The organism is Variovorax sp. KBS0712, assembly GCF_006323185.2.
GTDB lineage: Bacteria > Pseudomonadota > Gammaproteobacteria > Burkholderiales > Burkholderiaceae_C > Variovorax > Variovorax boronicumulans.
On record NZ_VCCD02000004.1, the window covers coordinates 1 to 54,822 of the forward strand.

The 54,822-nt window shown below is 69.5% G+C and carries 51 protein-coding genes and 2 pseudogenes (1 of these 53 only partly in view); 25 read left to right on the forward strand and 28 right to left on the reverse strand.

What is annotated here, in order from left to right; genetic code table 11:
- The first annotated feature begins 90 nt into the window (after positions 1 to 90).
- Positions 91 to 723, forward strand: coding sequence for a TetR/AcrR family transcriptional regulator (locus tag FFI97_RS28215; RefSeq protein ID WP_095747326.1), 633 nt, complete (start codon positions 91 to 93; stop codon positions 721 to 723).
- A 9-nt stretch (positions 724 to 732) separates the two neighbouring features.
- Here the strand turns inward: FFI97_RS28215 and FFI97_RS28220 are convergent, their stop codons facing one another.
- Positions 733 to 912: a hypothetical protein gene (locus FFI97_RS28220; RefSeq protein ID WP_062480395.1), complete on the reverse strand. Its 180-nt coding sequence runs from the start codon at positions 910 to 912 to the stop codon at positions 733 to 735.
- Between the two features lie 95 nt (positions 913 to 1,007).
- Positions 1,008 to 1,361: pseudogene (locus FFI97_RS28225) on the reverse strand (N-formylglutamate amidohydrolase); the annotation flags it as partial.
- Here FFI97_RS28225 and FFI97_RS28230 point away from each other — a divergent pair.
- From FFI97_RS28230 to FFI97_RS28240, 3 genes are read left to right on the forward strand one after another with little or no spacing between them, the layout of a single operon-like run.
- Complete coding sequence (locus FFI97_RS28230; RefSeq protein WP_221937724.1) at positions 1,339 to 2,115, forward strand: thioesterase family protein; 777 nt, start codon at positions 1,339 to 1,341, stop codon at positions 2,113 to 2,115. The pseudogene FFI97_RS28225 and the gene FFI97_RS28230 sit on opposite strands and share 23 nt — an antisense overlap.
- Positions 2,116 to 2,152: 37 nt before the next feature.
- Positions 2,153 to 3,802 carry an acyl-CoA dehydrogenase family protein gene (locus FFI97_RS28235; protein ID WP_185993743.1) on the forward strand — a complete coding sequence of 550 codons (1,650 nt, stop codon included), beginning with the start codon at positions 2,153 to 2,155 and terminating at the stop codon, positions 3,800 to 3,802.
- Between the two features lie 17 nt (positions 3,803 to 3,819).
- The gene (locus FFI97_RS28240) at positions 3,820 to 5,343 is read left to right on the forward strand and encodes a class I adenylate-forming enzyme family protein (protein ID WP_139706848.1); all 1,524 of its coding nucleotides are present in this window, start codon (positions 3,820 to 3,822) and stop codon (positions 5,341 to 5,343) included.
- A gap of 165 nt (positions 5,344 to 5,508) precedes the next feature.
- On the opposite strand, the gene FFI97_RS28245 is transcribed toward FFI97_RS28240, so the two are convergent.
- Entirely contained in the window at positions 5,509 to 6,396 is an 888-nt protein-coding gene (locus FFI97_RS28245; protein ID WP_095948354.1) for a gamma-glutamyl-gamma-aminobutyrate hydrolase family protein, read from the reverse strand.
- 105 nt (positions 6,397 to 6,501) lie between these two features.
- On the opposite strand from FFI97_RS28245, the gene FFI97_RS28250 reads away from it, so the two are divergent.
- Entirely contained in the window at positions 6,502 to 7,554 is a 1,053-nt protein-coding gene (locus tag FFI97_RS28250; RefSeq protein ID WP_139706850.1) for a sugar phosphate isomerase/epimerase family protein, read from the forward strand.
- 177 nt (positions 7,555 to 7,731) lie between these two features.
- On the opposite strand, the gene FFI97_RS28255 is transcribed toward FFI97_RS28250, so the two are convergent.
- Entirely contained in the window at positions 7,732 to 9,030 is a 1,299-nt protein-coding gene (locus FFI97_RS28255) for an aspartate aminotransferase family protein (RefSeq protein ID WP_139706852.1), read from the reverse strand.
- 120 nt (positions 9,031 to 9,150) lie between these two features.
- Here FFI97_RS28255 and FFI97_RS28260 point away from each other — a divergent pair, with 120 nt between their 5' ends.
- Complete coding sequence (locus tag FFI97_RS28260; protein ID WP_185993744.1) at positions 9,151 to 9,627, forward strand: Lrp/AsnC family transcriptional regulator; 477 nt, start codon at positions 9,151 to 9,153, stop codon at positions 9,625 to 9,627.
- A gap of 11 nt (positions 9,628 to 9,638) precedes the next feature.
- Here FFI97_RS28260 and FFI97_RS28265 read toward each other — a convergent pair whose 3' ends face one another.
- Both FFI97_RS28265 and FFI97_RS34475 read right to left on the reverse strand, forming a co-directional pair.
- Positions 9,639 to 10,634, reverse strand: a complete 996-nt coding sequence (locus FFI97_RS28265; RefSeq protein WP_409574654.1) for a PLP-dependent aminotransferase family protein — start codon at positions 10,632 to 10,634, stop codon at positions 9,639 to 9,641.
- A 301-nt stretch (positions 10,635 to 10,935) separates the two neighbouring features.
- Positions 10,936 to 11,100 (reverse strand): annotated as a pseudogene (locus FFI97_RS34475) (GntR family transcriptional regulator); the annotation flags it as partial.
- A gap of 87 nt (positions 11,101 to 11,187) precedes the next feature.
- On the opposite strand from FFI97_RS34475, the gene FFI97_RS28270 reads away from it, so the two are divergent.
- The 5 genes from FFI97_RS28270 to FFI97_RS28285 all read left to right on the forward strand — a co-directional run bounded on the left by FFI97_RS28270 (position 11,188) and on the right by FFI97_RS28285 (position 15,508).
- Positions 11,188 to 12,438 (forward strand): MFS transporter, encoded by a 1,251-nt coding sequence (locus tag FFI97_RS28270; RefSeq protein WP_144004538.1) that lies wholly within the window; start codon positions 11,188 to 11,190, stop codon positions 12,436 to 12,438.
- 553 nt (positions 12,439 to 12,991) lie between these two features.
- Positions 12,992 to 13,261, forward strand: coding sequence for a translation initiation factor IF-1 (gene infA, locus FFI97_RS28275; protein ID WP_062482563.1), 270 nt, complete (start codon positions 12,992 to 12,994; stop codon positions 13,259 to 13,261).
- 124 nt (positions 13,262 to 13,385) lie between these two features.
- Positions 13,386 to 14,828 carry an ATP-dependent RNA helicase DbpA gene (gene dbpA / locus FFI97_RS28280; protein WP_139706904.1) on the forward strand — a complete coding sequence of 481 codons (1,443 nt, stop codon included), beginning with the start codon at positions 13,386 to 13,388 and terminating at the stop codon, positions 14,826 to 14,828.
- 94 nt (positions 14,829 to 14,922) lie between these two features.
- Complete coding sequence (locus FFI97_RS33710) at positions 14,923 to 15,093, forward strand: hypothetical protein (RefSeq protein WP_167395080.1); 171 nt, start codon at positions 14,923 to 14,925, stop codon at positions 15,091 to 15,093.
- A gap of 91 nt (positions 15,094 to 15,184) precedes the next feature.
- The gene (locus FFI97_RS28285; RefSeq protein WP_139706906.1) at positions 15,185 to 15,508 is read left to right on the forward strand and encodes a hypothetical protein; all 324 of its coding nucleotides are present in this window, start codon (positions 15,185 to 15,187) and stop codon (positions 15,506 to 15,508) included.
- A 12-nt stretch (positions 15,509 to 15,520) separates the two neighbouring features.
- On the opposite strand, the gene FFI97_RS28290 is transcribed toward FFI97_RS28285, so the two are convergent.
- Positions 15,521 to 16,408 carry a LysR family transcriptional regulator gene (locus FFI97_RS28290; RefSeq protein ID WP_070063313.1) on the reverse strand — a complete coding sequence of 296 codons (888 nt, stop codon included), beginning with the start codon at positions 16,406 to 16,408 and terminating at the stop codon, positions 15,521 to 15,523.
- Between the two features lie 89 nt (positions 16,409 to 16,497).
- Here FFI97_RS28290 and FFI97_RS28295 point away from each other — a divergent pair, with 89 nt between their 5' ends.
- A complete protein-coding gene (locus tag FFI97_RS28295) occupies positions 16,498 to 17,397 on the forward strand; it encodes an EamA family transporter (RefSeq protein WP_139706908.1) in 900 nt (299 codons plus the stop codon).
- A gap of 4 nt (positions 17,398 to 17,401) precedes the next feature.
- Here the strand turns inward: FFI97_RS28295 and FFI97_RS28300 are convergent, their stop codons facing one another.
- The 11 genes from FFI97_RS28300 to FFI97_RS28350 all read right to left on the reverse strand — a co-directional run bounded on the left by FFI97_RS28300 (position 17,402) and on the right by FFI97_RS28350 (position 28,047).
- A complete protein-coding gene (locus FFI97_RS28300; protein WP_139706910.1) occupies positions 17,402 to 18,328 on the reverse strand; it encodes a fatty acid desaturase family protein in 927 nt (308 codons plus the stop codon).
- 79 nt (positions 18,329 to 18,407) lie between these two features.
- Entirely contained in the window at positions 18,408 to 19,124 is a 717-nt protein-coding gene (locus FFI97_RS28305) for a GntR family transcriptional regulator (protein WP_409574655.1), read from the reverse strand.
- Positions 19,121 to 20,395 carry an FAD/NAD(P)-binding oxidoreductase gene (locus FFI97_RS28310; protein WP_144004539.1) on the reverse strand — a complete coding sequence of 425 codons (1,275 nt, stop codon included), beginning with the start codon at positions 20,393 to 20,395 and terminating at the stop codon, positions 19,121 to 19,123. The genes FFI97_RS28305 and FFI97_RS28310 overlap by 4 nt, the downstream gene beginning before the upstream one ends.
- Positions 20,392 to 20,640 carry a (2Fe-2S)-binding protein gene (locus FFI97_RS28315; RefSeq protein ID WP_139702916.1) on the reverse strand — a complete coding sequence of 83 codons (249 nt, stop codon included), beginning with the start codon at positions 20,638 to 20,640 and terminating at the stop codon, positions 20,392 to 20,394. Before FFI97_RS28315 ends, FFI97_RS28310 begins: the two co-directional genes overlap by 4 nt.
- Entirely contained in the window at positions 20,637 to 21,740 is a 1,104-nt protein-coding gene (locus FFI97_RS28320; protein WP_139702917.1) for an NAD(P)/FAD-dependent oxidoreductase, read from the reverse strand. The genes FFI97_RS28315 and FFI97_RS28320 overlap by 4 nt, the downstream gene beginning before the upstream one ends.
- Positions 21,741 to 21,751: 11 nt before the next feature.
- Positions 21,752 to 22,687: a 4-hydroxyproline epimerase gene (locus FFI97_RS28325; RefSeq protein ID WP_139702975.1), complete on the reverse strand. Its 936-nt coding sequence runs from the start codon at positions 22,685 to 22,687 to the stop codon at positions 21,752 to 21,754.
- 15 nt (positions 22,688 to 22,702) lie between these two features.
- Complete coding sequence (locus FFI97_RS28330) at positions 22,703 to 23,845, reverse strand: branched-chain amino acid ABC transporter substrate-binding protein (protein ID WP_139702918.1); 1,143 nt, start codon at positions 23,843 to 23,845, stop codon at positions 22,703 to 22,705.
- A 449-nt stretch (positions 23,846 to 24,294) separates the two neighbouring features.
- A complete protein-coding gene (locus FFI97_RS28335) occupies positions 24,295 to 25,269 on the reverse strand; it encodes a tripartite tricarboxylate transporter substrate-binding protein (protein WP_185993745.1) in 975 nt (324 codons plus the stop codon).
- A 39-nt stretch (positions 25,270 to 25,308) separates the two neighbouring features.
- Entirely contained in the window at positions 25,309 to 26,514 is a 1,206-nt protein-coding gene (locus FFI97_RS28340; RefSeq protein ID WP_139702920.1) for a M20 aminoacylase family protein, read from the reverse strand.
- 94 nt (positions 26,515 to 26,608) lie between these two features.
- Entirely contained in the window at positions 26,609 to 27,463 is an 855-nt protein-coding gene (locus FFI97_RS28345; protein ID WP_139702921.1) for a pirin family protein, read from the reverse strand.
- Positions 27,460 to 28,047, reverse strand: coding sequence for an NADPH-dependent FMN reductase (locus tag FFI97_RS28350; RefSeq protein ID WP_139702922.1), 588 nt, complete (start codon positions 28,045 to 28,047; stop codon positions 27,460 to 27,462). Before FFI97_RS28350 ends, FFI97_RS28345 begins: the two co-directional genes overlap by 4 nt.
- A gap of 139 nt (positions 28,048 to 28,186) precedes the next feature.
- On the opposite strand from FFI97_RS28350, the gene FFI97_RS28355 reads away from it, so the two are divergent.
- The 3 genes from FFI97_RS28355 to FFI97_RS28365 are packed head-to-tail and all read left to right on the forward strand — an operon-like array spanning position 28,187 to position 30,486.
- Complete coding sequence (locus FFI97_RS28355) at positions 28,187 to 29,116, forward strand: LysR family transcriptional regulator (RefSeq protein WP_139702923.1); 930 nt, start codon at positions 28,187 to 28,189, stop codon at positions 29,114 to 29,116.
- 38 nt (positions 29,117 to 29,154) lie between these two features.
- Positions 29,155 to 29,631, forward strand: coding sequence for a peptidylprolyl isomerase (locus FFI97_RS28360; RefSeq protein ID WP_062473516.1), 477 nt, complete (start codon positions 29,155 to 29,157; stop codon positions 29,629 to 29,631).
- Positions 29,632 to 29,649: 18 nt separating this feature from the next.
- Positions 29,650 to 30,486: a DUF6216 family protein gene (locus tag FFI97_RS28365; protein WP_139702924.1), complete on the forward strand. Its 837-nt coding sequence runs from the start codon at positions 29,650 to 29,652 to the stop codon at positions 30,484 to 30,486.
- 31 nt (positions 30,487 to 30,517) lie between these two features.
- On the opposite strand, the gene FFI97_RS28370 is transcribed toward FFI97_RS28365, so the two are convergent.
- Positions 30,518 to 32,089 carry a CYTH and CHAD domain-containing protein gene (locus tag FFI97_RS28370; protein ID WP_144004540.1) on the reverse strand — a complete coding sequence of 524 codons (1,572 nt, stop codon included), beginning with the start codon at positions 32,087 to 32,089 and terminating at the stop codon, positions 30,518 to 30,520.
- Between the two features lie 165 nt (positions 32,090 to 32,254).
- Here FFI97_RS28370 and FFI97_RS28375 point away from each other — a divergent pair, with 165 nt between their 5' ends.
- Positions 32,255 to 32,671, forward strand: coding sequence for a VOC family protein (locus FFI97_RS28375; protein WP_095747343.1), 417 nt, complete (start codon positions 32,255 to 32,257; stop codon positions 32,669 to 32,671).
- Between the two features lie 148 nt (positions 32,672 to 32,819).
- Positions 32,820 to 33,893, forward strand: a complete 1,074-nt coding sequence (locus FFI97_RS28380; RefSeq protein ID WP_260685214.1) for a pirin family protein — start codon at positions 32,820 to 32,822, stop codon at positions 33,891 to 33,893.
- A gap of 24 nt (positions 33,894 to 33,917) precedes the next feature.
- Here FFI97_RS28380 and FFI97_RS28385 read toward each other — a convergent pair whose 3' ends face one another.
- Positions 33,918 to 34,208, reverse strand: coding sequence for a YciI family protein (locus FFI97_RS28385; RefSeq protein WP_062473524.1), 291 nt, complete (start codon positions 34,206 to 34,208; stop codon positions 33,918 to 33,920).
- A gap of 208 nt (positions 34,209 to 34,416) precedes the next feature.
- On the opposite strand from FFI97_RS28385, the gene FFI97_RS28390 reads away from it, so the two are divergent.
- The 3 genes from FFI97_RS28390 to FFI97_RS28400 all read left to right on the forward strand — a co-directional run bounded on the left by FFI97_RS28390 (position 34,417) and on the right by FFI97_RS28400 (position 36,016).
- On the forward strand, positions 34,417 to 34,725 hold the full coding sequence (locus FFI97_RS28390; RefSeq protein WP_062473527.1) for a putative quinol monooxygenase: 309 nt from the start codon (positions 34,417 to 34,419) through the stop codon (positions 34,723 to 34,725).
- Between the two features lie 88 nt (positions 34,726 to 34,813).
- A complete protein-coding gene (locus FFI97_RS28395) occupies positions 34,814 to 35,404 on the forward strand; it encodes a hypothetical protein (RefSeq protein ID WP_139702926.1) in 591 nt (196 codons plus the stop codon).
- Between the two features lie 15 nt (positions 35,405 to 35,419).
- Complete coding sequence (locus tag FFI97_RS28400; protein WP_139702927.1) at positions 35,420 to 36,016, forward strand: hypothetical protein; 597 nt, start codon at positions 35,420 to 35,422, stop codon at positions 36,014 to 36,016.
- 71 nt (positions 36,017 to 36,087) lie between these two features.
- Here the strand turns inward: FFI97_RS28400 and gap are convergent, their stop codons facing one another.
- Together gap and FFI97_RS28410 are read right to left on the reverse strand one after the other, a co-directional pair.
- Positions 36,088 to 37,089 carry a type I glyceraldehyde-3-phosphate dehydrogenase gene (gene gap / locus FFI97_RS28405; RefSeq protein ID WP_056575024.1) on the reverse strand — a complete coding sequence of 334 codons (1,002 nt, stop codon included), beginning with the start codon at positions 37,087 to 37,089 and terminating at the stop codon, positions 36,088 to 36,090.
- Positions 37,090 to 37,152: 63 nt separating this feature from the next.
- Complete coding sequence (locus tag FFI97_RS28410; RefSeq protein WP_062473533.1) at positions 37,153 to 39,258, reverse strand: transketolase family protein; 2,106 nt, start codon at positions 39,256 to 39,258, stop codon at positions 37,153 to 37,155.
- Positions 39,259 to 39,407: 149 nt separating this feature from the next.
- On the opposite strand from FFI97_RS28410, the gene FFI97_RS28415 reads away from it, so the two are divergent.
- Genes FFI97_RS28415 through FFI97_RS28435 form a run of 5 tightly spaced genes read left to right on the forward strand, consistent with a single transcriptional unit; the run spans position 39,408 to position 43,703 of the window.
- Entirely contained in the window at positions 39,408 to 39,797 is a 390-nt protein-coding gene (locus FFI97_RS28415) for an S-adenosylmethionine decarboxylase family protein (RefSeq protein ID WP_062473535.1), read from the forward strand.
- 14 nt (positions 39,798 to 39,811) lie between these two features.
- Entirely contained in the window at positions 39,812 to 40,540 is a 729-nt protein-coding gene (locus tag FFI97_RS28420) for an NDP-sugar synthase (protein ID WP_139702928.1), read from the forward strand.
- Complete coding sequence (locus FFI97_RS28425; protein WP_139702929.1) at positions 40,537 to 41,169, forward strand: hypothetical protein; 633 nt, start codon at positions 40,537 to 40,539, stop codon at positions 41,167 to 41,169. The genes FFI97_RS28420 and FFI97_RS28425 overlap by 4 nt, the downstream gene beginning before the upstream one ends.
- A 6-nt stretch (positions 41,170 to 41,175) precedes the next feature.
- Positions 41,176 to 42,567, forward strand: a complete 1,392-nt coding sequence (locus FFI97_RS28430) for an aminopeptidase P N-terminal domain-containing protein (RefSeq protein WP_139702930.1) — start codon at positions 41,176 to 41,178, stop codon at positions 42,565 to 42,567.
- A complete protein-coding gene (locus FFI97_RS28435) occupies positions 42,564 to 43,703 on the forward strand; it encodes a hypothetical protein (protein WP_139702931.1) in 1,140 nt (379 codons plus the stop codon). The genes FFI97_RS28430 and FFI97_RS28435 overlap by 4 nt, the downstream gene beginning before the upstream one ends.
- A 36-nt stretch (positions 43,704 to 43,739) precedes the next feature.
- On the opposite strand, the gene FFI97_RS28440 is transcribed toward FFI97_RS28435, so the two are convergent.
- The 6 genes from FFI97_RS28440 to FFI97_RS28465 form a co-directional block, all read right to left on the reverse strand.
- The gene (locus tag FFI97_RS28440) at positions 43,740 to 44,078 is read right to left on the reverse strand and encodes a DUF3325 domain-containing protein (RefSeq protein WP_260685221.1); all 339 of its coding nucleotides are present in this window, start codon (positions 44,076 to 44,078) and stop codon (positions 43,740 to 43,742) included.
- Entirely contained in the window at positions 44,078 to 45,727 is a 1,650-nt protein-coding gene (locus FFI97_RS28445; RefSeq protein ID WP_139702933.1) for a PepSY-associated TM helix domain-containing protein, read from the reverse strand. Before FFI97_RS28445 ends, FFI97_RS28440 begins: the two co-directional genes overlap by 1 nt.
- Positions 45,724 to 46,032 carry a DUF3649 domain-containing protein gene (locus tag FFI97_RS28450; protein WP_409574656.1) on the reverse strand — a complete coding sequence of 103 codons (309 nt, stop codon included), beginning with the start codon at positions 46,030 to 46,032 and terminating at the stop codon, positions 45,724 to 45,726. The genes FFI97_RS28445 and FFI97_RS28450 overlap by 4 nt, the downstream gene beginning before the upstream one ends.
- A gap of 156 nt (positions 46,033 to 46,188) precedes the next feature.
- Positions 46,189 to 47,541, reverse strand: coding sequence for an esterase-like activity of phytase family protein (locus FFI97_RS28455; protein WP_139702934.1), 1,353 nt, complete (start codon positions 47,539 to 47,541; stop codon positions 46,189 to 46,191).
- Positions 47,542 to 47,616: 75 nt separating this feature from the next.
- Positions 47,617 to 49,938 carry a penicillin-binding protein 1C gene (gene pbpC, locus FFI97_RS28460; protein ID WP_139702935.1) on the reverse strand — a complete coding sequence of 774 codons (2,322 nt, stop codon included), beginning with the start codon at positions 49,936 to 49,938 and terminating at the stop codon, positions 47,617 to 47,619.
- Positions 49,939 to 49,959: 21 nt separating this feature from the next.
- Positions 49,960 to 54,822, reverse strand: partial view of an alpha-2-macroglobulin gene (locus tag FFI97_RS28465; protein ID WP_139702936.1) — the 3' portion only. Its footprint extends 1,146 nt past the window's final position; only the last 4,863 of its 6,009 coding nucleotides appear in the window; its start codon lies off the right edge, out of view; the stop codon is at positions 49,960 to 49,962.

Here is a 54,822-nt window from a genome sequence, read left to right on the forward strand (position 1 = left end):
GCGGTCGGGCGAGGTCATTGCAGAATGCCTTTCGATGGGATCAAAAATTCTAGGAACAACCCGCCCGCGAGGTGTTCGGGTTCGGCGGCCATGACCGGCGCCCGCGCACCCGCCGCCGCCCCGAGGAGGAAGCCGCGCCAGTCCCGCGCGCGCCACACCTCGCAGGCCTTGCAGGAAGCCTTTGTTCGGCTTTTGGTCGAGAAGGGCTACGCCGCCATCACGATCCGCGAGATCGTGGCCGTGGCGGGCACGGGCCTGGGCAGCTTCTACGAATACTTCGAGAACAAGGAGGACCTGGCGCGCGTGTGCCTGCACCTGCGCTCCAAGGCGCTGCTGCTGGACATGCGCGCGGTCGTGGCCACGAACGAAGGCCGGCCGTGGCGCGAGATCGTCGACGCGGTGATCGATGCGCAGCTCGACGCGCACCGCACGCAGCCCGTGGCCTGGGGTGCGCACTACCTGCTGGAGCGCCACCTCTCCAGCCCCGAGGCCTACCGCAAGATGTACGACCGCTTCGTGGCCGAATGGGTGGGCGTGCTCGACGCGGCAGGGGACGTGGGGGCTGACGGCCCGCAGAAGAAGGAAGCGGCGCGCGTGTGCCAGACCATCATCTACGGCCTGGTCGCGCACACCCACATCGGCACGGGCGGGCGGCCCGACCTGCAGACGCTGTCACGCCAGTTGCGCGATGCGCTGCGGGGCTACCTGGCGACGGTCGCCTGAGGCTCTCGCTCAGCGCGACGACTTGTTCGTCGTGCCGCTGACGCCGGCGTCGATGGTGCCGAACACCGTCACGCCGCTGCCCGATGAAGACGTGGAGGAGGAAGAAGACGGCGACGGCGCGGTGCCGGCGCAGCCCGAGACCAGCAGACCGGTCGCAAGGACGGCGAGGGCGGCAAGGATCGACTTCACGGCAGGACTCCAGAAAACTGAGGACGTCCCACTATAGGCCGGGGGCTCCGGCCGCCCTGTAACAAAGACACCAGCCGCCGCAGGGGCGGCGGGGTTCAGCCTGCCACGCGCGGGTCGGTCGCCAGCAGCATCTCGACCATCGAACGCAGGTCGGCCTGCAGCCGCGCCGCGCCGGCCTCGTCCAGCGCCAGCGTGGCCTCGTCCATGTAGAGCTTGCGGTTGATCTCGACCTGGATGCTGTGCCGGTTCGCCGCCGGGTCGCCGTGCCGGCGCACCAGCTCCACGCCCTTGTACGGGTGGTTGTAGTCCACGCTGTAGCCGCGTGCGCGCAAGTGCGCGCACAGCCGCTGCGACAGCGCCGGGTCGGCCGTGCTGCCGTCGCGGTCGCCGATCACGAAGTCCGCGTGCGCCAGGCCCGGGAAGTCGGTGGCGTGGCTGCCCGACGCGCTCTCGCGCGGCCCGTGGGACCCGCGCGCGCAGCACGGTGGCGCGCCTGCCGCGCTGCTCGCGCACATCGCCGAACGCGCCGCGCCCGGCCCCGGCTGGCAGCTGGCGCGGCTCACGCTGGAGCTGGTGAAGCCGGTGCCGGTGGCGCCGCTGGCCACGCGCACGCAGTCGCAGGCCTCGCGCGCCACGGTGCGCGTGGGCATCGACCTGCTCGCGGGCGACACGGTGGTGGCCCGCGCGCACGCGCTGCTGCTGAAGACATCGCCGCTGACCTTGCCGGCGACCCTGCCCGCGGGCGACGCGCCGCGCGAACTGCGCCCGCTGCCCGAGGACTGCACCGAGCGCCTGCGCATTCCCGGCCTGCCCGACGGCCTCTCGTTCCACCAGACCGCCGTCGAATCGCGCCTCGCGCAAGGCGACATCGCGCAGCCCGGCGCGGGCGCCGCGTGGTTCCGGCTCGCGGTGCCGCTGGTGCGCGGCGTGGCCACCTCGCCCGCGATGCGCGCGGCGGCGGCGGCCGACTTCGGCAACGGCCTGAGCTGGGTGCTGTCGCCCGCCGACTTCCTGTTCTCGAACGCCGACCTCAGCCTGAACCTGTTCCGCGTGCCCGAAGGCGAGTGGATCGGCCTGCGCGCCAGCACCGAGATGCACGCCGGCGGCGCGGGCCTCACCGTGTCCCACCTGTACGACACGCGCGGCCTCATCGGCCTCGCGACCCAGACGCTGGTGGTGCGCGAACGCGCCGCCACGACCTGAACACGCCCCCCTTTCACCGATTCACGGAGACAACGCCATGACCATTCCCGGCATCCACCCCGACAACCAGGTCCCCGAGCTCAAGGACTACAACGTCTACACCAGCGACCCCGCGCTGCGCGGCGCGGTGGGGCGCGGCGGCGCCGCCTGGCGCGACGACGAACTGGTGCGCCAGGGCGCCGAGTACGGCGCCGAGGCCACGCTGCGCGCCGCCGAGGACGCCAACCGCCACGAACCCGAGCTGCACACGCACTCGCGCACCGGCACGCGCATCGACAGCGTGCAGTTCCATCCCGCGTGGCACACCATGATGTCGATCGCGCGGCGCAACGGCATCGCCAACCTGCCGTTCTTCGACGAGCGGCCTTCGGCCTGGGTGGGCTACGGCGCCTCGCTGTACATGCACAGCCAGATCGAGTCGGGCTCCACCTGCCCGACCACCATGACCAAGGCCTGCATCCCCGTGATGCGCCGCAACGCCGCGCTGTACGCCGACCTGCGCGACAAGCTCGCCGCCCACGTGCACGACCCACGCGACATCCCGCTCGAAGGCAAGATCTCGATGACCGTCGGCATGGGCATGACCGAGAAGCAGGGCGGCAGCGACGTGCGCACCAACACCACGCGCGCGGTGCCCGCGGGGAGCATGGCAAGTGGACCGTGGGGCGAAGAGTTCCTCATCACCGGCCACAAGTGGTTCTTCTCGGCGCCGATGTGCGACGGCCACCTGGTGCTGGCCAAGACCGACGAGCACGGCTCCTCGTGCTTCTTCGTGCCGCGCTGGCGGCCCGACGGAACCAAGAACGCGATCCACATCCAGCGCCTGAAGGACAAGGTCGGCAACCGCTCCAACTCCAGCAGCGAGGTCGAGTTCAAGGAAGCCTGGGGCGTGCTCGTGGGCGACGAGGGCCGCGGCATCCCGACCATCATCGAGATGGCCACCGTGACGCGGCTGGACTGCGCGCTCGCCAGCGCCGGCTTCATGCGCCAGGGCTTCGCGCAGGCGCTGCACTACACGCGCAACCGCTTTGCCTTCGGCAAGGCGCTGGTCGACCAGCCCGTGATGACCGAGCTGCTGGCCGACATGGCGCTCGAAACCGAAAGCGCCACGCTGCTGGCGATGGAACTCGCGTCGCGCTTCGGCTCGCCCGCGCCGCTGGACACGGCCTGGCGCCGCCTGCTCACGCCGGCCGCCAAGTTCTGGAACTGCAAGCGCGCGGTGGCGCTCACGGGCGAGGCGATGGAGGTGTTCGGCGGCAACGGCTACGTGGAAGACGGTCCGATGGGCCGCCTGTTCCGCGAGGCGCCCGTCAACTCGATCTGGGAAGGCTCGGGCAACGTGATGTGCCTCGATGTGCTGCGCGCCGTGTCGCGCAACCCCGACGACGCGCACCTCGTGCTCGACCACCTGCAGGAAGTGACCGCCGGCGAAGCGCGCCTGCAGACCGAGGTGCAGGCCCTGCGCCAGATGGTGCAGCTGGCGCCGCAGGACCTGGAGCGCCAGGCGCGCCGCTTCACGCAGCGGCTGGTGCGCGCGGCGCAGGCCGGCCTGATGCTGCAGCACGCGAGCCCGCTCGCGGCGGCCGCGTTCGTGTCCAGCCGCTTCGATCCCGACTGGGGCCCCGTGACCGGCATCAGCGCCGGCACCAGCGACCCCGCGGCGCTGGTGCGCGCCGCCTGGCACTGAGCACGGAGCCGACACGGATGGATTTCGTTTCCCTGCTCGACCAGCACGCCCGCACCCAGCCTGACCACGAATGCCTGCGCGCCGCAGGCCGCGCCTGGACCTATGCCGAGTTCGCCGAGCTCTCGCGCCGTGCCGCCACCGTGCTGCGCGACCAGGGCGTGGGCGCCGGCGACAAGGTCGCGCTGCTGTGCTTCAACACGGTCGGCTTCGTCGCCGCGATGTTCAGCGCCTGGCGCCTCGGCGCGGCCGTGGTGCCGGTCAACCACAAGCTGCAGGCGCCGGAGATCGACTACGTGCTGGCCCACGCGGGCGTGCGCCTGTGCGTGGCCGACGGCACGCTCGCCACGCAGGTCGCCGCGCGCATCGCGCACCGCTGCGACTGGCTCGCGACCGACAGTGCCGCCGACGGCCTGCCGATGCTCGACGAGCTGATGGCGCAGGCCGCACCGCTGGGCGGTGACGACACAAGCGCCCCGGCGCCCGGCACCGACACGCTGGCCCAGGTGCTCTACACCTCGGGCACCACGGGCAAGCCCAAGGGCTGCCTGCACAGCCACCGCAACGTGTTCATGGCGGCGGTGTGCACGGCGGCGGGCATGTCGCTGTCGCGCAACGAGCGCACGCTGGTCGCGATGCCGGTGTGGCATTCGTCGCCGCTCAACAACTGGCTGCTGGGCACGCTGCTGATGGGCGGCACCGTGGTGCTGCTGCGCGAGTACGCGCCCAAGGCCTTTCTCGACACGCTGGCCGAAGAACGCATCACCTTCACCTTCGGCGCGCCCATCGCCTTCCTGGCGCCGCTGTCGGTGGTGCCCGACGTGCAACGCTACGACTTCAGCGCGATGCGCCTGTGGGCCTACGGCGGCGGCCCGCTCGGCGCCGACATGGCGCGCAAGCTGGCCGACAGCTACCGCAGCGACCGCTTCGTGCAGGTCTACGGCATGACCGAATCGGGCCCGCTGGGCACGGTGCTCTACCCGGAAGACGCGATCGCCAAGGCCGGCTCGATCGGCCGCGCGGGCGTGCCCGGCGTGGCGATCGAGGTGCGCCACCCCGACGGCCGGCGCTGCGGCGCGGGCGAGGTCGGCGAGATCCACCTGCGTTCGCCGGCCGTGATGCAGGGCTACCTCGACAACCCGCAGGCGAGCGCCGAGGCCTTCGATGCGCAAGGCTGGTACCGCACGGGCGACCTCGCGCGGGTGGACGAGGACGGCTTCCTGTTCATCGTCGACCGGCTGCGCGACATGATCATCACGGGCGGCGAGAACGTCTATTCGAAGGAAGTGGAAGACGCGCTGGGCGCCCACCCCGACGTGCAGGACGTGGCCGTCATCGGCCGCCCGCACCCCGAGTGGGGCGAGACCGTGACGGCCGTGCTGGTGGCGCACGGCGGACGCGCGCTCGAAGCGCGCGAGCTGGTGCGTTTTCTCGAGGACCGGCTGGCGCGCTACAAGATCCCGCGCATCTTCGAAGTGCGCGAGAGCCTGCCGCGCACGGCGACGGGCAAGCTGCTCAAGCACCTGCTGCGCGACGCGGCGTGAGCGTTGGGCAGTGCAGTCGTTGATCGACCGGCACAACGACAGCGCTCAGCGGGCGCAGGACACTGGGTGCTTCCCGCAGCGAAATCAAGGAGGAGGCCGAAGGCCGGGGGACATTCGCGGAGGGAAGTACCCGGTGGCCTGTGCACGCGCCCCGAACAGCAACACTCAGCGCCGCAACAACGCCTGCCGCAGCAACCGCGCCGCGCGGTTGCGAATGCGCCCCTGCATCTCGCGCATGCTGGTGCGCGGCGCCACGCGGGCGGTGGCGCAGGCCCACAGGAAGTCGTGCAGGATCGGCGTGTCGTCCACGGTCTCGGTGCTGCCGTACTTGTGGAACTCGGGGTGCCACTGGGTCGCCGCGATGTAGCCGCGCCCCTTCTCGGGCCGGCGGCGGATGGCCTCGGGCACGCGGTCCGGCAGGCTCCAGGCCTCGATCTCGAAGCCGGGCGCGAGCCCCTTGATGCCCTGGTGGTGGATGCTGTTGACGCGCGCCGTGCGCACCTCGGGGTACAGCTTCGCCAGGCGCGTGCCTTCGACGATCTCGATCTGGTGGAAGTTCTGGTCGTAGGTCACCGGGTCGCGGTGGCGCAGCGTCTCGGGGTGGCCGTGCTGCTCCTCGATGTCCTGGTAGAGCGTGCCGCCGAAGGCCACGTTGATCAGCTGCAGGCCCCGGCACACGCCGAAGATCGGCTTGCCGGCCTGCTCGAAGGCCTCGACCAGCGCGAGGTCGTACAGGTCGCGGATCTGGTCGCCGATCCAGGCGTCTTTCAGGGGCTCCTCGCCGTAGCTGCCGGGCCAGACGTCAGCGCCGCCGTGCATCACCACGCCGTCGAGCCACTCGGCGTAGTGCGACAGCTTGGTGTCGCCGCGCGCCGTCTCGCCGGTGGGGCAGGGCACCATCACCACCATCGCGCCGGCCGACATGAGCCAGTGGGCGATCGATTGTTCGACGTACTGCAGCGTCTTGTTCGTGAAAAGCGAGCGGGCCGGGTCGGCGTGCGAGAAGCAGGCGGACAAGCCGATCTTGAGCCGGGCGGCGACAGGCTGAGACATGTCGATGGGTTCCCTGTGGACAAAGTTCATTGTGCGCCCATCGAACTTCGGTCGTGTGTCAGCCGAACCCCCGAAGTATGCTGTGCGGCGCATCAGGAGACACGCATGAAGACGATCAAGGGGCCGGGCATTTTCCTGGCCCAGTTCGCGGGCGACACGGCCCCGTTCCACTCGCTCGACGCCATCGCCGGATGGGCCGCGGGCCTCGGCTACAAGGGCGTGCAGATCCCCAGCTGGGACACGCGCCTCATCGACCTCAAGCGCGCCGCCGAAAGCAAGACCTACTGCGACGAGATCAAGGGCACGCTTGCGGGCCACGGTCTGGAGATCACCGAGCTCTCGACCCACCTGCAGGGCCAGCTGGTCGCGGTGCACCCGGCCTACGACGCGGGCTTCGACGGTTTTGCGGCGCCCGAGGTGCGCGGCAACCCCGTCGCACGCCAGCAGTGGGCGGTGCAGCAGCTGCACCACGCGGCCAAGGCCTCGGCGAACCTCGGGCTCACGGCGCACGCGACCTTCTCGGGCGCGCTGGCCTGGCCGTACCTGTATTCGTGGCCGCCGCGCCCGGCCGGCCTCGTCGAGGAAGCCTTCGACGAACTGGCGCGCCGCTGGCGCCCGATCCTCGATGCCTTCGATGCCGTGGGCGTCGACGTGGGCTACGAAATTCATCCCGGCGAAGACCTGCACGACGGCGTGAGCTACGAGATGTTCCTGGAGCGCGTGGGCAACCACCCGCGCGCCTGCCTGCTGTACGACCCGAGCCACTTCGTGCTGCAGCAGCTCGATTACCTGGCCTACATCGACCACTACCACGAGCGCATCAAGCTCTTCCACGTGAAGGACGCCGAGTTCAACCCGACCGGCAAGCAGGGCGTGTACGGCGGCTTCCAGAGCTGGATCAACCGCGCCGGGCGCTTCCGCTCGCTGGGCGACGGGCAGGTCGACTTCAAGGCCATCTTCTCGAAGATGGCGCAGTACGACTTCCCGGGCTGGGCAGTGCTCGAATGGGAGTGCTGCATCAAGCACCCGGAAGACGGCGCGCGCGAAGGCGCCACCTTCATCCGCGACCACATCATCCGCGTGGCCGACCGCGCCTTCGACGACTTCGCAGCGGGCGGGGCGGACGTGGCGGCGAACCGGCGGATGCTCGGGATCTAGGGCCTGTTCACCCTATTTCCGGGGTCGCGAAGGTCTGCCAGCGCGGGCCAATCAAGGCGCGTGACGCCGCGCGTGCATGCGCACGCGCAAGGAGCGCAACGCCGAGTGGCCCGCGCTGGCGGACCTTCCCGAAGGGTTGGCTTGCCAACGCGACCCCGGAAATAGGGTGAACAGGCCCTACCTCGTCGAACGGATCGCGTCGTCGAGGATCTCGAGGCCGCGATCGATTTCTTCCGGCTTCACGTTCAGCGGCGGCGCGATGCGCCACACGGCCGCCATGCCACCGACGGCCACGATGTTCATGCTCAGGCCGCGCGCCATGCAGGCGTCGGTGATGGCGCGGCCGCGCTCGGCGTCGGGTTCGCGGGTCTCGCGGTCCTTCACCAGCTCCACGCCCTGCAGCAGGCCGTGGCCGCGCACGTCGCCGATCACCTCGTGCCGCGCCTTCAGCGTGGCCAGGCCCCGGCTCAGCCGCTCGCCCATGGCGACGGCGCGCTGGTTGAGCCCTTCTTCCTCGAGCACGTCGAGCACCGCCAGGCCGACCTCGGCCGGCAGCGGGTCGGACACGTGCGAGGTGACGTGGACGAAGCCCTTCTCGTGGCAGTCCTGCTCGATCGCCTCGCTGGTGACCGTGGCGCCGATCGCCAGGCCGCCGCCCAGCGTCTTCGAGACGGTGAGGAAGTCGGGCACCACGCCCGCCTGCTCGAACGCGAAGTTGCTGCCCAGGCGGCCGAAGGCGGTCTGCGCTTCGTCGAGGATCAGCAGCATCCCGCGCTCGCGGCACTTGGCCTGCAGCTTCGGGAAGTAGCCGGCCGGCGGCACGATCACGCCGCCCGAGCTCAGCACCGGCTCGGCGATGAAGGCCGCGAGCGAGCCGCTGGACTGCGCATCGACCATGTCGAAGCCGACATCGAGGCACGTGGTGTCGCAGGCGTCGCGGCAATGGCGGATGGGGCAGCGGTAGCAGTTCGGCGCGGGGATCGACATGGTGCCGGGCTTGCGCGGCCCGTAGTCGACGTGGTGCCGGCCCGCGAAGGTGAGTGCGGCCATGCCGCCGTTCACGCCGTGCCAGCCGCCGTTCAGGCCCACGATCTCGTAGCGGCCGGTGGTCACGCGGGCCATGCGCGCGGCGGCCTCGTTGGCCTCGCCGCCGGTGGACAAAAACAGCGATTTCGACAGCGACGGCGGCAGCATGGCCGCCAGCCGCCCGGCCAGCGCCGGCACGGCCGGCCCGACAAAGCCGCTGTACAGGTGCAGCGCGCCCTCGCAGGCCTTCTCGATCGCCGCGACGATGCGCGGGTGGTTGTGGCCGATGGTGGCGCACATCTGGCCCGAGGTGAAGTCGAGGATCTCGCGCCCGCTCGCGTCCCACAGCGTGGCGCCGCGCGCCTTGACGATGACATGCGGGCTCAGCCCCATGCCGTAGCGCACGAGGTGCTTGCTGACCACGGGGTCGTAGGTTGCGCCTTCGGCCATCGGATGCTCCTTGTTCGTCGGGGGAGCCCCAGCGTAGCCATCGGCCGCGAAATCCGGTGTCGTTGTGCGGGCCCGAAAACGAAGCCGATTGCGCGCACCTTGCGCCACACTGGCGGCACCATGAAAACCGGCACCCTCGATCGCATCGACCAGTGCATCCTGGCCGAACTGCAGGCCGACGCGGGCCTGCAGAACCAGACGCTGGCCGAGCGCGTGAACCTCTCGCCCTCGGCCTGCCTCAAGCGCGTGCAGCGGCTGCGGCGCGCGGGCGTGATCCGCGAAGAAGTGGCGATCCTCGACGCCGCGCGCGTGGGGTTCCCGGTGCTGGTGATCTCGCGCGTGTCGCTGCGCAGCACCACGCGCGAGGCGATCGGGGCCTTCGAGCGCAAGGTGCATGCGCTGCCGCAGGTGCTGCAATGCCACTGCGTGGCCGGCGAGACCGACTTCGTGCTCGTGATCTGCGCGCGCTCGCTGCCCGACTACCAGGCCTTCGCGCAGGAGCAGCTGGGCGACGCGCTGGAGCTGGAAAACTACTCGAGCGACATCGTGCTGTCGACCACCAAGTTCACGACGCGGCTGCCGCTGGACAGCACCTGAGGGCGCCGCCGCTACAGCAGTCGCACCAACCGCCGGATCGCGCCGTCAATCTGCGACTCGGCGATCAACCCGAAGCCGAAGGCCAGCCCGTTGGGCGCGTCGGGCGCCTGCGGTTCGGGCGCGAAGCGCGACAGCGGCGGCAAGGTGATGCCGGCCGCCGCGGCGCGTTCGACCACCACATGGTCGCGCGCGCCGCCATGCAGCCAGGCTGACAGGTGCAGGCCGGCATCGGACGGGATCGCCTCGAGCCGACCCGCGCCGTGGCGCGCCAGCGCGTCGAGCAGGGCGCTGCGCCGTGCGCCGTACAGCTTGCGCATGCGGCGGATGTGGCGCGCCAGGTGCCCTTCGGCGATGAAGGCCGCCAGCGCCTCCTGCCCGAGCACCGGGCCGTGCCAGTCGGCCAGCTCGCGCGCCCGCACCAGCGCCGCGCGGGCCCAGGGCGGCGCCACCACGAAGCCCAGGCGAAGCGCGGGGAACAGGCTCTTGGAGAAGGTGCCGACGTAGAACACCGAGCCGGCGCGGTCGAGCGTCTGCAGCGCGTCGAGCGGGCGGCCGGCAAAGCGGAACTCGCTGTCGTAGTCGTCCTCGATGAGCACGGCGTTGCGCGCCCGCGCAAAGGCCAGCAGGGCGGCCCGGCGCGGCGGCGACATGGCCACGCCGGTGGGAAACTGGTGCGAGGGCGTCACGCAGACCACGCGCGCCTCGGGCGGGATGCGGTCCACGCACAGGCCTTCGTTGTCGGTCGGCACCGTGACCACCTTCGCGCCGGCGGCCAGCATGGCCTCGCGCAGCGAGGGATAGAACAGCTGCTCGACCGCCACCACCGTGCGCCCCGGCACCACCAGGATGCGCGCGAGCAGCCCGAAGGCCTGCTGCGCGCCGGCCGTGACCACGATGTCGTCGGCCGTGCAGCCGACCGCGCGCGTGAACGACACGTGCACCGCGATCGCCTCGCGCAGGGCGCCCTGGCCCTGGGGGTCGGCGTAGTCGGCGGTCTGGCGCGCCACGCGGCGCAGCGCGCGGTCGGACAGGCGGCGCCAGATGTCGAACGGAAGGCGCCGACATCGGGCAGGCCGACGCGGAAGTCGTCGCGCGCGGCCCGCGGCTGCAGCGTGGGGCGAGGTCGGCGCCGGGCACGTTCAGCGGCACCAGCCGCGGATCGCGCCGGGGCGCGGCGCCCGCCTCTTGGCGCGGCGCGGCCGCGGCGCAACGCGGGCAGCGTGTCGGCCACGTAGGTGCCGGAGCCCGGCGCGCCAGCAGGTAGCCCTCGCTCAGCAGCAGGTCGTAGGCCGCCAGCATGGTGTTGCGCGACACGCCCAGCCGCTGCGCCAGCGCGCGCGTGGCGGGCAGGCGCGCGCCGGGCTGCAGCCGGCCGTCGAGGATGGCGTCGCGCAGCTGGCGGTGCAGCGCGCGCAGCAGGTCGCGCGAACCGGCGACCGGCAGGCGCAGGGCAAGCTCGAAAAGTGGCTCCATGATCTTTGCCGATTGTGGTTCTTTTGAAGAGCCGCCTGCAATCCTATTCTGGAGGCCTTGGAACACCCACCCATGGAGTCCTTCACCATGCACACCGCTCCTGAAACCCCGCAGCAACCGCCCGCCGAACGCCTGCCCCTGGGCCTGGCCTGGCTCGCGCTGGGCGCCTTCGCCATCGGCACCGAAAGCTTCATGGTCGCCGGCCTGCTGCCGGTGCTGGCGGCCGACCTGCAGGTCAGCGCCGCGCAGGCCGGCCAGCTGGTGCTGCTGTTCGCGCTGAGCTATGCGATCGGCTCGCCGCTGATGGCCGCGCTGCTCGCGCGCTTCGGGCGCCGCCCGCTGCTCATCGCCAGCCTGGCGACCTTCGCGGGCCTCACGGCGGCGGCCTCGATGGCGCACGGCATCGCGCAGCTGGCCCTGGCGCGCGTCGCGCTCGGGCTGGTGGCGGGCGTGTTCCTGCCGACGGCCAGCGCGGTGGCGGCGGCGATGGTGTCGCCCGCGCTGCGCGGCCGGGCGCTGGCCATCGTGACCGGCGGCGGCACCGTGGCGGTGGCGCTCGGCGTGCCGCTGGGCGCCTGGATCGCGGGCTGGGGCGGCTGGCGCACGGCCTACCTGCTGATCGCCGCGGTGGCGGCGCTGGCCACCTGGGGCCTGTTCGTGGGGCTGCCGCGCACGCTGGCGCAGGCCCCCACTGACGCGGCCCCGCGTGCCGCGGCCTTCGCCGTGGCGCGCGAGCCCGGCGTGGCGCCGGCGCTGCTGGCCACGGTGCTGTGGGCCACGGGCGGCTTCAGCTTCTACACCTACATCGCGCTGTTCCTCGGCCACACGCTGGGCTTCGGGGCCGAGGGCGTGGGCGCGGTGTTCTTCGCGATCGGCGTGGCCGCCGCGCTGGGCACCGCGACCGGCGGCTGGGCCACCGACCGTTTCGGCGCCGACCGCATGGCGCGCGGCTTCGCGCTGGCGCTGGTGGTGATCATGGGCGGACTCTCGTTCGCCGCACAGGTGCTGCCGCGCGGGCTGGCGCTGCCGCTGATCGTGGGCCTGTCGGCGCTGTGGGGCTTCGCCGGCTGGGGCTTCGGGCCGGCGCAGGCGGTGCGGCTGATCCGGCTGGCGCCCGATCGCGCGCCGATGACGCTGTCGCTCAACGCCTCGGCGGTCTACCTGGGCATCGCGGCGGGCTCGGGGCTGGGCGGCGCGACCATCGCGTGGTTCGGCGTGAGCGCGGTGGGCTGGGTGGGCGCCGCCGCCCAGCTGGCGGGGCTGGTGCTGCTGTGGCGCGCGGCGCGGCGGGCCCGGTCGGCCGCGCCTGCGGCGTCGACGGCGCCGGCCTGCGCCTGACTCTGCGGCGGGTTGCTATATTTTCAATAGCTACCTTTGCAGGATGGATGGCCCTTCGGGGCCTTTTTCATGCGGGCGTTGTTTTTAAGACAAGCAACTGTCATGCCCTGCAAGCTATAATGTCGGGTTCGTTTCGATACCACGACGAAGAATTTCGTCACCCCCGCCGGCCGATCTGCGTTGCCATCTGAATCCGGGATCCAGGATTCATCAGGCTTCTCGTTTCCAGCCCTCGGGCCACGCCGGCTTTCACAGTGTGTTGGAGCGCCAGACCGGGCGCCCATGAATGCCACCACTGCCTTCGTTCCTGTTGAAGCGAATCGCGCGTGCGGCGCGTCCGTTCTCACTAATTTTTCGGCATTGCGCGCCCCGCACCGGCACGCAGCGCCCCAGGCTTCATGGACACTTTCGCAACAGCATCGCGGTGGGCAGGTTTCTGCTTCCCGCACCGCAACGACAGATTCCTGGACGCCGGCTGACCCGCCGGCCGACTGAAACCAACACGCCCATCTTCATCTCCAACACACATCGAACGATTCAGAGGTAATCACACATGCCCAAGGAAGAACTGATCGAAATGAACGGCGCAGTGACCGAAGTCCTGCCCGACTCGCGCTACCGCGTCACGCTCGACAACGGCCACCAGCTGATCGCCTACAGCGGCGGCAAGATGCGCAAGCACCACATCCGCATCCTGGCCGGCGACAAGGTCTCGCTCGAGCTGTCGCCCTACGACCTGACCAAGGGCCGCATCACGTTCCGCCACCTGGAACGCCGCGGCCCCCCGCCGACCAACTCGGGCAACAACACGCCCCGCCGCTGAGCGACGCCCGGCCGGCCTTGCAGAGCGCCCTCCCGGAGGGGGCCCTGCAAGGCCTTTGTCTTTTCCGGGCCGTCACTTTTTCCCCTTTGCGTTTTCCTGTCTGTCTGTCTCCGGCTGCCGAACGATGAACTCCACCACCTCCCCAGCCGGCGGCCTCCAGGCCGAACCCCACGGCTTTGCCACGCTGGCGCTGTCGCCCCAGATGCTGGCCAACCTCACCCAGCTCGGCTACACGCAGATGACGGCCATCCAGGCCGCCGCACTGCCGCCCGCCTTGCTCGGCAAGGACCTGATCGCCCAGGCCAAGACCGGCAGCGGCAAGACCGCCGCCTTCGCGCTGGCGCTGCTGTCCAACCTGAACCCGCGCCGCTTCGCCATCCAGGCGATGGTGCTGTGCCCCACGCGCGAGCTGGCCGACCAGGTCACGACCGAGATCCGCCGCCTGGCGCGCGCCGAAGAAAACATCAAGGTCGTCACGCTGTGCGGCGGCGTCGCGCTGCGCGGGCAGATCGCCAGCCTGGAGCACGGCGCGCACATCGTGGTGGGCACGCCGGGCCGCATCATGGACCACCTGGAGCGCGAGAACCTCGACCTCTCGGCGCTCAACACGCTGGTGCTCGACGAGGCCGACCGCATGCTCGACATGGGCTTCTTCGACGACATCGTGAAGGTGGCGCGCCAGTGCCCCAAGGAACGCCAGACGCTGCTGTTCTCGGCCACCTACCCCGAAGGCATCGCCAAGCTCGCGCAGCAGTTCATGAAGAACCCCGAGCAGATCACGGTGCAGGCCCAGCACGAAGGCAGCAAGATCCGCCAGCGCTGGTACCAGGTGAAAGACAGCGAGCGGCTGCACGCCGTGAGCCTGCTGCTCGACCATTTCCGTCCCGTGAGCACGCTGGCCTTCTGCAACACCAAGCAGCAGTGCCGCGACCTCGTCGACGTGCTGCAGGCGCAGGGCTTCAGCGCGATGGCGCTGTTCGGCGAGCTGGAGCAGCGCGAGCGCGACCAGGTGCTGGTGCAGTTCGCCAACCGCAGCTGCTCGGTGCTGGTGGCCACCGACGTGGCGGCGCGCGGCCTGGACATCGCGCAGCTCGAAGCCGTGATCAACGTCGACGTGACGCCCGACTCCGAGATCCACATCCACCGCGTGGGCCGCACCGGCCGCGTGGGCCAGCAGGGCGGCTCGGAAGGCCTGGCGCTGAACCTGGCCAGCATGAACGAGATGGGCTTCGTCGGGAAGATCGAACAGCTGCAGGGCCGCGAGTCCGAATGGCACCAGCTTACCGAGCTCACGCCCGCCAAGGGCGCACCGCTCACGCCGCCCATGGCCACGCTGCAGATCGTGGGCGGGCGCAAGGAAAAGATCCGCGCCGGCGACGTGCTGGGCGCGCTGACCGGCGACTGCGGCTACACCAAGGACCAGGTCGGCAAGATCAACGTCAACGAGTTTTCGACCTATGTCGCGGTGGACCGCGGCATTGCCGAAGAAGCCGCCCGCAAGCTCGGCAACGGCCGCGTGAAGGGCAAGAGCGTCAAGGTGCGCCTGCTGACACCGCAGTCGACCTGACATCCCTCCCATGCTCCTGTTTGGGCGCTTGGCAGACGAAATCTGCCGATGTGGCCTAATCGGGGGTCGAACATCTTTTTTATCCGAGCTTTCCATGCCCAAGAAAATCCGTACCGAAGCCGACCGTCTTGCCAGCCCGAAGCCGACGCCCATGCCCGGCTACACCGTGCCGCGCAACGGTGGCGGCCAGAAGATCAGCCTCGAGCGCGGCACCGCCACGCGCAGCAAGAAGAACCCGGGCAAGCGCCCGAGCAAGGGCGGCTGATCCAGCCCCCGCGGCTCTTTCTTCGGAGCCACGACGAACGCGCCCCCGGGCGCGTTTTGTCATTGGGGCCTGCCCTGCATCACGCGCCGCCATGTCCGACGACAACCAGATCTACATCCCGCCCTCGTTCTTCGCGGTCTACAGCGACACGCGTCAGCGCCTGAGCGAGCCGATCGGCGTGGTGCGCGCGCGCTACGAGATCTGCGAAGACCTCGCCGGCCACCTCGTGGGCCATGCGCAGATCCAGCACCACACCGAGGTGCCGGTCGAAAGCGAGATCCTGCGGCGCATCCACGCCGGGCTCGCCACGCCGGAATCGGGCGTGTCGGTGCCCGAGGCCGGCTGGATCGTGCATCGGCTGGCCGAGCTGCTGGGGTGGGAAGCGCCCGAGATCGCCGAGCCGGCGGGCGACTAGCCTGCGCGCGCCTCAACGCGCCGCGAACCGCTCCAGCAGGAAGTCGACGAAGGCGCGCGTCTTCGCCGCCAGGTGACGCGAGGGGTACACGGCGTACACCGGCGTGCGGTCGGCCTCCCAGTCGGCGAGCACGGCTTCGAGCCGGCCCGCCGCCAGTTCCTGTTCGACATAGATGCGCGGCACCAGGCTCAGGCCGAAGCCCGCGAGCAGCGCGTCGCGCACGGCGATGCTGGAGCTGACCTTGTAGCGCCCGTCGATAGGCACCGCCACGCTGCGCCCGGCGCGGCGGAAGGTCCATTTGTTCGCGTGGCCCGACAGGGTGAACTGCACGCACTCGTGGGCCTTCAGGTCTTCGGGCGCGGCCGGCCGGCCGTGGGCCGCGAAGTAGCCGGGCGCGCCGCACAGCACGTGGGTCATGGTCATGAGCTCGCGCGCGACCAGGCTCGAATCTTCCAGCCGGTCGCTGCCGCGGATCGCGAGGTCGTAGCCTTCGCCGATGAGGTCGATGCGGGTGTCCTGCAGGTTCAGCTCGAGCCGCAGGTTGGGGTGGCGCGCCATGAAGGCGGGGATGTGCGGCGAGATGCAGGTCAGCGCGAAGGTCAGCGGCGCGCTCACGCGCAGCACGCCGCCCGGGCTCGCGCCCACGGGCGCCAGCGCCGCGTCGGCCTCGTCCAGGTCGTCGAGGATGCGCGCGAGCCGCTCGACGTAGGCCGCGCCGGCCTCGGTGAGGCTCATGCTGCGCGTGGTGCGGTTGATCAACCGCACCTTCAGGTGCGCCTCCAGCTCGGCGATGTTCTTGCTGACGGCCGCGGCCGACAGCCCCAGCTGCCGCGCGGCGCCGGCGAAGCTGCCCGCCGCGGCGGTGGTGCGAAAAACCTTGAGAGCGGTGAGATGGTCCATGGGCCGGCGCTCGATTGACGACTGTCAGTAAATAATCAATTCATTATTCGAGCATTCACAACCACAGGTCAACGGCCTAGATTCGAGCCATGACCTCCACCACCAACCGCACCACCGACGTCCTGCTCACCGCGATCGCGCCTGCGGTCTGGGGCAGCACCTACATCGTGACCACCGAGCTGCTGCCGGCGAACTACCCGCTGACGGTGGCGCTGCTGCGCGCACTGCCGGCAGGCCTGCTGCTGATGCTCATCGTGCGCCAGCTGCCGCCCCGGGCGTGGTGGGGGCGCATCCTGCTGCTGGGCGCGCTGAACTTCTCGGTGCTGTGGGCGATGCTGTTCCTGGCCGCCTACAGGCTGCCGGGCGGCGTGGCGGCCACCATCACCTCGGTGCAGCCGCTGTTCGTGGTGTTCCTGGCCGGCCTGCTGCTGGGCGCGCCGGTGCGCGCGCTGTCGGTGGCGGCGGCCGTGATCGGCATGGGCGGCGTGGCGCTGCTGGTGCTCACGCCGAACGCCGCGCTCGACGCGCTGGGCATCGCCGCGGCACTCACGGCGGCGGTGTCGATGGCCTTCGGCACGGTGCTGAGCCGCCGCTGGCAGCCGCCGGTGTCGGCGCTGACCTTCACGGCCTGGCAGCTGACGGCCGGCGGCCTGCTGCTGCTGCCGGTGGCGCTGTGGCTGGAACCGCCGCTGCCGGCGCTCACGGCGATGAACTGGGTCGGCTTCGCCTGGCTCGGCCTGATCGGCGCCGCGCTCACCTACATCGTGTGGTTCCGCGGCGTGGCCCGGCTGGAGCCCTCGGCGATCGCACCGCTGGCCTTCCTGAGCCCGGTGACGGCGGTGATCCTGGGCTGGGCCTTGCTGGGCCAGAGCCTCTCGGGCTGGCAGATGGCGGGCATCGGCATCGTGATCGCGAGCATCTGGCTGAGCCAGCAGGCGCAGCGCGGTGCGCAGCCGGTGCCGGCGGTGCAGCCCGCACCGAGTCGTTGAGGTTTCAGCCCACCGGCGCGGCTCGGCGCAGCAGCTGCAGGTAGCCAGGCTGCACTTCCATGCGCGCCGTCGCGCCCTGGCGCTGCAGCAGGCGGTGCGCCTTCGGCAGCGCCCAGCAGGGCAGGTTGGTGAACATGTGGTGCTCGCAGTGGTAGTTGACCCAGTAGGGCGCCACGAAGATGCGTTCGAGCCAGCCGGCGTGCGTGGTGCGCGCCTGGCGCAGCGGATCGGCCTCGTTCTGCGCCACCAGCGCATGCTCGGCGATGTTGCGCACGCGGCTCACGAGCGGCAGCCAGGTCGCCATCGGCAGCAGCCACATCAGCACCCAGGCCCACCAGTAGCCCGCCACGGCGAAGGCCAGCAGGCCCAGGCCGTTGCCGATGAGGAAACGCTTGTCCTTCGCCAGCTCGCGCCCGAACACGCGCAGCGCCGATTCGCCCGGTGCACGTTGACGAAGGGCGTCGGCGATGTGGCCGAAGCGCTGCTTGTAGAAGGTCTGGCCGCTGAGGTCGCGCACGACCTTGCGCCACATCGAGTCGCGCGAGATCGGGAAGGGCGCCGACAGCACGAGGTCGGGGTCTTCGGTCTGCTGCACGAAGCGGTGGTGCTGCAGGTGATAAGGCCGGTAGTCGCGCAGCGTGGGCGAGCACAGCCAGTAGCCGACCCAGTCGTTGACCTTGCGGTTGCGGTGCAGCCCCGCGTGCGCGGCGTCGTGCATGAGGATGAACAGGCCCAGCTGGCGCGTGCCGACGATCGGCACCATGAGCGGGATCGTCCACGGCCACACGATGCCCACGAGCATCGCGGCGCCGATCACGCCCCAGCAGTGCGCCACCAGCCACAGGCCCCGCCAGGACGAGCGCGCGGTGAGCGATTGCCACTCGTCGGGGGTGAAGAAGTCTTCGGGTCGAGCGCGGGGTGCAGCGGCCATCGGGCCAGTATGCGGCGAAGGCGCCGGCAGATCACGCGTAGTTCCCCGGTGTGGGCGGGGGCAGGCGAGGCCCTTCGGCCTACTTGTCGATGATTTTGCGGGCGAAGACTTCGAGGTAGTCCATGAGCCGCTCGGCGCCCGCGATGGCCGCGGCCTCGTCGCCGGTGGCGATGCCCTGCGCCAGTTCGAGGTGCGCGTTGGCGCCCTCGACGATCTCGCCCTCGTGCTGGTAGGCGTACCAGAAGCGCCGGCACTGCACGATCAGCGGCACCACCGCCTTCACCGCCGAGTCGTTGTGGCTCGCGTGATGCGTGACGAGATCGAGCGCGCGGTCGGCCTGCATGTAGTCGTTCAGGTCGCCGCGGCCGGCGGCTTCGACCATGGCCTCGGCGCAGCGCACGATGGCCTGGCGCTGCGGCGCGGTGGCGCGGCGCGCGGCGCAGGCCGCGATCAGCTGTTCGAGCACGCGGCGGGTCTGGATCACGTCCAGGTGGTCGGCCAGGTCGATGGTCGACACCAGCAGGCCGCGGCGCGGCTGCTGCACGATGAGGCCGATCGACACCATGCGCATCAGCGCCTCGCGCACCGGCGTGCGGCCCAGGCCCGTGCGCTCGGCCAGCTCGGCCTCGACGATCTGGCTGCCGGGCTCCAGCTGCATGGTGGACAGCAGCGCCTCGATGGCGTCGTAGGCCAGGTCGGCCGCGCGGCGCTTGGGCGGGGGTCGGGGAGCGGTCTTCGGGGCGGCCATGGTGGGGATGTGGATGTGCTCGTGCGTGTACAGATGCGGGGCCGTCATTGTCGGGCGTCGCCGGGCGCTGCGAGCCCGGCCAGTGTCTCGATGCGGACCGGCACCAGCGGCGGGCGCGGCGCGGGCGGCGCCCAGCCGAACAGGAACTGCGCCGCGTCGCCGCACACCCGCCCCTGGCAGGCGCCCATGCCGCAGCGGCGGTGCAGCTTGGCATCGGTCCAGCCGGTGCAGGCCGCGAGCGCGGCAAAGGACACGTCCTCGCAGCGGCACACAAGCGTGTCGGGGCGGGGCAGGGCCTTGAGGTCGTCGGCCAGCGCGAAGCGGCGGTGCAGCTGCGCGGCGAAGGCGTCCCAGCGGGCGCGTTCGCGGTCGTGCGCGTGGGCCTGGGCGGTCTCGCCGACGGCCGCGTGGCCGGCGATGGTGCCCTGCACCAGCGCGCGCTCGCTGCCGCCGAAGCCGGTGCATTCGCCGGCCGCGTAGACGCCCTCGACGTTCGTGGCCTGCAGTGCGTCGACCGCGAGCCCCGGCCCCGCGAGCGCGCAGCCGAGCAACTGGCCCAGCTGCGTGTTCGGCGTGAGGCCGAAGCCGCAGGCGATGCGGTCGCAGGCCATCTCGACCTCGCGATCACCTTGGCGCAGCCGCACCGATTCGACCTGCGCCGTGCCCTGTGCCGAGACCACGCGCGACGCGGTGCGGTAGCGCGCATCGGCCAGCGTGAGCGCCTGCACGGCCTTGCCGGGCCAGCGCCCGAGGCTGGCACCGAAGGCCACGACCGAGGCGAACGAGGCCTGCTCGGCGATGCGCAGCACCTGCGCGCCCGCTGCCTTGGCCGTGGCAGCAGCGGCCAGCAGCAAGGGCCCACTGCCCGCGATGACGATGCGCTCGCCCTCGACCGGCAGGCCGGCCTTGATCAGCGCCTGCAGCCCGCCCGCGCCCGTCACACCGGGCAGCGTCCAACCGGGGAAGGGCAGCAGCAGCTCGCGGGCGCCGGTGCACAGGATGAGCTTTGTCCATCGCATGCGCGTCGCGCCCTCGGCGTCTTCGAGCAGCAGTTCATGCGAAGCAGGCGCAGCGACCACACGTGTGCCGCTGCGCACGCGCAGGTTCGCGTGGCGTGCGAGCGCCTCGCGCCACTGATGCGCCACGGGCGGCAGCGACGCGCCGGGGCCGTCGCGCCAGATCTGCCCGCCGGGCACGGGGTTGTCGTCGATCACCACGACCGATGCACCGCTGGACGCCGCCGCCACGGCCGCGGCCATGCCCGCGGGGCCCGCGCCGACGACCAGCACATCGCACGCGTCGAGCGCCACGCCGCTCATGCCGTCGTCTCCACGCGCATGCCCTCGGCGCACACGGTCTGGCAGGCGAGCCGGCGCCGCCCATCGATCTGCACGCGGCATTCCTGGCACACGCCCATGCCGCAGAACGGCGCGCGCGGCTGGCCCGTGACGGAGGTGCGCGCCGCGCCCATGCCGCCCGCGATGCGCAAGGCGGCGGCGACCGAACTGCCGGCCTTCACGCGCACGGGCTGTCCATCGATGTGCAGCAAGGTCTGATCGCTCATGCCCTCTCCCGCAGGCCGCGCGGCGCATACGGCGCGGCGTCGAAATCGGGCGTCGCGCCGGTCATCAGCGCCGCGAGCACGTGCGCGCTGCCCGGTGCCGTGGTCACGCCCAGCCCTTCGTGGCCTACCGCGAGCCAGAGCTTCTCGCGCCACGGGTGCCTGCCCAGCAGCGGCAGGCCGTCGGGCGAGGCGGCGCGCAGGCCGGTCCACGCGCGCACGGCGTTCAGGTCGGCGAGCCCCGGCAGGTAGTCGAGCGTGCGCTGCAGCATGCGCGCGAGCATCGGCGCCTCCACGGCCAGGTCGGTCGTATCGAACTGGCGCGACGAGCCCACCAGCAGCTGCCCCGTGGGGCGCGGCTGCACATTGAAGGCGACCGAGTCGCCGTCGCTGTGGTGCGCGCTGGTCACGTAGCCAAGCTCGACGAGCTGGTGGCGCACCGTGCCCGGGTAGCGGTCGGTAATGAGCAGGTGGCCCTTCTTCGGGCGGATCGGCAGCTCGGGGCACAGCGTCGTCGCCTCGATGCCGTTGGCGAGCACGACCTGCGGCGCGGTGCGGCGGCTGCCGTCGGCCAGGCGCAGCGTGCCGTCGTCTTCAAGGGCCTCGACCTTCGCGTGTTCGACATGCACCGACGCCGCATGCTGCGCGAGCAGCCAGCGCGCCGCGTTCGGCGCATAGAGGATGCCGTCGCCCGGCACTTCGAGCGCGCCCGACAGGCCGGCGCGCAGGGCAGGCTCGGCGCGCGCGAGTTCGGTCGCGCCCAGCAGCCGGCTCTCGATGCCGAGCGCGCCCAGCCGCTGCTGCTTGCGTTCGGCCTCGGCCATCTCTTCGTCGTTCGCCGCGATCCAGAGCGTGCCGCAGGGGCTGTAGGCGCAGTCGGCGCCCAGGCGCGGCGCGAGGGCGCGCCACTGCGCGACCGAATGGCGGCTGAGTTCGAGCTCGGCCGCGTTGTCGTCCATCACCACGAGGTGGCCCATGCCCGCGCCGGTGGCACCGCCCAGGCGTGCATCGAGCACGCACACGCGGCGCCCGGCCTGCGCCAGCGCATGGGCGCACGCCGCGCCGACGATGCCGGCGCCGATGACGATGACGTCCGCGTCCATGCGCCCCGGTGTCAGAGGCGGATGCCCCAGCCGAAAGGGTCTTCGTCGTCGATGAGCAATGTGGCTTCGGCACTGATGTGCGCGCGGCCGCGCAGCGTGGGAATGACGCGGTCGCCGTCCATCGCGTAGCTCGCCTCGAAGACGCTGCCGATCACGCTGGCCTGCCGCCACACCGCGCCCGGCGCGAGCTTGCCGTCGGCCGCGAGGCAGGCGATCTTGGCGCTGGTGCCGGTGCCGCAGGGCGAGCGGTCGTAGGCGTTGCCAGGGCACAGCACGAAGTTGCGGCTGTCGGCGCCTTGGTCATCGTTCGCGAAGAGTTCGATGTGATCGATCTCCGCACCGTTCGCGCCCGTGATGCCCTGCGCCACCAGCGCCTTGCGCAAGGCGGCCGTGTAGTCGGTCAGCGCCACGAGGTTGTCGCTCGCCACGCGCTGGCCGTGCTCGCTCACGAGGAAGAACCAGTTGCCGCCCCACGCCACGTCGCCGCGCACCGTGCCGTGGCCCGGCAGCTCGACCGCCACCTGGTGCAGGTGCCGGTACGCGGGCACGTTGCGCACGCTCACCGAACCGTCTGCGTGCAGCGTGGTCGTGACCGTGCCCACAGGCGTCTCGATGCGGTGCTCGCCCACGCCGATGCGCCCCATGTGCGCCAGGCTCGCGACCAGCCCGATGGTGCCGTGGCCGCACATGCCCAGGTAGCCGGCGTTGTTGAAGAAGACCACGCCGGCCGCCGCATCGGGCGACACCGGCTCGCACAGCAGCGCGCCGACCACGACATCGCTGCCGCGCGGCTCGAGCACGGCGGCGGCGCGCCACTTGTCATGCTGATCGGCCAGCAGCGTGCGGCGCTCAGCCATGGAGCCCCTTCCCAGATCGGGAAAGCCGCCGATCACAAGGCGCGTGGGCTCGCCGCCGGTGTGCGAGTCGATGACCTGGATGCGTTGCATGGGTGTGCGGCTCACTCAGTAACTGGCAATGGGCACGGGGGCCGCGTTCTTGAAGGTGAAGACGGTGATGGGCGCCTGCTTCATGTTGCCCTTGTCGTCGTACGCGTAGGTGGCGGCCACGCCCTTGTAGGTGGCCTTGTAGAGCTCGGCGCCGACCTTGTCGGGGTCGATGGCGTTGGCTTTCTTCATCGACTCGCCGATGAACAGCACCTGGTCGTAGTACGAGGCGGCGTACGCGTCGGGGTCGATGTTGAAGCGCTTCTTGAACTTCTCCTTGAAGGCCGGGCCGCTTTGCGCCTTCTCGAGCATGGAGCCGCCCTGCGCGCAGAACACCAGGTCGTTCACCGCGTCGCCGCCGATCTTGCCGGTGGCCGGGCTGCACACGGTGTCGCCGCCCAGCAGCTTGCCGGGCACGGCCAGCTGCTTCATCTGGCGCGCCATGGGCGCGGCCTGCGGCGCGTAGCCGCCGAAGAAGATCGCCTCGGGCGCCTTGCCCTTCATGTTGGTCAGGATGGCGGTGAAGTCCACGGCCTTGTCGGTGGTGAACTCCTGGCCGACGATGGTGAGGCCCTGCTTCTTCGCTTCCTTGGTGAACTCTTCGGCAAGGCCCTGGCCGAAGGCGGTGCGGTCGTCGATCACGCCGACCTTCTTCACCTTCAGTTCCTTGGCCGCGTACACGGCCATAGCGCCGCCGATCTGGTTGTCGCTGGCGATGATGCGGTACAGGTTCTTGTAGCCGCCCTGCGTGACCTTCGGGTTGGTGCCCACGGTGGACACCAGCGTGCCGCCGTCGCTGTAGATGCGCGAGGCCGGAATGGCCACGCCCGAGCAGTACGGGCCCATGACGAACTTGACGCCGTCGTCGACGAACTTCTGCGCCACGCTGACGCCGGTCTTGGCGTCGCACTGGTCGTCTTCGGAGACCAGCTCGAACTTCAGCGTCTTGCCGCCGACGCTGAGCTTCTTCGCGTTGAGCTCCTCGATGGCCAGGCGGATGCCGTTTTCATTGTCCTTGCCCGCGAAGGCGTTGGGACCCGACAGCGGACCGCTGTGGCCGATCTTGACCACCTGCTCCTGGGCCTGCGCGGGGCTGGCCACGGCCAGGGCGACCAGGCCCGCGAGACTGAGTGAGGAAACCATGCCTGCTTGTGACTTCATGCTTCTTCCTAGGGTTGGGAACAATGAAAAACGACAGGGCCCGAGTGCATGGGAGATCTGTCTCAGTTTAAATATATTAAGTACATATCTTGTAGATATCTGTGGGGCAAGCGCTCTTTCGGTGGCTGGGGTTCTGTGATATCTGTGAACGAACGGGCCGTTCGGGGCGCGATCCCGCCGACGGGGAGCCTTGCTCCGCGAATGTCCCCCGGCCTGCGGCCTCCTCCTTGATTTCGCTGCGCAAGGCACCCCATCGACGTGATCGGGTCAGTGCGGTGGTTGATCAGCGGAGAACCCACAGCGTGTCCCGTGCCCGGGACACTGGGTGCTTCCCGCAGCGAAATCAAGGAGGAGGGGCGCAGCCCCGGGGGACATTCGCGGAGGGAAGTACCCGGTGGCCCGGGCACGCGCCCCGAACAGGAGCACCCACCCGGACAACAACAAGAAGGTCAGTCGACCTTCGCCCCCGAAGCCTTCACCACCGCCCCCATCGCATCCCAATCCGCACGCAGCAGCTTCTGGAAGGCTTCGGCACTCTGGCTGCGTGGCTCCACCCCCAGGCGCTTGAAGCGTTCCTGGATCGCCGGATCGGCCAGCACCTTGTTGGCCGCCGCGTTGATGCGCTCGACCTCGGCTTTCGGCGTGCCCGCCGGGGCCAAGAGGCCAATCCACGAATCGAAGGCGTAGCCCGGCAGGCCGCTCTCGCCCACCGTCGGCAGCTTCGGCAGGAAGGGGCTGCGCGCCTGGCCCGTGGAGGCCAGCAGCTTCACGCGCGCGTCGTCCTGGAAACCCATCACGCCGATGCTCGACGAGATGACCGCCTGCACCCGGCCCGCGAGCACCTCGTTCACGGCCTCGCCGGTCGACTTGGTCGGGATGTGCGTCATCTGCAGCCCCGCCTTCGCGAGGAACGACGCCATCGCCAGGTGCGTGGCGCTGCCGTTGCCCGCCGAGGCGTAGTTGTACTTGCCGGGGTTGGCCTTGACCTCCTTGATGAAGTCGGCCGTGTTGGACACGTTCATGCCGCTGGCCACCGCCAGCACGTAGCCCGCATTGCCCACGTTGGCCACGCCGACGAAGTCCTTCAGCGGGTCGTAGGGCAGCTTGCTGTACAGGAAGCCCGCGATGTTGTGGCTGGCCGCCGCCAGCACCAGCGTGTTGCCGTCGGCCGGCGCCTTGGCCGCCACCGCCGCGCCCACCGTGCCGCCCGCGCCCGCGCGGTTCTCGACGATGGCGCTGCCGCCGAGCGCAACGCCCAGCTCGTTGTTGAAGGCGCGCGCCACCGTGTCCTGCACGGCGCCCGTGCCGAAGGGCACGATGATGTGGATCACGCGCTGCTGCGCGTGCGCGGCACCAAGGCCGCCCAGGGCCACGGCGGCTGCAACTGCAGCCAGCGAACGTCGGGTGAACAGGGGAAAAGTCATCGAGGTGGCCGCTTTCATCGTCAACAAAAAAGTCGTTTTTCAGGTGCCCGACGGCAGCCAGCGCTGCACCAGCTTCACGAAGTAGCTGGCACCGATCGGGATGATCTCGTCGTTGAAGTCGAACGAGGTGTTGTGGATGATGCAAGGGCCGGGCCCGTGGCCATCGAGCCGGTGGTCGCCGTCGCCATTGCCCAGGAAGGCGTAGCAGCCGGGCCGCGCGAGCAGCATGTGCGCGAAGTCTTCGGCGCCCATCACGGCAGGGAAGTCGTCGGTCACCATGTCGTCGCCCACCACCTCGCGCATCACGCCGGCGGCAAAGCGCGCCTCGGCCGGATGGTTCACGGTCGGCGGCGAAGAGCGGTTGAAGTACACCTCGGCCGTGCAGCCATGCGCCGCCGCCACGCCGGCCGCCACTTCGCGCAGCCGCGCCTCCAGCTTGTCGATGGCCTCGATGGAAAAGGTGCGGATCGTGCCGCCCACCGTCGCCACATCGGGAATCACGTTCGGCGCATCCGAGCCCTGCAGCTGCGTGACCGCCAACAGTGCGCGCTCGGTGCTGGGAATGGTGCGTGCCACGATGGTCTGCAGCTGCTGCGCCAGCGTGACCACCGCGGCCACCGGGTCGATACCGGTGTGCGGCATCGAGGCGTGCGTGCCGCGCCCGCGCACGGTGATCTTGTAGGTGTTGCTCGACGCCATCAGCGCACCTTCGTTGAGCGCGAAGCGGCCGACGTCGCCGACGGGGAAGTTGTGCAGCCCGAAGACCGCGTCGCACGGAAAGCGCTCGAACAGGCCCTCGTCGATCATCTTCTTGGCGCCGGCCTTGCCCATCTCCTCGGCGGGCTGGAAGATGAAATGCACGGTGCCGTCGAAGTCATGAGGCCCTTGTTGCGACAGGTGCCAGGCGGCGGCCAGCAGCATCGTCGTGTGGCCGTCGTGGCCGCAGGCGTGCATGCGGCCGGGGTTCGTCGACTTGTGGGCGAACTCGTTGGCCTCGTGCAGCGGCAGCGCGTCCATGTCGGCGCGCAGGCCGATGGTGCGGTTGCCCGTGCCCTTGCGCAGCACGCCGACCAGGCCCGTGCCCGCGATGCCGCGGTGCACCTCGATGCCCCATTCGGTGAGCAGGTTCGCGACCTTCTCGGAGGTGCGGTGCTCCTCGAAACCGAGTTCGGGATGCGCGTGGATGTCGCGCCGGATGTCGATGAAACGGGTGGCGTGGGCGGCGAAGGCATCGACGAGATTCATGGCGGGCAGCTGCGGGATCGTTCGCGAAAAACAGAAGCGAACGATTCTGGCGCAGCCGCCCGTGCGGCGCATGCTGGCTTACGCGCGGTTCAGGCTAGCGGAGCCGGCCTTCCTCGCGCAACTTCGCGCCGATGCGGCGGATCTCGGCCTCGCCCCGGTCGAGCGTCGCGCGGCTCGTGTGCACCGAGTAGTGGCCCATCACCAGCTCGTGCGGGTGCGGCACCGCCGAGCCGAGCACGAAGGCCGTGTCGCCCTGCGCCACGACGTCGATGGCCGCACCGGACTCCTCGAACACCGCGAGCTCGCCCGTGCCGATGGGGCCGCCGGTGCCGTCGCCCGCGTCGAGCCGGCCCGCATTCACCGCCACCCAGCCCACCGTGTGGCCGGCGGGCGGCGTGTAGCGCCAGCGTTCGCCGTCCTTCAGTTGCACGGCCAGGTAGTTCATCGGCGAGGGCGCCGGAATGGGGCTCTGCGCCGCGCCGTAGCGCCCGAGCAGCACGCGCGCCGGGCCTTCCTGCGGCACCTGCGAAGGCGCGAGGTACATGCTCTGCGCGGGCGCGTTTTCTTCGGCGGCCGGCAGCGCCACCCAGAGCTGGAAGCCCTGCACGCGCGTCACGCCCGGCGCCGGTGCGCCCGTGTGCCACACGCCGTTGCCGGCGCGCATCCACTCGACGCCGCCGCCGCGCAGCACGCCCTGTTCGCCGGTCGTGTCCTCGTACAGCGTGTCGCCTTCGATGAGCCAGGTCAGCGTGGCGATGCCCGAGTGCGGGTGCAGGCCGAAGCCCTTGTGGCCACCGTCGACATCGAAGCCGAACAGGTCGAGGAACACGAAGGGCTTGAGGTATTCGCCCAGGTCGCCCGGGCTCATGAGCCGCGTGATCGGCCCGTGCCTGGCGCCGCGCGTGCGGTAGACGATGGCGCGGGTGTCGGTGGCAACAGCGGTGGTCATGCGGCCTCCCTGGCGGTCTTCAGTGCGCGGGTCCACCACGCCAGGTCGTCGAGCAGGCCCGTGGCCGACTGCGCCAAGTGCGGGAAGTCGTCGAAGGACTTGCCCTGCTGCCAGATGCCCAGGAACTCGACCATGCCGATGTGCACCGCGTGGCGCACCGGCGCCATCTGCATCTCGACCGCGACCAGCCGCAGCTGCTCCACCGCCCGCGCCGCGCCCACGCCGCCGTAGCCCACAAAGCCGATCGGCTTGCGGATGAACTCCTTGTAGGCCCAGTCGATCGCGTTCTTCAGCACCGCGCTCGGGCCGTGGTTGTACTCGGGCGTGACGATGATCAGCCCGTCGAAGGTGGCCAGCTTGGCTTGCCAGCGCTGCGCGGCCTCGTTCTTCACCGGGCCCCAGGCGGGCGCGCCGGCTTCGTTGAAAAAGGGCAGCGGGTGGTCGCGCAGGTCGACCAGCTCGAAGGCCAGGTCGGTGCGCTGCTTCGCGATCTCGTGGATCCAGTGCGCGGGCTTTTCGCCGAAACGGCCTTCGCGGGTCGAGCCGATGACGATGCCGATGCGGGGTTGTTGTGGTGCGCTCATGGGGGGCGTGCTCCTGAATGAAATGGGGTGGTCGAAGGCCGGGAAGGCCATGGACTGAAGGTTAGGCACGCACGCATTGATCGACTAGACGGTAGAGTCGGATTGCACTCGTCCACGAACAGAAGGAATAGGCCTCGCCATGCTCGACCTCAACGACATCGCCGTCTTCGTGCAGGTGGTGCGCCACGGCAGCTTTGCCGAGGCCGGCCGCCGGCTGGGCCTGCCGCCCAACACCGTGAGCCGGCGCATCCAGCAATTGGAGGCGCAGCTCGGCACCCGGCTGCTGCAGCGCTCGACCCGCAAGCTCACGCTCACCGGCGCCGGGCAGGCGTTTCACGAACAGTGCGCGGAGGCGGTCGACGGGCTGGTCGAGGCCGGGCAGGCGCTCATCACCGGCAGCCAGGAACCCAGCGGCCGGGTGCGCGTGGCGGCCACGGCCGATTTCTTCGACTTCTTCCCCATGGCCTGGGTGGCCGACTTCCTGGCCACGTACCCGCTGGTGCGCGTCGAGTTCGTGCTCAGCGACGCGAAGGCCGACCTGATCGCCGAGCAGATCGACATCGCCTTCCGCGGCGGCGCGCTGGCCGACTCGGGGTACGTCGCCCGCCAGCTGCTCGGCCCGCGCACCGACGGCCTCGTCGCCAGCCCCGCCTACTTGGCCGCGCGCGGCACGCCCGCCACGCTGCCTGAGCTGGCCGACCACGACTGCGTGACCCCCGCCCACCCCAGCGGTCGCACCACCTGGCGCCTGACCGGTCCCGGCGGCAAGGAGGAAGAAGTGCAGGTCGGCGGCCGCTTCAGCGGCAACACCGCGCAGGCGCTGCGCAAAGCCGCCATCGCCGGCCTGGGCATCGCGCTGCTGCCGCCGGCCATGGGGCGGCTCGACGTGGAGGCGGGGCGGCTGGTGCCGGTGCTGCCGCAGTACCAGCGCACCGGGCACGGGCTCAGCGTGGTCTACCCGAGCCGCAAGCACCTGCCGCGGGCGGTGTCGGCGTTCATCGGGATGGTGACGCAGAAGTTGCGGGAGGAGGAGGCGTTGCCGGATGTGTGGCGGGCGCGGATGACCTGACTTCGGACTCGGATCGATTTCCACAGAAAATGCCCGCCATGAAAATCGAAAAAGACACCGTCGTCACCCTCAAGTACAAAGTCGCCGACGCCCAGGGCAAGCTGATCGAAGCCAGCCCCGAGCCGATGGCCTACCTGCATGGCGGTTACGAAAACACCCTGCCCAAGATCGAGCAGGCGCTCGACGGCCAGGAAAAGGGCTACCAGACCACGCTGAACCTCGCCCCCGAAGATGCCTTCGGCCTGCGCGACGAGGCACTGGTGCGCACCATCCCCAAGACCGAGTTCCCGCCCGGCGTGAAGGTCGGTGGCCAGCTGCAGGGCCGGCTCGACGACGGCACCGAGCACGTCTTCACCGTGACCAAGATCAAGGGTCCGGTCGTGCTGCTCGACGGCAATCACCCGTGGGCCGGCAAGGCGCTGAAGTTCAGCCTGCAGGTGACGGACGTGCGCGCAGCGCTGCCGGTGGAGATCGAGCACCGGCATGTGCATGGGGCGCATGGGCACCATCACTAAGAAGCAGCCGCGAACCCGATGGAGTTCTCCAGCGTTTCCGGGTTTCTGGGCCTCCTGCCGCCAGCGCTGATCGCATTTGCGTTCGTCTGGGCCATCCTGCGCGCAGGATCACGGCAGGTCGTTGTCCATCGCCTCTGGCAATTTGTTCGCGGGAAGCAAGAAATTGCCGACCCCGAAATCCGGGCGTTCGCCGAGGAAGAGGCGAGCTTCATCTCGTTCCGCATCCTGGCAGGCGTTCCCGTTTCGTCGCTCGAGAAGGCACATGAGCTCATTCGCTGGACGAAGCTGAATGATGTGCAGATGTACCGCCTGCGCCTGTGCGGTGATTTCTTCGATCCGGATGCCCGGCAGGTCAGAGTGGACAAGCTGCCGTCAGGGTTCATTCAAAAGCTGAGGGCGGCAGGGCTGTTCTGGTGGCTGCTTGTCGCCGCACTGAGTTTCGGCAGCTTGTTTCTTGACCGAACTCTCATGACCCTCAACGCGACACAACGGTACTTTTTCGCGACACCCACACAGGTCGGTAGTCTCGGTTCGATCATTCCGTTCGGCCCCAGATCGTTGAAGGCCGCGGATTGCACACGCCCTGCCAGCGCCAACGCACAGCGCAGCGGATTCACCGAGCAGGAGGTAGGCATCCTCTGTTCGATCCTCACGGACAGCGGCGCCAATGCCTTTCTCAAGCGCACGCTTGCCGAACAGTTCTGGTCGTCCGTCAAGCTGTTCGGCGTGAGCGCCGTGCTGTTCTGGATGAGCTTCTTTTCCTGGATCGCAGGGGTTTCGGCCAAGAAACTCGCAGGGAGGCAGATCGACCCGGCCGTGCCGGGCACCCAGCTGAGCCTGGGCCTCTCGACCTGATGTCAGCGCTGACGGTGCCGCAACCGCACCGTCACTTCTTCCAGAACCTCGGCGCCTCGCTAATTCTCTCCAGCGCCTCGCAGCACGCCGTCGCCCCCGCCGCGCGGCGCGCGCTGAACCAGCCGACCGCGAACCACGCACGCGGATCGCGCGATGCGACTTCGCGGTACAGCGCGAGCGCCACGGCCTCGTCGTTGAACGCGCCCAGCGCGTCCTGCGCGGGGCGCAGGGCCTTCAGGTAGCGCCCGGCCGCGTCCTTCTTCTTTTTGCCGCCTTCCGCCTCGGCGAACAACGGCGCGACGAACTCCGCCAGGTAGCGCAGGCGCTTGAGCCGCTTGCGCGCGCGGTGCTGGTGCTCGGTGGCGAGCGATTCGAAGCGCTCGCCATCGCGCACGGCCTGCTTGTGCAGACGCTGGAGCCGTTCGCGCAACTGCTGGCGGGCCTCGTCGGCGGCGAGCGGTGCGGATCCCGTAGACGGCGGCGTGGCGGCGGTGAAACCGATCAGCGACACCAGCACGTCCTGGAACGCGGCGGCGCGCACGATGTCGCCGGGTGTCGATGCCGGCGCGGCAGACGCATCGCTGGCATCACCCGCCAGCGGATCGACCTCCGGCGCACCCGCCTCACGCAGCCGCGGCTGCGCGAGCTTCACGACCTGCTCACGGTCGCGCAGTTCGCCGAGCGCACGGAAGGCGTCGACCAACGGCGGCTCCCACGCGGCGGCGTCGAAACGGCTCGTGTCGGCATCGAGCCCCGCCAGTTCGCGCAGCGCGGTGCGCAGGCGGCGGATGCCGATGCGCAGCTGGTGGATCTGTTCCTCATCGGTGCTGCCCGCGGCGATCTCGCTGGCGTTGGGCAGCATCTGGTCCAGGCACGACGCGACCACGGCCTGCTGGAGGGTGCGGCCGTCTCGGCCCTGCGGAAAGCGCGGCGCCTCGGCCTTGACGGCAGGCACCGTCTCTTGCTCTGCCAGCAGGCGCATGCCGCGCTCAGCCTTCGAGACGGTGCTGAACCACAGGCCGTGCTGTTGCGACCAGCGCCGCGCGAGCGCCACGAGCCCCTGCACGTCGCCACTCTTGAGTTCGAGCTCCAGCTCGCACACGGGCGAGGCGCGCTGCGCGGGCGTGCCCGCGTGCGCGACGACCTTGCCAACGTCCAGCGCCATCTCGACCACGGCACCGGCCGGGCCGCTCACGCGCAGGTCGCGCGTGAGCCGCACGATGTCGGTCGACTGGCGCTCGACCAGCGGCACCGCGCCGCCGTCGGCCGCTTGCAGCAGGCGGGCCAGCCGCTCGCCGACGGGCGTGCCGGCGTGGCGGGCGGGGTCGATGGCGGGCGCGGCCGCGCCGGTGCCCAGGTCGACGTTGTGCTCGAGCCGGTGCAGCGCGTTGTCGCCGGCGGCCTTGACCGTCTGCACCCAGCGCCGGCCCTCCTTGCGCAGCCGCAGCACCATGCCGTCGGCGACGAGACGCTGGTCGGCGGTGTCGAAATAGCGGGCCTGCAGGCGCGTGCGCACGACGGCGCCGCGCCGCAATGCGGCTTCGACGGCCTTCAGGTGGCCGGCGGGAATGCAGAACTTGAACTCGATTTCCATGGTGTTCATGATGCCCGCTCTTTTTCCCCCTCAAAGAGGTGGTGCCGGCCGATTTCCGGTGCGCCAAAAAATCATGTGGACACCGTCCATTTTCTTTGATATCTTTTGTGGACGGCGTACACAAAGACGCCGGCACACACCCGATCCACCCTTCATCGATACAGGAAAGACACCATGGCCACCAAGCAGATCTTCGTGAACCTCCCCGTCCGGAACCTCGACAAGAGCAAGGCCTTCTTCGGCGCGCTGGGCTACACCTTCAATCCGCAGTTCACCGACGCGAACGCCGCCTGCATGGTCATCCACGAGGGCAGCATCCACGCGATGCTGCTGATGGAGGACTACTTCAAGACCTTCACGAACCAGGGCATCGCGGACGCCCGCAAGGAGAACGAGGTGCTGGTGTGTCTGTCGTGCGAGAGCCGGGCCGAGGTCGACGATCTGGTCGCCAAGGCGGTGGCCGCCGGCGGCACGACGCCGCGCGAGCCGAAGGACTACGGCTTCATGTACGGCCACGGCTTCCAGGACCTGGACGGCCACATCTGGGAACTGGTCTACATGGACCCGAACGCCGAGATGCCCTCGCAGTGAACGCGGGGGTCGGACGATGCCCATCGTTCCATATGCGCTCTTGATCGTTGCGCGCAAGGCACCTACCGAAAGGCGGCGGCGCCCCGATATTCCTGGTTCCGGCACGGCCCGCATGGCGGCCGTGCCTGCCTCACCAAGGAATACCGACATGTCCGACAGCAACGACAACCGCAGCGCGTCTCCCATCGTCCAGGTCCAGCCGCTCGGCTTCCCGTGGCAGACGCTGGACCCCTTCCTGTTCTGCGTCTACCACGACGACGCGTACCCGAAGGGCAACGGCCGCATGGGCCCCGAGGCCTCGCTGGCCGGCCGCCAGATCGGCCAGGACTTCAGCCGCAAGGACGGCTGGAGCATGTACCACGGCGAGACGGTGCCGGGCTTTCCGTCGCACCCGCACCGCGGCTTCGAGACGGTGACCATCGTGCGCAAGGGCTTGGTCGACCATTCCGACTCGCTGGGCGCCACGGCGCGCTTCGGCGGCGGCGACGTGCAGTGGCTCACGGCCGGCAAGGGCATCGTGCATTCGGAGATGTTCCCGCTGCTCGACGCCGGCGCACCGAACCCGCTGGAGCTGTTCCAGATCTGGCTCAACCTGCCGGCGAAGAACAAGATGGCCGAGCCGCACTTCACGATGTTCTGGTCGGAGGCGATTCCGCGCTTCGCCTCGGACGACGCGCAGGGCGGCCGCACCGAGGTGGCGGTGATCGCCGGGCGCTTCGGCGGCGATGACGCGCAGGCCCAGGCGGCCATCGACCCGCTCGCGCCGCCGCCCGATTCGTGGGCCGCGCAGGCCGGCGCCGACCTCGCGATCTGGACGCTGCGCATGACGCCCGGCGCGCGCTGGACGCTGCCGCCCGCCGCTGGCGAGGGCACGCGGCGCATGCTGTATTTCTTCAAGGGCGCCACCGCGCAGGTGGCGGGGCGGCGCGTGGACGGACCGGCGGCCATCGAGCTGCGCGCCGACGCGGCCGTGGAACTGTGCAACGGCCCCGAGGGCGACGGCGAGTTCCTGCTGCTGCAGGGCCGCCCGATCGGCGAGCCGGTGGCGCAGTACGGCCCCTTCGTGATGAACACGCAGGCCGAGATCGCCCAGACGATGGCCGACTACCGCCGCACGCAGTTCGGCGGCTGGCCCTGGGTCGACCCGGCGCCGGTGCATGGCGCCGAGGCCGCGCGCTTTGCGCGGCACCCCGACGGGCGCGAGGAAATGCCGGGGGCCTGATCTGCCGGCCCGGCCGCGCGGGTCTCAGTAGCCGCGCAGCACCTCGACGCTCAGCGCGGTCATGCTGGGGATGAACTCGATCACGTCGGTGCGCGCGACGCCGCCCTGCACGAAGGGGTCGCGCGCCAGCACCGCCTCGAGCCCCTCGCGGTCGCCCGAGCGCGCGAGGATCACGCCGCCCTTGCGCGGCACCTGGCGCCCCGAGGCCACGAACAGGCCGCTGGCGTAGTGCTTCTTGAGCCAGGTGACATGCGCATCCATCAGCGCGTCGAGTTCCTCGAGCGGACGGATGTAGGTCAGGGTGACGATGAACATGGCAAAGGCAGGTCGATGCGGAAGATGACCCGATCCTATGACCTCGGCACGACCGTGGCGGGGCGAGAGTGTGTCTCGCGGGTAACTGTCGCATGCGGCATGTGCATGCCGGCCTTGTCGCCCACCGGACCTGCGCACCGGCGTGCGATCTCGTAGATTCGGTCGTTGCATTCCTCTGTTCATGTCACTTCACCGGAGACCCTGTTCCATGATCCAAGTCGTTGCCGTCATCACCGCCAAGCCCGGCCAGCGCGCCCTTCTGCTCGAAGCCTTCAAGGCCAACCGCGCCGCCGTGCTGGCCGAAGAAGGCTGCATCGAGTACGCCGCCACGATCGACGCGCAGGGCATCCCCCCGTCGAAGGCCAGCTTCGGGCCCGACACCTTCGTGGTGATCGAGAAGTGGGCCTCGCTGCCGGCCCTGCAGGCGCACGCGGTCGCGCCGCACATGGCGGCCTTCAGCGCCCAGACCAGGGAGCTCACCGAGAGCAAGCGCATCCACGTGCTCGAACCGATCTGAGTCTTTCGCGCCGCCTTCGCGCGCGGCGCGATGCCTGCTACCCTCGCGCCGGGGAGAAGAAGACATCTCGGACGAGGGGGTTCAAGACATGGCGATCGTCTCCAGACCGCAGGGTCTGCGCTGGCGCACCGGCGCGCTCCTGCTGGCGGCACTGGCCACGGGCTGCGCACAGCTCGGCGCGCCGCCCTATGCCGCCGACTACGAGGCGCTCGACCGGCTCGAGGCGCACAACCCCGGCAAGGTCGCGGTGGCCAAGGTGCAACCCACCGACCCCAACGACAAGATCAACACCCTGGGCCTGCGCCGCGCCAGGCTCGTGTCGCCCAGCGGCACCTTCGCCCAGTACCTCGAAGACGCGCTGATGCGCGACCTGGGCGAAATCTCGGTCTACGACCCCAAGGCGCCGACCCGCATCGCGGCGCGCATCCTCGTCAACGAGCTCGACCTGGGCGTGATCAACGGCTCGGGCCGCATGGACGTCGAAGTCACCGTCACGCGCAACGCCGCGCAGACGCTGCGCAAGACCTACCGCGGCGAGATCGCCTTCGATTCGAGCTACGCCAACATCGTGGCCGTGCCCGCCGGGCAGGCCGCGTACCCGCGGCTGGTGCGGGCGCTGCTGCGGCAGGTGTATGCCGATCCGCAATTCGTCGCGGCCATCGCGCCGCCTGCGCAGTAAGGCCGGGAACGCACCATGACGCTTCTTTCTTCCCTGACGCCCCGGCTGGCCGCAGCACTGGCAACCGCCGTGCTGCTGGCGGGCTGCGCCCACCCGATCACGATGATCACCGAGACCGCACCGCCGCGGTCGGCCGCCCACCTCATCCCCAAGAAGGTGGCCTACGTGATGACCGACGCGCAGCGCGACCTGCAGGTGACCACCGCCGGCGGCAGCGGCGACCGCGTGAGCTACTACCCGTACCGCGACCTCGAAAAATCGATCCGCGACGCGCTGCGCGCGGTCTACCGCAACGTGGTCGTGCTGCGCACCGCCGGCGATGCCAAGGCCAACGAGGCAGCGGGCGTGTCGCTGGTGTTCACGCCGCAGATCAAGACCGATTCGAGCTCGTCCTCATGGATCACCTGGCCGCCCACCGCCTTCACGGCCGAGGTGGCCTGCGTGGTGACCGACACCGCGGGCACCGAAGTCACACGCGTGCGCGCGGCCGGCAACGGCACGGCGGAGTTCGGCGAGTTCAACGGCGACTACGGCTTGGCCGCCCGGCGCGCGGCCACGCGGATGACGGCGCAGCTCAGCAGCGAGATACGGCGCAACGAGAAGCTGCGCTGAGCCGTTTGACACCCAGCCGCCCAATAAAAAAACGCGCCCGAGGGCGCGTTTTTCGTGGGAGCCGCGAAGTCTTACTTCGAGACGACCTTCACCATCTCGAGGCACTTGTTCGAGTAGCCCCATTCGTTGTCGTACCAGCTCACGAGCTTCACGAAGGTGCCGTCCAGTGCAATGCCGGCTTCGGCGTCGAAGATCGAGGTGCGCGGGTCGCCGCGGAAGTCGGTGGCGACGACCTTGTCTTCGGTGTAGCCCAGCACGCCCTTCAGTGCGCCTTCGCTCTGTGCCTTCATTTCGGCGCAGATCTCGGCGTAGGTGGCGTCCTTGACGAGTTCGACGGTCAGGTCGACCACCGACACGTCGGAGGTCGGCACGCGGAAGCTCATGCCCGTGAGCTTCTTGTTGAGCTCGGGGATCACCACGCCCACGGCCTTGGCCGCACCCGTCGACGACGGAATGATGTTTTCCAGGATGCCGCGGCCGCCGCGCCAGTCCTTGTTGCTCGGGCCGTCCACGGTCTTCTGCGTGGCGGTGGCAGCGTGCACGGTGGTCATCAGGCCGCGCTTGATGCCCCACTTGTCGTTCAGCACCTTGGCCAGCGGGGCCAGGCAGTTGGTGGTGCAGCTGGCGTTGCTGATGATGGCTTCGCCGGCGTACTTCTTGTCGTTCACGCCGTAGACGAACATGGGGGTGTCGTCCTTCGAGGGGGCCGACAGGATCACCTTCTTGGCGCCTGCGTCGATGTGCTTCTGCGCGGTTTCCTTCGTGAGGAAGAGGCCGGTCGACTCGAGCACGATGTCGGCGCCGACTTCGTTCCACTTGAGCTGCGACGGGTCGCGCTCTTGCGTCAGGCGGATCTTCTTGCCGTTGACGATCAGCGTGTTGCCTTCGACCGTGACTTCACCCTTGAAGCGGCCATGCACCGAGTCGTACTGGAGCATGTAAGCCAGGTATTCCGGCTCGAGCAAGTCGTTGATGGCAACGATTTCGATGTCATTCTTGAAGTTCTGCACGGCTGCGCGCAGCACGTTGCGACCGATGCGGCCGAAGCCGTTGATACCGAGTTTGATAGCCATCTGACTTGCTCCTAAGGTTGAAAAACTTTTGATCGGACGGGAAGAGGACGAACCGCGCGACGCTCAGTCGCGCAGGGCCGCTTCCACGGTGGCGGCCACGTTCTCCGCCGTGAAACCGAAGTGCTTGAACAGCACGGGCGCGGGGGCCGACTCGCCGTAGCTGTCGATGCCGACCACGGCCGCGCAGCCGTACTTCCACCAGCCGTCGGTGCAGCCCATTTCGACCGCGACGCGCGGGATCTTCTTGGGCAGCACGGCCTTCTTGTAGGCCAGGTCCTGGCGGTCGAAGGTGGTGGTCGAGGGCATCGACACCACGCGCACGGCGATCTTCTTGTCGGCCAGCAGCTTCTGGGCGGCCAGCGCGAGCTGCACTTCGGAGCCGGTGGCGATGATGACGGCGGCTGTCTTCTTGTTCTTGAGGCCGACGTTCTCGGGCTCGGACAGCACGTAGGCACCGCGGCTGATGTCGCCCAGGTCGCTCTTGGCGGCGTAGGCGATGTTCTGGCGGCTCAGCAGCAGCGCGGTCGGGCGTGTGGCGTTCTGCAGTGCGACAGCCCAGGCCACGGCGGTTTCGGCCGTGTCGCCCGGACGCCAGACGTCCAGGTTGGGAATGAGGCGCAGCGAGGCGGCGTGCTCGATCGACTGGTGCGTCGGGCCGTCTTCGCCCAGGCCGATGGAGTCGTGCGTGAACACGTGCACCACGCGGCGCTTCATGAGCGCGGCCATGCGGATGGCGTTGCGGCTGTAGTCGCTGAAGGTGAGGAAGGTGCCGCCGTAGGGGATGTAGCCGCCGTGCAGCGCCACGCCGTTCATGATGGCGGCCATGCCGAATTCGCGCACGCCGTAGTTGATGTGGCGACCGATCTCGCCGTGCGGCGGCTCGACGGCATCGCCTTGTGCGGCTTCGTCTTCGCCGCCCTGGGGCACCACCGGTGCGGGGGGCGCGTTCAGCACGACGGCGCCGGTCTTGGCGTCGAAGCGCAGCGCGGCGGTGCTCTTGGTGTTGGTGAGGTTCGAGCCCGTGAGGTCGGCGCTGCCGCCGAGCATTTCGGGCAGCGCGGCCGTGAAGGCCTCGAGCGCGAGCTGGCTGGCCTTGCGGCTGGCCACGGTTTCGCCCTTGGTGTGGGCGGCGACCACGGTGTCGAACGCGACCTGGTGGAAGTTCTTGGGCAGCTCGCCCTTCATGCGGCGCGTGAACTCGGCGGCGAGTTCGGGGTACGCGGCCGTGTAGGCGGCGAAGGTGTCGTTCCAGGCGGCTTCGGTCTTGGCGCCTTCGGCCTTGTGGTCCCAGTCGGCGTACACCTCGGCCGGGATTTCGAAGGCGGGGTAGGGCCAGCCGATGGCTTCGCGCGTGAGCTTGATTTCTTCGGCGCCCAGCGCCTCGCCGTGCGCCTTGGCGGTGCCGGCGCGGTTCGGGCTGCCCTTGCCGATGGTGGTCTTGCAGACGATCAGCGTCGGCTTGGTGGCTTCCTTCTTGGCCTTGGCGATGGCCTTGGCCACTTCCTTAGCGTCGTTGCCGTCGATCGGGCCGACGACGTTCCAGCCATAGCCCTTGAAGCGTTCTTCGGTGTTGTCGATGAACCAGGGCTTGACCTGGCCGTCGATGCTGATGCCGTTGTCGTCGTACAGGGCGATCAGCTTGTTCAGGTGCCAGGCGCCGGCCAGGGCGCAGGCTTCGTGGCTGATGCCTTCCATCATGCAACCGTCGCCCAGGAAGGCGTAGGTGTGGTGGTCGACGATGGCCAGGTCCTTGCGGTTGAACTCGGCGGCCAGCAGCTTCTCGGCCAGCGCGAAGCCCACGGCATTGGTGATGCCCTGGCCCAGCGGGCCGGTGGTGGTTTCCACGCCGGGGGTGACGTCGACTTCGGGGTGGCCGGCGGTCTTGCTGTGCAGCTGGCGGAAGTTCTTGATCTCGGCCAGAGGCAGGTCGTAGCCCGTGAGGTGCAGCACCGCGTAGATCAGCATCGAGGCGTGGCCGTTGGACAGCACGAAGCGGTCGCGGTCGAACCAGTGCGGGTTGGCGGGGTTGTAGCGCAGGTGCTCGCCCCACAGGGCGACGGCCATGTCGGCCATGCCCATCGGTGCGCCCGGATGTCCGGAATTGGCTTGTTGAACGGCATCCATTGCCAGCGCGCGGATCGCGTTGGCCATCAGGGCTTGGTTTGCCATGGGCAGTGGGCTTTCGGGGGAAAAGGGTGGGTGGGGGATACGGGAGAACCCGAGATTTTACCGGGCGAGCCGCGCCCGGCCTCGATACAGGGCCAACACCCCACTGATGCTCTCTTGTGTCGCAGGCCCGGCTGCTAGAGTTGCCCCCCATGCAAGGGCTGCACCTCACCGCCGATCTCCACGACTGCCAATGCGGCCTCCAATGGCTCACCGACGGGCGCGCGCTCGGCGAGGTCTGCACCAAGGCCGTGGCCGCCGCCGGGCTGCAGGCCGTGGGCAAGCTGGTCCACGGCTTTCCGGCCACGCCGCAGGGGCCGGGCGGCGTGACGGCCACGCTGCTGCTGGCCGAGTCGCACCTGTGCATCCACACCTGGCCCGAGCAGCGCGGCGTGACGCTCGACGTGTACGTCTGCAACTTCGGCGCCGACCACTCGGCCAAGGCGCATGCGCTGATGGCCTGCTTGGTGGCGCTGTTCCAGCCCCGCCACAGCGAGCGCAACGAACTGCAACGCGGCCGTGTGGCCGGGTCGGTGCAGTGATGGCGGTGCGCGCGATGATCCTGGCCGCCGGCCGCGGCGAACGCATGCGGCCGCTGACCGACGCCACGCCCAAGCCCCTGCTCGAAGTGCGCGGCAAGCCGCTGATGCAGTGGCCGATGGAAGCGCTGGCCGAGGGTGGCGTCACCGAGCTGGTGGTCAACACCGACTGGCTGGGCGCGCAGGTCACCGCCCGGTTCGGCGCGAACCCCGTGCTGGCGGGGCATGGCGCGCTGTCCATCTCCTATTCCGACGAGGGCCGCGACTTCGGCGGCGCGCTCGAAACGGCCGGCGGCATCGTGCGCGCGCTGCCGCTGCTGGGCGAGGTGTTCTGGGTGGCGGCCGGCGACGTGTTCGCGCCCGACTTCCGCTTCACCCAGGCCGCGGTCGACCGCTTCCTGGCCAGCGGCAAGCTCGCCCACCTGTGGCTGGTGCCGAACCCGGCGCACCACCCCAAGGGCGACTTCGGCCTCTCGGCCGACGGGCTCGCGCTGAACCAGGCGGCCGAGAAGTACACCTTCTCGACCATCGGCCTGTACCGCGCCGCGCTGTTCGCGCCGCCGTACTGCGACATCCCGGCCGGCAACCCGGGCGGCATCAAGGCCCCGCTGGCGCCGATCCTGCGCGCCGCCATGGACAACCAGCAGGTGAGTGCCGAGCTCTACACCGGCGACTGGACCGACGTGGGCACGCCGCAGCGCCTGCAGCAACTCAACGCCGGGGTCGCGCCGGCAGCGGGCGCATGACACTCGCGCCGCTGCTCGACAGCCCGGTGATGTTTCCCCGCCTGCGCTCGCTGTTCATCAAGCCGACGCAGCCCGAGGACCACAACCAGTCGCTCGTCTGCACCAGCGACGGCATCCTCGAGGAAGGCGGCGACATCGCGCGCTGGGTGCGCAAGACGCCGCACCTGAGCGAACTGACGGTGCCGAACGCGCCGAACGCCGACTTCTTCGCCGTGCCGCTGCCGCAACTGACCAGCCTGTGCGTCGGCGCCCATTTCGCCACGCAGCACTTCATCCACCACATGGCCGCCGCAACGCAGCTGCCGAGCCTCAGGCTGCTGGATTTTTCCGAATCCACCGAGCAGCAGATGGCGTGGCCGGCCGACCGGACGCCCGGCGGCATCACGGCCTTCGAAGACTACGAGGCCTTGCTGCACAGCCCCGTGGGCGCGCAGCTGCGCGTGCTGAGGCTGCGCAACACCTGCCTCGACCTGGCCCAGTTGCAACGGCTGCAGGGCGTGCGGCAGCGGCTGCAATTCATGGTCATCCAGTCAACGATCGGCGGCTACGTCAGCCACTTTGCGCAGGATGTGTTCCCATGGCGGCATCTGGTACCCGCGGACCCCGGACTTGCACCGTATCGAAAGTGAAATCCCATGCTCAATGACACCACGATCTACGCCGAGCGCCGCGCGCGCCTCGCTTCGCAACTGGGCAAGGACGGCATCGCCATCGTTCCCACCGCGCCCGAGCGCCAGCGCAACCGCGACAGCGACTTCCTGTTCCGCCACGACAGCTACTTCTACTACCTGACCGGCTTCACCGAGCCGAACGCGTGGCTGGTGCTGGCGGGCGACGGCCGCGCCACGCTGTTCTGCGCACCGAAAGACCTGGAGCGCGAGATCTGGGACGGCTACCGCCTCGGCCCCGACGCCGCCCCCGCCGCGCTGGGCGTGGACGAGGCCTTCTCGGTGAACGACCTCGACGCCAAGCTGCCGAAGCTGCTCGAGAACCGCTCGACCGTGTGGTTCCCCTTCGCCACCCACAAGGGCCTGGAAACCCGCATCGACGGCTGGCTGCAGTCGGTGCGCGCGCGCGTGCGCTACGGCGCGCTGTGCCCCGAGGAGCAGCGCGACCTGTGCGGCCCGCTCGACGAGATGCGCCTCGTGAAGGACGCGCACGAGCAGGACATCATGCGCCGCGCCGCGCAGATCAGCGCCCGCGCCCACATCCGCGCGATGCAGCTGTCGGCGCGCATGCTGCGCGAGGGCAAGGACGTGCGCGAGTACCACCTCGACGCCGAGCTGCTGCACGAGTTCCGCCTGGGCGGCTCGCAGTACCCGGCCTACGGCTCCATCGTCGCGGCCGGCGCCAACGCCTGCGTGCTGCACTACCGCGCAGACGCCGCGCCCGTGCGCAAGGGCGAGCTGGTGCTGATCGACGCCGGCTGCGAGCTCGACGGCTACGCGAGCGACATCACCCGCACCTTCCCGGCCGACGGCACCTTCAGCGGCCCGCAGCGCGCGCTGTACGACCTGGTGCTGGCCAGCCAGGACGCCTCGGCCGCCGCCACCAAGGCCGGCAACCGCTTCAACGACCCGCACGACGCGGCCGTGAAGGTGCTGGCGCAGGGCATGCTCGACCTGGGCCTGCTCGACGGCAACAAGGTCGGCGGCGTCGACGACGTGATCGACTCGCGCGCCTACTTCCAGTTCTACATGCACCGCACCGGCCACTGGCTGGGCATGGACGTGCACGACTGCGGCAGCTATGTCGAACCCACGCAGGTGGGCGAAGTGAGCGAGCGCAAGGACCCGCTGTCCAACGAACTCATCAAGAACCGCCCGAGCCGCATCCTGCACCCGGGCATGGTGCTGACGCTGGAGCCCGGCATCTACGTGCGGCCCGGCGAAGGCGTGCCCGAGAAATTCCACAACATCGGCATCCGCATCGAGGACGACGCGATCGTCACGGCCACGGGCTGCGAACTGATTTCGCGGGGGGTGCCGGTGAAGGCGGATGAGATCGAGGCGTTGATGCGGGGGTGAGCACGGTCCGCAAGCGGCGCACCAGGCTGGTGGACGACCGCCCGCCGTATTGGATGCAGCAGTGGCTGCTGCATCACAAGGAATCGGACCGGTTCGATGGACGTGAGTACCGCATCTACGACGTCCACGCGTCCAAAGGGCCGCCACTGTCCTCGGTCTGCGCCGAAGGCGTGATTTCGCGGATCAGCGATACCGCACTGGAATTGCGGGAGCCCGAGTCCGTCGTGTCCGCCTATGCGGTCTGGTTCGGTCTGCTGATGGCCGCGCCGCTGGTGGCATTGCTGTTCCATGTAGACATACCCCAGACGATCATGGGCACGCTGATCGCGCTCTGGTTGATCGGCGTGACGCTGTACGCCGTGATTTTCGGCGCGCGCTCGATTTTTTTGACCTTCAGGGAGGTGCTGCGCCCCTCGCCGTTGACCGTCGGGATTCTGTGCGACCGGCGCAACCAAAGGCTGTGGTGGCGCGAGGAAGGGAAGGACCGCTGGGTCGCGTGGGAGCGCATCCGTGTCGCCCATCGCAAGGGATGCCCCGCGACGCAGACCTCCGAAGACTTGCGTCTGCTGGTGCTGAACAAGGACGATGCCCTCGTCACCACCGTGGAGCAGGGCACGGAGCCATTGACGTTGCCGCTGCCGAGCTGGGGCTTCGGTCATCGATGCACGCAATCGCATGAGAACGAGACGTGCAAGGCCGTCGTCGACTTCATCGCGGTGTTCATGCGTCACGGCCCCGAGCAATTGCCCGCCACCCACTGGCGGACACCGGAACACGACCGCGAACGCCTGTTCCTGGACCTGGCTGGCACCCTGAATTTTTTCGCCGGGCCTCGTGCGCATGCATCAAGACCGTTGCGCGCCTTCTGCGCCGTGCTGATGGCACTGGCCGCACCGCTCCTGCTGCCACCGCAATGGCTGCATGCGCTCGCCGAATTTCGGCGTCGGCCGAGCGAATGGTCAGAAGCCACCCTGCAGGCGGTCGGGATCGATTCGCCGACGACCCGCCTGGCCGTGCCCGCGGGCAGCCGGCCGTTGCACGCGCCGCTCGATCAGGAGCAACGCGCTCTGGCGTGGATCTGGATCGCCACCGCCTTCGCGACCTACCTCATCGTGGGTTGGAAGATCGTCCACTGAGTGCGCGGACGGGTGCGGGCCCGGATGCCCGCGCGATCACAGGCAGAACAGCAGACTGAGAAACGCAACGCCCCCTGCTGCAGACGCGATCCAGTGAAAGCGATGCGGCAACCCGCTCAACAGCCCCACCGTCGCCAGCGCCGCCGCAGTCAGCGCTCCGAGCCACAGCACCCATCCCACCGACCCGCCCGCCGCCTCCAGGCTGGCCCACAGCGACAGGCACAGCAACGCCGTGCCCCCGAGCTGCAGCCATCGGCGCCAGGCGCTCGGCGTGCTGCCGCGGCCGAAGACGTCTTCGCTGTGACGGTCCATCGCGAGGCTCAGCGCGCAGAAGCCGGCCAGCGAGGCGGCGAACACCAACCCGAGCAGCGGCATCACGATCCCTGACCCGACGCAGCGAGTTCTGTCGGCGGCGGCTTGACGGCTTTCTTCGGCGCGGCCAGCGCCTTGCGGCGCTTGCGCTCCACCAGCCAGGTCGCACCCGCCAACCCCAGGCCGAGCGCGATCGCCACGAGGTCGAAGCCCGCCACCGAGCTCGGGCCGGTGCGCAGGCTCACGGTGAGCGGCGCAGGGCCGGTGAAGGCATTGAGCACCGGCAGCAGCACGAACAGCAGCGCGCCGAGCGCGAGCTGCGCCTGCCACATGCGCAGGGTCGGGCGCAGCAGGCCCAGCACGGCGGTGGCGCCCCAGACGATGAAGAACCAGCGGATCTCGGCCTCGTTGCGGCCGGCCACGTCGACCGGCAGCAGGCGGTTGGCCCAGAAGAAAGCGGCCATGGCCACGGGCAGGCCGGCGATCGCGCCGAGGTTCAGCCCGTCGACGAGCCGCAGGCCGACGCCGATGCGCCCGCCCTGCTTGAGGGTCTTGGCGTATTTCTGACGCTCCTTCACGGCCCACAGCAAGAGGCCCGTGGCCACCATCAGGCAGCCCGCCAGGCCCGAGACGAAGAACAGCGCGCGCAACAGCGGATCGGCGAAACGGCCGATGTGCAGGCCGTAGAGCACGCCGCGCGTCTCGGCCGCGGCCTTGGGCACGTCGCCGAAGGTGCCGATGAGCGCGCCGGTCGTGCCGTTGAACTGCATGCTGGGCTGGTCGTACGACAGGTGCCGGCCTTCGGCCCGCGTGAGCGAGACCACGGCGTTGGCGTCGTTCGGCTGATGCACCACGATGCGGCCCACGGGCGCGCCGTCCCAGTGGGCCGTGGCCTGCGCCACCATGGGCGCGAGGGGCGCCAGCGCGGCCTTGGTGCCCGAGGCCTTGATCTGCGTGCGCACGCCACCCGGGAAGGCCTCGGCGAAGAAGGTGTCGTTGCCGCCGTGCGCCTTGTAGGCCACCTGCGGCCCCCACGGCATGTACATGAACATCAGCGTGACCAGCCCGGTGTAGGTGATCATGGCGTGGTACGGCAGCGCGAGCACGGCGGTGACGTTGTGCGCGTCGAGCCACGAGCGCTGGCCCTTCTTCGGGCGGAAGGTGAAGAAGTCCTTGAAGATGCGCTTGTGCGTGACGATGCCGCTGACGATGGCCACGAGCATGAACATCGCGCAGAAGCCGACGATCCAGCGGGCCCAGAGCGCGGGCATGTAGTGCAGGTCGAAATGCAGGCGGTAGAAGAACTCGCCGCCGCGCGTCTCGCGCGGCGCGGTGATCGCCTGGCCCGTGGCCGGGTCGAGCATGGCGCGGTCGAAACTGCGGCGTCGGTCCACGGGCGGCGAACCGGCCGGCGGCGGGGGCTTGAGCCACAGCAGGCTGACCGACGGCTCGCGCGCGGTCGGCAGCGTGATGAACCAGCGCGCCGCGTTGCCCGCGTTGCGCTCCAGGTAGGCCACCGCGTGCTCGGCCGCGACCGGCTGGGCCACGCTGGCGTGCGACACGGCGTGCAGCTCCGGCTTCATCCAGAAGGTGATCTCGTCCTTGAAGTACGAGGCCGTGCCGGCCACGAACACCATGAAGAGCACCCAGCCGACCAGCAGGCCCGACCAGGTGTGCAGCCAGGCCATCGACTGACGGAATCCTTCCTTCATGCGGCACCTCCGCCGCCCTGCGTCCACAGCAGCAAGAGCAGGCCCTGCAACGCCGCCGCGATGGCAAGGCCGGTCCAGGCGCGCCACGCCGAGCGCGCCGCGAAGACCCACATCACGGCCACGGCATAGACGAGGAAGGAGGCCAGCGTGCCGGTCAGCGCGGCTTCGCTGCGCGCCATGTCGAAGAGGGCGGGCAGGCCCAGCGCGAGCACGGCGGCCGACAGCGCGGCGACGCCGTAGCCGCCCGCGATGGCGGCGACGGCTCGCGACGCGACGCCCATCCGGTAGCGGAGGCCGGCGCTCACGACGGGCGCCGGACGACGTGCGAGGTCGTTCGGAAATTCATGGGACAGAGGGAGAGGGAAAACCTGGAGAATGAGAATCATACTCATCTTCTCGGTTTTTCTCGCCCCCGCCCATCCCGCGAGCGGGGCCTTGAAAGGCGGGCGCCGCCGTACGCCTTACTTCGCCTGCAGCAACGCGCCGGCCTCGAGCAGCACCAGCTCGTTGTCGTCGGCCTTGTTCGGCTCGCGGCTGCTGGAGAAGGGCAGGTTGTTGTCGTTGCCGACCACGATGTGCGTGGCATCGACCACGTCGACGTTCTCGATGGTGAAGAACGGGAATTTCAGCACGCCGTCGTTCAGCGGCTTGCGCGCGAGCTTGTTCGGGTCGGCGATGTTCAGCAGGTCGATGTAGCCGATCTTGCGCACCGCGCCGCCCACGTTCGCGTCGCTCAGCTCGACCTTGTAGACGCGCTTGAACTTCGCGATGTCATGGAAGCAGTCGGCGCGCTTCTGGCCTTCGGGGCAGGCCTTGTCAGACGTGCCTTCGCCGTTGTCGCGCTCGATGATGAGGCCGGTGGTGCCGTCGATCATGTTGAAGTCGCCGATGGCGTGGCCGTTGGCTTCGAGCACGTATTTCCAATGGCGGCCCGTCCATTTTTCGGAGGCCACGTCGAACTCCAGCACGCGCAGCGCTTCCTTGCCGTCGACCTTCTCGTAGTCCTTGGCCTCGGCGTTCCACACCGGGCCTTCGAGCAGCGCATAGAGCTTGCTGCCGTCCTTGGACGAAGCCATGCCTTCGAAGCCCTTGGAGCGTTTGATCTGGAAGTCGACCGCGCCGCCCGGCGCGCCCGGCGTGGTGACCGCGGGGTGATCGGGCGAGCGCACGGCCTTGCCGTCCACCTGCGTGTCGAACACCGCGAGCACCTTGCCCTTCAGGTCGGCCTTGATCAGGAAGGGGCCGAACTCCTCGCCGATCCACAGCGCGCCACCGGCGAACTGGAAGCTCTCGGGATCGAAGTCCGAGCCCGTCAGGTAGCGCTGCTTCGTGCCTTCGTGAACGATGCGGAACGGCACCTTCTTGTCGGGGTCGTGCAGGAAGATGGTGTTGATGCGATTGAACTTGCCGCTCTTGAAGTCCACCTTGTAGTGGTTCAGGTAGAGCATGAAGTCGGGCGAGTTGGCCTTCGCGCCGGCGCCGTTGTCGGTGAGGATCCAGAACGTGCCGTCGTCCATCTTCTTGATGCCCGAGTGCCCTTGCAGCGGCTGGCCCTTGAAGGGCACGGACACGCCAGTGCCGCGGCCGGCCGAGAGGCCTTCGACCGTGCCCAGCGCCTCGACGCGCTTGCCCGAGGTGAACTTGCCGCTGACCTGCAGGTCGGCCGGCGCGTCTTTCGGGGCGGCGACGAAGCTCTGCGCGGGCAGCACGGCGTGGCCGGAGAGCGTGGCGGGGAAGGCGGTCTGTGCGGCCGCGCCGCCGCAGGCGAGTGCGGTGGCCAGGGCGATGAAGGAGAGGGAAGCGAGACGCGTCATGGGCAGAAGAAAGGTTTCAGTCGAAACGCGAGACCATGCCGATTGCGCGTGACGGCGCCGTGACATCCACCGGCTTCAAGGTGCGATGTCCACCGTCACTTCACGCGACTCGGCGCGGCCCTGGTCATCGACCGCGCGCAGCACGTAGCGCCGGCCCGAATCGGCCATGTCCGGCATCCAGGTGATGCCTTCGCCGGGCGCGGCCTTGCCGACCAGGGCGTCGTCAGCGAACCAGTAGATCGTCTGCGTGCCCGCCGCGGCTTCGGCGCGCAGCACGAGCGGCTCGGGCTTCTTCACGCGCAGCGTGTGCCGCACGCCGCGCAAGGGCGATGTAATGAGCGGCGCCGTCTCCGAAGCCTCGCCCTTCTCGCAGCCGTCGGTCGGCAGGCTTGCGCGCGGCAGGCCCGCCTGGCGGAACAGCCGCCGCATGTCGCTGCCCCATTGCTCGACCACCTGCTGGCGCGCGTTGGGCTGCGGCCCGCACACCACCTTGCCGGTGGTTTCATCGACCCACACGGCGCGGTGCAGGTTGCTCACCTGGATCGGCGACTTGCCGGCGATGAACCATGTGGTGGTGCGCACCGGGCACAGCGCATCGGGCAGCCCGCCCGTCGCGGTGCACACCTCGACTTGGCGCAGGTCGGGCGGCTGGCGCGTCGCGATCTCGCCAGGGTCGAGCCGCTCCGCGCGCAGCGCATCGACCATGCGCAGGAACAGCGGCGCGGCCGCATCGACGCCCACCAGCGCGGGGTTGCTCGTGCCATCGAAGTTGCCGACCCACACCACGAGCACGTGGCGGCCGAACACGCCCGCGGTCCACGCATCGCGAAAGCCCCACGAGGTGCCCGTCTTCCATGCAATGGCGGGGCGCGCTGGCAGCGTGGTGTCGGGGCGCGGCGTGTGGCGCAGCATGTCCAGCGTGATGAACGAGGCCTCTTCGCTCAAGAGGCGCAGCGGCTGCACCGGCCGCTCGTCGGGCGCGGGCTGCGTGTAGCGCAGCGGTTGCGAGATGCCGCCGTTCGCCAGCGTGGCGTAGAGACCCGCAAGCTCCTCGGGCGTGACCTCTCCGCCGCCCAGCACCAGCGCGAGGCCGTAGTGCGATTCGCTCTGCAGCTTCTGCACGCCCGCAAGCCGCATGAAGTCGTAGAGCCCCGGCTTCGACAGCTTCGCAGCGACGGCCACCGCGGGGATGTTGCGACTGCGGATCAACGCTTCCTGCGCGGGCAGCGGGCCAGCGAAGCGGTGGTCGAAGTTCTCGGGCGTGTAGGGACCGAAGGAGGTGGGTGCGTCCTTCAGCATCGTCTTCGGATGCAGCAAGCCCTGGTCGAGCGCGAGTGCGTAGATGAAGGGCTTGAGTGTGGACCCCGGCGAGCGCTTGGCCTGCGTGCCGTTGACCTGCCCCGCGATGGCATCGTTGTGCCAGTCGGCCGAACCGATCAGCGCGCGCACCTGCATGGTCGAGGCGTCGAGCAGCAGTGCGCTCGCGTTGGTCATGCCCACATCGGCGTGCGTGCGCAGGTACTGGCCCATCACGCGTTCGAGCGTGGCCTGCATGCGCAGGTCGATGGTGGTGCGCACTTCCTGCACGCCGCGCTCCTGCGCGAGCAGCATGTCGGTGGCGTGCGGCGCGAGAAAAGGGAGGCTGCCGCGCGACTGCGCCGAGAGCGCGAGCTGCGCATCCGGCGCATGCTGCTTCGCGGTCGGATCGCGCTCGGCCCACAGCGCCCACAAACGTTCGCGTGCCGACTGCAGCTCGGCATTGCGACCGCGCTCGGCGATGCGCTTGACGGGGTTCTGCGGAATCACCGCGAGCGTCAGCGCCTCGGGCAGGCTGAGCTTGGCCGCGTCCTTGCGGAAGTAGATGAGGCTCGCGGCCTGCACGCCTTCGATGTTGCCGCCGTAGGGCGCGGTGTTGAGGTACGCCTCGAGGATCTCGCGCTTGCCGAAACGCGCTTCGAGCCAGAGCGCCGCGCCGATCTGCGCGATCTTGCCCATGGCCGTGCGGCTGTCGATGCCGTAGACACGCCGCGCGAGCTGCATCGTGAGCGTCGAGCCGCCCTGCCTGCGTTCGCCGCTGGCGATGCGCCACGCGCTGCGCGCGAGCGCGGCGGGGTTGACGCCGGGGTGCGCGTAGAAGCGGCGGTCTTCGTACAGCAGCACCGCATCGACCAGCGTCGGCGAGATGCGGTCGAGCGGCACCCAGAGGCGGTATTGCTCGTCGCTTGCGAGGGTCAGGCGCAGCAGCTCTCCGCCTTGCGCGTACACGGCGCGCGAACTGCCGACGGTTTCGCTGAGCGGGGCGTGCGGCCACAGGCGCAACAGCGCGAGCAGGACGACAACCGCCAGCGCCCACAGCGCAGGCTTGCGGAGCCTTCCCAACTTCACGCTGAAGCGCATGACGGCCTCCGCTGCCCTGCGTCAGTTCGCGACGACCTGGAAGCGCGCACCCGCCGAGCGCGAATACACGCGCCGGTCGTACATCGCCTCGCCATACGCCGCCGGCACCACGAAGTCGCCGACGTTGGTCGCCCGCGCCTTGTAGGTCACTTCGAGCAGGTTCTTGTCGACGGTGCCGTAGAACACCACGCGGTCTTCGCGGATGTCGGCGTACTGCACCTTCCACGAACCGCCGCCGCCGAGGCGCTTCTTCCAGATCGGCGCATCGGCATTGGCTTCCTCGTCGTCGCCCACGGCCTGCAGCACCGGCTCCAGGCCGCCGGGCAGCAGGTCGACCAGCGCCACGTCGTTGAGCTGTGCGCGCTCCAGGCTGCGCACGCGCACCCGCACCGTGACCTCTTCGCCGAGCTTGGCCTTGGTGATCGGGTTGCCCTTGGCATCGAGCACTTCATGGAAGATCTCCAGGCCCTGGTTCACCGGCGTGGTGGGCACATTGCGCTCGAAGCCCTGTTCGGCCCAGCTGTAGTACAGGTTGAAGTCGCTGTCGTTCGACAGCTTGAGCTTGGCCGTGCCGGTGGGCACCGCAGCGCGCGTGATCGGGTTCACCGAGCCCAGCGCGAGTGCCGCGGCCTGCCCTTGCGCGTTGACGCTCTGCGCCGTGAGCTTGCCCTCGGCGTTCTGCGCCACCGCTTCGAAGTACGCATCGACCGCAAGCAGCATCGAGGCCGACGACAGGCTGTTGTACCAACCGTCGCGCACCATCGCGCCCATGCCTTCCCACACTTCGGGCTTCAGCGTCTTCAGGCGCGAAGGGAAGTGGCGGCCCACCAGGTGCAGCGTCATGCTGTCGTGCACCAGCGGGTCGTAGTACGCGCCCCACACGTTGCGGCGCTGCTTCTTTTCGGTGCGCGCGAGCAGGTCGGACCACACCGGGTTGAGCAGCTCGTTGGCGACCTGCTCCTGCTTCACGAGCTGGTAGCTCGCGGCGAGGTACACGGCGCCCAGGTCGTCGCTCCAGCCTTGCGTCTGCTTATTGCGCCACGCTTCGCGCAGGTTGGCCAATGCAGCCGGCGCGATGATGCCCTGGCGCGTGAGCAGGTAGGCCGCTTGCGTGCGCTGGCGCCAGCCGTCGAGCGAGGTGTCGCCGCTGCCAAGCCAGCCTTGCAGGTAGGTGTTGGCCTTCTGCAGCAGGTCCTGCGGCACGGGCAGCTTGTGGTCCTTGGCTTCGATCAGCAGGTGCACTGCGTAGAGCGTGGCGAAGGCATCGGTGCCCGCGCCGGGCCACAGCGAGAAGCCGCCGTCGGCCGTCTGCCGTGCGCGCAGCTGCACGAGGTAGCGCTCGAAGGTCTTGCGCGCCTCGGGCATCGGGCCCTGCTCGGGCGTGCGGCCGCGCGCCATTTCCTTCACCAGCTCAGGGCGGCCCGACAGCAGCACGGCCGGGAAGGTCTGGCTCGTGATCTGCTCGGTGCAGCCGTGCGGGTACACCTCCAGGTACTGCATGAGGCCGGTCGCGAAGGCCCACGGCGCGGCGGACACCGCGACATCGCTCTTGCGGAAGTTCGGATACAGGTCGGCCTTGCTGCTCAGCTCGCCCGCGCGCTGGAAGCTGCCCGCCTGCACCAGCGTGACGAACGGCGATGCAGGCCGCACGCTCACCTCGGTCGACAGGCGCGCGCTGAAGGTCTCGTGCGTCGAGGTGAACACCAGCGCCGACGAACCCAGCACCGCCTGCTCGCCCGGCTTGGCGCGCACGTTGAACCTGGTGCTCGCTTCGCCGCGCTCGTTGACCTTGAGCGTCTGCGTCGCATCGCCCACCACTTCGAGCCCGCCCGAGGCGGTGAGCGTGAGCGCAATGGGCACGTCCTTGCCCGACCCCACGATGTTGTTCGCGAGGCCCACGCCCACTTCGACCGTGTCGCCGGGCGCCATCGCGAGCGGTGCGTTCGGCAATATCACCATGTCGCCGCGCACCACGGTGCGGGTGCTCTTGGCGGCGGTGGTCTCGTCGTTCACCGCGACGGCCATCACACGCAGGCTGCCGTTGAAACTCTCGGGCACGGTGTAGCTGAACTCGCGGCTGCCGTTCACATCGACCAGCCCCGACCAGTAGGCCACCGGCTTGTCGCGCTTGCGCTTGAACGGGTTCAGGTGCTTGCCGAGCTCGCCTTCGCCATCGCCGCCGGGCGCTGCACCCTGCATGAGCTTCTTGAACTCCGGCAGGATCAGGTCGAGCGTCTGCAGGGTGCCCACTTCGAGCGCGCGCTTCTGGAAGAAGTGCTTGAGCGGATCGGGCGTCTTGTAGCGCGCCACCTGCAGGATGCCTTCGTCCACCGCGAACAGCACAGCGCGCGTGGGCTTGTCGCTGGTGAGCTTCATCTTCACCGTCTGCCCGGGCTTCACGAGTTCGCTGCTGGTGAGCTGCAGGTTGGCGGTGCGCTTGGCCAGGCTGGTCGCGAAGGGCACGACGCCGTACGACAGCGGGCTCATGTAAACCTCGTCCGAGGCCGGGTCGCGCACGAAGTGCACGTTGATGTAGCCGGTGCCCTCGAAGTCCTTGGGCAGCACGATCTTCTGCACCGAGGCGGTCTTGTCGGTCTTGAACCATGCGTGGGCATAGACCTTGTCGCGCTCGATGGTGATGAGGCCCGCGCCCACGTACGGCGCGCGGATGCTCACCTCGATCTCCTGGCCCGGCTCGTAGTCCTTGCGGTCGAGCGTGAGCTGCAGTTCGGCGTTACGGTCCAGCGAGCGCGAGACGTTCGCGTTGCCCGCCACGCTGTACTCGACGCGGTTCAGCTCCAGCCCGCCGGCATTGCGCACCACATAAGCGAAGTTGCCGGGCGTGGAGGTGTTCAGCGCAATGGTGTTGCCGGCCGCGACGATGGCCAGCGGCTTCTCGTCGATCACGATTTCCTTCTTGCGCGATTCGTAGCGGTAAAGGCCGTTGTCCTGCTTCACGAGCACCGACAGCACCTTGCGCTCCACGCGCTCGATCTTCAGGGCGTCCACGGCCGTCTTCTTCGCCTGCGGGTCGATCGCGATCACGGTCGCATTGCGCGCGGCGCCCTTGCTCACGTAGCTGGTGTCGCCATCGACCTTCGCGCCCACGAGGTAGGGCATGTCGCTCACCAGCGTCTGCGCCTCGGCCGAAACGCTGCGCCCGCCCTCGGGCTCGAAGGCCTTGGCGAGCACGTGCACCTGGTAGGTGGCCGCATCGAAGCGCGAGAGGCGCAGGTCGAACTCGGCCTTGCCTTCGGCGCTGGTCTGCACGCTGCCCAGGTCGTCGACCTGTTTCTCGGTGGCGCGCTGCGGATCGAAGAAGGCGTAGTCGGCGAACGCGCGGAACACCGGGAAGGCCGGACTCAGCGTGAGCGTGCCTTCGACCTTGCGGTCGGGCGCGGGCGTGCCGAAGAGGTTCTGCACATCGATGAGCGCCTTCAGGTCCTTGGGCCTGACCCAGCCCTCGGCCACTTCGCTGCTGAGCTTGGCGACGACCTTGGTGCGGTCGGGCAGGAACTCCTGCACCTTCACCGTGGTGCTGCCGATCAGCAGGCCCTGCACCTCGGGGTTGCCGGGCGAGGATTCGCGCGGCAGGTAGAGGTTGACGGTGTAGTTGCCGGTGGGCGAGGTGTCCTGCGTGGCGTGGGCGATTTCCGCCGCGCCGCCGGGGCCGAGCTTGAGCTTCTCCCGGCGCACGCTGAGTCCGCGCGCGTCGATGATCTCGGCCTCGAGCGGCAGGTCGCGCAGCGACGTGGCCCAGTTGCCGGCCTTGACCATCATCGCGATGTGCATGGTGTCGCCCGGGCGGTAGATGCCGCGGTCGCTGAACACGTAGGCGGTCATCTGGTTCGGCACGCCGGCCGCGCGCAGGCCGCCGACATCGAAGCGCGAGATGTCGAGCGTGCGGTCGCTGCGGTTGAAGGGCAGGAAGCTCAGGTCGCCGTCCTTGCGCACCACCAGCACCACGGGCGCTTTCTCGCGCTGGTAGCCGGCGAGGTTGGGCAGCTTGGCAGCGCCCGTGGCGTCGGTGGATTGCGACGCGACGATCATGCCGTTGCGGCCCCACACCTCGACCAGCGCACCGGCCACGGGCTGGCCGTTGGCGATGCTCTGCACGAACACGTCGCGCGTGCCGTCGAGCGACTTCTTGGCGACGATGCCCAGGTCGGTGACGAGCACCAGGCGCTGGTCCTTCTGGTCTTCGGGGTTGCCGCTTTCGGGGTCGCCTTCGCCTTCCGAGGGCTGTTCTTCCTGTTGTTCCTCTTCGGATTGGGCCTGCGTCGCATCGCCTTCGGCCTTCTTCTTGGCCTTGGGGTCGAAGCCCTGCACCTCGAGCAGGAACACGCCGCGGCGGTCGGCCACGTCGCTGCGCAGGTACTCGGCGAAATCGACGGTCTCGTAGTGCGCCTTGCCGGCGGGAATGCTGAGCGGAATCTCCTTCTGGAAGCGGTCGACGAGGTTGTCCGACTGCAGGCCGCTGTTGAATTGCGGATGTGCGAAGTCGCCGTTGGTCTGCGTGACCAGGTGCTGCAGCTGCTGCGGCAGCAGGCGCCCGATTTCCAGGCGGATGCCGGGCAGGTCGCGCACCAGGATCGGCAGCTTGCGTTCACCGGAAAGTGCGAGCAGCGAACCCTGGCTCATGATGGTGAGCTCGGGCGCGAAGGTCTTGAGCAATCGAACGTCCTGCCGCGCCGCGCCGAGCTGATAGCCGCCCGGCGTCTTCAGGCCCTTGGCCACACGCACCAGCAGGTAGCGGCCGCCCTCGGCTTGCGGGAGGCGGAAGCTGACCATCTCGGTCACTTCGCGTTCGCTGGCGATGGGCTGCAGATTGATCTTCTTCGCGCGGCGCAGCACGGCGTCGGTGACCTTCGAGGGGTCGGCGGA

What these genes read in the sequence shown, in the direction of transcription:
- FFI97_RS28215 (WP_095747326.1), top strand. Translation starts at nt 91, where the DNA reads ATGACCGGCGCCCGCGCACCCGCCGCCGCCCCGAGGAGGAAGCCGCGC.
- FFI97_RS28235 (WP_185993743.1), top strand. Translation starts at nt 2,153, where the DNA reads ATGACCATTCCCGGCATCCACCCCGACAACCAGGTCCCCGAGCTCAAG.
- FFI97_RS28240 (WP_139706848.1), top strand. Translation starts at nt 3,820, where the DNA reads ATGGATTTCGTTTCCCTGCTCGACCAGCACGCCCGCACCCAGCCTGAC.
- FFI97_RS28245 (WP_095948354.1), bottom strand. Translation starts at nt 6,396, where the DNA reads ATGTCTCAGCCTGTCGCCGCCCGGCTCAAGATCGGCTTGTCCGCCTGC.
- FFI97_RS28250 (WP_139706850.1), top strand. Translation starts at nt 6,502, where the DNA reads ATGAAGACGATCAAGGGGCCGGGCATTTTCCTGGCCCAGTTCGCGGGC.
- FFI97_RS28255 (WP_139706852.1), bottom strand. Translation starts at nt 9,030, where the DNA reads ATGGCCGAAGGCGCAACCTACGACCCCGTGGTCAGCAAGCACCTCGTG.
- FFI97_RS28260 (WP_185993744.1), top strand. Translation starts at nt 9,151, where the DNA reads ATGAAAACCGGCACCCTCGATCGCATCGACCAGTGCATCCTGGCCGAA.
- FFI97_RS28270 (WP_144004538.1), top strand. Translation starts at nt 11,188, where the DNA reads ATGCACACCGCTCCTGAAACCCCGCAGCAACCGCCCGCCGAACGCCTG.
- infA (WP_062482563.1), top strand. Translation starts at nt 12,992, where the DNA reads ATGCCCAAGGAAGAACTGATCGAAATGAACGGCGCAGTGACCGAAGTC.
- dbpA (WP_139706904.1), top strand. Translation starts at nt 13,386, where the DNA reads ATGAACTCCACCACCTCCCCAGCCGGCGGCCTCCAGGCCGAACCCCAC.
- FFI97_RS33710 (WP_167395080.1), top strand. Translation starts at nt 14,923, where the DNA reads ATGCCCAAGAAAATCCGTACCGAAGCCGACCGTCTTGCCAGCCCGAAG.
- FFI97_RS28285 (WP_139706906.1), top strand. Translation starts at nt 15,185, where the DNA reads ATGTCCGACGACAACCAGATCTACATCCCGCCCTCGTTCTTCGCGGTC.
- FFI97_RS28290 (WP_070063313.1), bottom strand. Translation starts at nt 16,408, where the DNA reads ATGGACCATCTCACCGCTCTCAAGGTTTTTCGCACCACCGCCGCGGCG.
- FFI97_RS28295 (WP_139706908.1), top strand. Translation starts at nt 16,498, where the DNA reads ATGACCTCCACCACCAACCGCACCACCGACGTCCTGCTCACCGCGATC.
- FFI97_RS28300 (WP_139706910.1), bottom strand. Translation starts at nt 18,328, where the DNA reads ATGGCCGCTGCACCCCGCGCTCGACCCGAAGACTTCTTCACCCCCGAC.
- FFI97_RS28305 (WP_409574655.1), bottom strand. Translation starts at nt 19,124, where the DNA reads ATGACGGCCCCGCATCTGTACACGCACGAGCACATCCACATCCCCACC.
- FFI97_RS28310 (WP_144004539.1), bottom strand. Translation starts at nt 20,395, where the DNA reads ATGAGCGGCGTGGCGCTCGACGCGTGCGATGTGCTGGTCGTCGGCGCG.
- FFI97_RS28315 (WP_139702916.1), bottom strand. Translation starts at nt 20,640, where the DNA reads ATGAGCGATCAGACCTTGCTGCACATCGATGGACAGCCCGTGCGCGTG.
- FFI97_RS28320 (WP_139702917.1), bottom strand. Translation starts at nt 21,740, where the DNA reads ATGGACGCGGACGTCATCGTCATCGGCGCCGGCATCGTCGGCGCGGCG.
- FFI97_RS28325 (WP_139702975.1), bottom strand. Translation starts at nt 22,687, where the DNA reads ATGCAACGCATCCAGGTCATCGACTCGCACACCGGCGGCGAGCCCACG.
- FFI97_RS28330 (WP_139702918.1), bottom strand. Translation starts at nt 23,845, where the DNA reads ATGAAGTCACAAGCAGGCATGGTTTCCTCACTCAGTCTCGCGGGCCTG.
- FFI97_RS28335 (WP_185993745.1), bottom strand. Translation starts at nt 25,269, where the DNA reads ATGACTTTTCCCCTGTTCACCCGACGTTCGCTGGCTGCAGTTGCAGCC.
- FFI97_RS28340 (WP_139702920.1), bottom strand. Translation starts at nt 26,514, where the DNA reads ATGAATCTCGTCGATGCCTTCGCCGCCCACGCCACCCGTTTCATCGAC.
- FFI97_RS28345 (WP_139702921.1), bottom strand. Translation starts at nt 27,463, where the DNA reads ATGACCACCGCTGTTGCCACCGACACCCGCGCCATCGTCTACCGCACG.
- FFI97_RS28350 (WP_139702922.1), bottom strand. Translation starts at nt 28,047, where the DNA reads ATGAGCGCACCACAACAACCCCGCATCGGCATCGTCATCGGCTCGACC.
- FFI97_RS28355 (WP_139702923.1), top strand. Translation starts at nt 28,187, where the DNA reads ATGCTCGACCTCAACGACATCGCCGTCTTCGTGCAGGTGGTGCGCCAC.
- FFI97_RS28360 (WP_062473516.1), top strand. Translation starts at nt 29,155, where the DNA reads ATGAAAATCGAAAAAGACACCGTCGTCACCCTCAAGTACAAAGTCGCC.
- FFI97_RS28365 (WP_139702924.1), top strand. Translation starts at nt 29,650, where the DNA reads ATGGAGTTCTCCAGCGTTTCCGGGTTTCTGGGCCTCCTGCCGCCAGCG.
- FFI97_RS28370 (WP_144004540.1), bottom strand. Translation starts at nt 32,089, where the DNA reads ATGAACACCATGGAAATCGAGTTCAAGTTCTGCATTCCCGCCGGCCAC.
- FFI97_RS28375 (WP_095747343.1), top strand. Translation starts at nt 32,255, where the DNA reads ATGGCCACCAAGCAGATCTTCGTGAACCTCCCCGTCCGGAACCTCGAC.
- FFI97_RS28380 (WP_260685214.1), top strand. Translation starts at nt 32,820, where the DNA reads ATGTCCGACAGCAACGACAACCGCAGCGCGTCTCCCATCGTCCAGGTC.
- FFI97_RS28385 (WP_062473524.1), bottom strand. Translation starts at nt 34,208, where the DNA reads ATGTTCATCGTCACCCTGACCTACATCCGTCCGCTCGAGGAACTCGAC.
- FFI97_RS28390 (WP_062473527.1), top strand. Translation starts at nt 34,417, where the DNA reads ATGATCCAAGTCGTTGCCGTCATCACCGCCAAGCCCGGCCAGCGCGCC.
- FFI97_RS28395 (WP_139702926.1), top strand. Translation starts at nt 34,814, where the DNA reads ATGGCGATCGTCTCCAGACCGCAGGGTCTGCGCTGGCGCACCGGCGCG.
- FFI97_RS28400 (WP_139702927.1), top strand. Translation starts at nt 35,420, where the DNA reads ATGACGCTTCTTTCTTCCCTGACGCCCCGGCTGGCCGCAGCACTGGCA.
- gap (WP_056575024.1), bottom strand. Translation starts at nt 37,089, where the DNA reads ATGGCTATCAAACTCGGTATCAACGGCTTCGGCCGCATCGGTCGCAAC.
- FFI97_RS28410 (WP_062473533.1), bottom strand. Translation starts at nt 39,258, where the DNA reads ATGGCAAACCAAGCCCTGATGGCCAACGCGATCCGCGCGCTGGCAATG.
- FFI97_RS28415 (WP_062473535.1), top strand. Translation starts at nt 39,408, where the DNA reads ATGCAAGGGCTGCACCTCACCGCCGATCTCCACGACTGCCAATGCGGC.
- FFI97_RS28420 (WP_139702928.1), top strand. Translation starts at nt 39,812, where the DNA reads ATGATCCTGGCCGCCGGCCGCGGCGAACGCATGCGGCCGCTGACCGAC.
- FFI97_RS28425 (WP_139702929.1), top strand. Translation starts at nt 40,537, where the DNA reads ATGACACTCGCGCCGCTGCTCGACAGCCCGGTGATGTTTCCCCGCCTG.
- FFI97_RS28430 (WP_139702930.1), top strand. Translation starts at nt 41,176, where the DNA reads ATGCTCAATGACACCACGATCTACGCCGAGCGCCGCGCGCGCCTCGCT.
- FFI97_RS28440 (WP_260685221.1), bottom strand. Translation starts at nt 44,078, where the DNA reads ATGCCGCTGCTCGGGTTGGTGTTCGCCGCCTCGCTGGCCGGCTTCTGC.
- FFI97_RS28445 (WP_139702933.1), bottom strand. Translation starts at nt 45,727, where the DNA reads ATGAAGGAAGGATTCCGTCAGTCGATGGCCTGGCTGCACACCTGGTCG.
- FFI97_RS28455 (WP_139702934.1), bottom strand. Translation starts at nt 47,541, where the DNA reads ATGACGCGTCTCGCTTCCCTCTCCTTCATCGCCCTGGCCACCGCACTC.
- pbpC (WP_139702935.1), bottom strand. Translation starts at nt 49,938, where the DNA reads ATGCGCTTCAGCGTGAAGTTGGGAAGGCTCCGCAAGCCTGCGCTGTGG.